At 71.8% G+C, this 55,968-nt stretch carries 52 protein-coding genes, 1 tRNA gene and 5 pseudogenes (1 of these 58 cut by a window edge); 30 read left to right on the forward strand and 28 right to left on the reverse strand.

Annotated elements, in window-relative coordinates; genetic code table 11:
- Positions 1-591, reverse strand: partial view of a family 2B encapsulin nanocompartment shell protein gene (locus P3T39_RS16560; protein WP_280698426.1) — the beginning only. The gene continues 819 nt to the left of window position 1, outside the view; only the first 591 of its 1,410 coding nucleotides appear in the window; the start codon lies at positions 589-591; the stop codon falls past the left edge of the window.
- 367 nt (positions 592-958) lie between these two features.
- On the reverse strand, positions 959-1,483 hold the full coding sequence (locus tag P3T39_RS16565) for a histidine phosphatase family protein (RefSeq protein WP_280698427.1): 525 nt from the start codon (positions 1,481-1,483) through the stop codon (positions 959-961).
- Between the two features lie 474 nt (positions 1,484-1,957).
- On the opposite strand from P3T39_RS16565, the gene P3T39_RS16570 reads away from it, so the two are divergent.
- The 3 genes from P3T39_RS16570 (at position 1,958) to P3T39_RS16580 (ending at position 4,708) form a co-directional block, all read left to right on the forward strand.
- On the forward strand, positions 1,958-2,746 hold the full coding sequence (locus tag P3T39_RS16570; RefSeq protein WP_280698428.1) for a hypothetical protein: 789 nt from the start codon (positions 1,958-1,960) through the stop codon (positions 2,744-2,746).
- A gap of 138 nt (positions 2,747-2,884) precedes the next feature.
- Complete coding sequence (locus P3T39_RS16575; protein WP_280698429.1) at positions 2,885-3,895, forward strand: hypothetical protein; 1,011 nt, start codon at positions 2,885-2,887, stop codon at positions 3,893-3,895.
- A gap of 57 nt (positions 3,896-3,952) precedes the next feature.
- Positions 3,953-4,708 carry a YcnI family protein gene (locus P3T39_RS16580; protein WP_280698430.1) on the forward strand — a complete coding sequence of 252 codons (756 nt, stop codon included), beginning with the start codon at positions 3,953-3,955 and terminating at the stop codon, positions 4,706-4,708.
- A 46-nt stretch (positions 4,709-4,754) separates the two neighbouring features.
- Here P3T39_RS16580 and P3T39_RS16585 read toward each other — a convergent pair whose 3' ends face one another.
- The 6 genes and pseudogenes from P3T39_RS16585 to P3T39_RS16610 all read right to left on the reverse strand — a co-directional run.
- A complete protein-coding gene (locus P3T39_RS16585) occupies positions 4,755-4,976 on the reverse strand; it encodes a hypothetical protein (RefSeq protein ID WP_280698431.1) in 222 nt (73 codons plus the stop codon).
- A 165-nt stretch (positions 4,977-5,141) separates the two neighbouring features.
- On the reverse strand, positions 5,142-5,333 hold the full coding sequence (locus tag P3T39_RS16590; RefSeq protein ID WP_280698432.1) for a hypothetical protein: 192 nt from the start codon (positions 5,331-5,333) through the stop codon (positions 5,142-5,144).
- Between the two features lie 248 nt (positions 5,334-5,581).
- On the reverse strand, positions 5,582-6,325 hold the full coding sequence (locus P3T39_RS16595) for a hypothetical protein (RefSeq protein WP_280698433.1): 744 nt from the start codon (positions 6,323-6,325) through the stop codon (positions 5,582-5,584).
- Between the two features lie 132 nt (positions 6,326-6,457).
- Positions 6,458-7,123 carry a class I SAM-dependent methyltransferase gene (locus P3T39_RS16600; protein ID WP_280698434.1) on the reverse strand — a complete coding sequence of 222 codons (666 nt, stop codon included), beginning with the start codon at positions 7,121-7,123 and terminating at the stop codon, positions 6,458-6,460.
- Positions 7,120-7,809: a DUF2064 domain-containing protein gene (locus tag P3T39_RS16605; RefSeq protein ID WP_280698568.1), complete on the reverse strand. Its 690-nt coding sequence runs from the start codon at positions 7,807-7,809 to the stop codon at positions 7,120-7,122. Before P3T39_RS16605 ends, P3T39_RS16600 begins: the two co-directional genes overlap by 4 nt.
- Positions 7,783-8,457: pseudogene (locus P3T39_RS16610) on the reverse strand (glycosyltransferase family 2 protein); the annotation flags it as partial. The gene P3T39_RS16605 and the pseudogene P3T39_RS16610, both read right to left, overlap by 27 nt.
- Positions 8,458-8,887: 430 nt before the next feature.
- Between P3T39_RS16610 and P3T39_RS16615 the strand changes: the two are divergent.
- Together P3T39_RS16615 and P3T39_RS16620 are read left to right on the forward strand one after the other, a co-directional pair.
- The gene (locus P3T39_RS16615; RefSeq protein WP_280698569.1) at positions 8,888-9,613 is read left to right on the forward strand and encodes a response regulator transcription factor; all 726 of its coding nucleotides are present in this window, start codon (positions 8,888-8,890) and stop codon (positions 9,611-9,613) included.
- A complete protein-coding gene (locus P3T39_RS16620; protein ID WP_280698435.1) occupies positions 9,610-10,782 on the forward strand; it encodes a HAMP domain-containing sensor histidine kinase in 1,173 nt (390 codons plus the stop codon). The genes P3T39_RS16615 and P3T39_RS16620 overlap by 4 nt, the downstream gene beginning before the upstream one ends.
- A 64-nt stretch (positions 10,783-10,846) precedes the next feature.
- Here P3T39_RS16620 and P3T39_RS16625 read toward each other — a convergent pair whose 3' ends face one another.
- Together P3T39_RS16625 and P3T39_RS16630 are read right to left on the reverse strand one after the other, a co-directional pair.
- Positions 10,847-13,687, reverse strand: coding sequence for a penicillin acylase family protein (locus tag P3T39_RS16625; RefSeq protein WP_280698436.1), 2,841 nt, complete (start codon positions 13,685-13,687; stop codon positions 10,847-10,849).
- A gap of 212 nt (positions 13,688-13,899) precedes the next feature.
- Entirely contained in the window at positions 13,900-14,841 is a 942-nt protein-coding gene (locus tag P3T39_RS16630) for a pseudouridine synthase (protein WP_280698437.1), read from the reverse strand.
- Between the two features lie 276 nt (positions 14,842-15,117).
- Here P3T39_RS16630 and P3T39_RS16635 point away from each other — a divergent pair, with 276 nt between their 5' ends.
- A complete protein-coding gene (locus tag P3T39_RS16635) occupies positions 15,118-15,609 on the forward strand; it encodes a hypothetical protein (protein WP_280698438.1) in 492 nt (163 codons plus the stop codon).
- 107 nt (positions 15,610-15,716) lie between these two features.
- Here the strand turns inward: P3T39_RS16635 and P3T39_RS16640 are convergent, their stop codons facing one another.
- On the reverse strand, positions 15,717-17,246 hold the full coding sequence (locus tag P3T39_RS16640; protein ID WP_280698439.1) for a UDP-N-acetylglucosamine 1-carboxyvinyltransferase: 1,530 nt from the start codon (positions 17,244-17,246) through the stop codon (positions 15,717-15,719).
- Positions 17,247-17,323: 77 nt separating this feature from the next.
- Here P3T39_RS16640 and P3T39_RS16645 point away from each other — a divergent pair.
- A pseudogene (locus P3T39_RS16645) lies at positions 17,324-17,602 on the forward strand (cytochrome P450); the annotation flags it as partial.
- A gap of 126 nt (positions 17,603-17,728) precedes the next feature.
- The gene (locus P3T39_RS16650) at positions 17,729-18,427 is read left to right on the forward strand and encodes a YoaK family protein (protein ID WP_280698440.1); all 699 of its coding nucleotides are present in this window, start codon (positions 17,729-17,731) and stop codon (positions 18,425-18,427) included.
- A gap of 209 nt (positions 18,428-18,636) precedes the next feature.
- Here P3T39_RS16650 and P3T39_RS16655 read toward each other — a convergent pair whose 3' ends face one another.
- From P3T39_RS16655 to P3T39_RS16670, 4 genes and pseudogenes are all read right to left on the reverse strand, one after another.
- Entirely contained in the window at positions 18,637-19,530 is an 894-nt protein-coding gene (locus P3T39_RS16655) for a YhjD/YihY/BrkB family envelope integrity protein (RefSeq protein ID WP_280698441.1), read from the reverse strand.
- 250 nt (positions 19,531-19,780) lie between these two features.
- Positions 19,781-20,995 (reverse strand): annotated as a pseudogene (gene thrS, locus P3T39_RS16660) (threonine--tRNA ligase); the annotation flags it as partial.
- 256 nt (positions 20,996-21,251) lie between these two features.
- Entirely contained in the window at positions 21,252-22,151 is a 900-nt protein-coding gene (locus tag P3T39_RS16665; protein ID WP_280698443.1) for an N-acetylmuramic acid 6-phosphate etherase, read from the reverse strand.
- A 260-nt stretch (positions 22,152-22,411) separates the two neighbouring features.
- Positions 22,412-23,446, reverse strand: a complete 1,035-nt coding sequence (locus P3T39_RS16670) for an Lrp/AsnC family transcriptional regulator (protein WP_280698444.1) — start codon at positions 23,444-23,446, stop codon at positions 22,412-22,414.
- A 138-nt stretch (positions 23,447-23,584) separates the two neighbouring features.
- On the opposite strand from P3T39_RS16670, the gene P3T39_RS16675 reads away from it, so the two are divergent.
- Complete coding sequence (locus P3T39_RS16675) at positions 23,585-24,787, forward strand: M20 family metallopeptidase (RefSeq protein WP_280698445.1); 1,203 nt, start codon at positions 23,585-23,587, stop codon at positions 24,785-24,787.
- A gap of 37 nt (positions 24,788-24,824) precedes the next feature.
- Here P3T39_RS16675 and P3T39_RS16680 read toward each other — a convergent pair whose 3' ends face one another.
- Positions 24,825-25,247, reverse strand: a complete 423-nt coding sequence (locus tag P3T39_RS16680) for an ASCH domain-containing protein (RefSeq protein WP_280698446.1) — start codon at positions 25,245-25,247, stop codon at positions 24,825-24,827.
- A 143-nt stretch (positions 25,248-25,390) separates the two neighbouring features.
- Between P3T39_RS16680 and P3T39_RS16685 the strand changes: the two genes are divergently transcribed.
- The 3 genes from P3T39_RS16685 to P3T39_RS16695 all read left to right on the forward strand — a co-directional run bounded on the left by P3T39_RS16685 (position 25,391) and on the right by P3T39_RS16695 (position 27,190).
- Complete coding sequence (locus P3T39_RS16685; protein WP_280698447.1) at positions 25,391-25,579, forward strand: hypothetical protein; 189 nt, start codon at positions 25,391-25,393, stop codon at positions 25,577-25,579.
- Between the two features lie 42 nt (positions 25,580-25,621).
- On the forward strand, positions 25,622-26,566 hold the full coding sequence (locus tag P3T39_RS16690) for an NAD(P)-dependent oxidoreductase (RefSeq protein ID WP_280698448.1): 945 nt from the start codon (positions 25,622-25,624) through the stop codon (positions 26,564-26,566).
- A 120-nt stretch (positions 26,567-26,686) separates the two neighbouring features.
- Entirely contained in the window at positions 26,687-27,190 is a 504-nt protein-coding gene (locus P3T39_RS16695; protein WP_280698449.1) for a nucleotidyltransferase domain-containing protein, read from the forward strand.
- A 345-nt stretch (positions 27,191-27,535) separates the two neighbouring features.
- Here P3T39_RS16695 and P3T39_RS16700 read toward each other — a convergent pair whose 3' ends face one another.
- Entirely contained in the window at positions 27,536-27,928 is a 393-nt protein-coding gene (locus tag P3T39_RS16700; protein WP_280698450.1) for a transglycosylase SLT domain-containing protein, read from the reverse strand.
- An 810-nt stretch (positions 27,929-28,738) separates the two neighbouring features.
- On the opposite strand from P3T39_RS16700, the gene P3T39_RS16705 reads away from it, so the two are divergent.
- The 4 genes from P3T39_RS16705 (at position 28,739) to P3T39_RS16720 (ending at position 30,997) form a co-directional block, all read left to right on the forward strand.
- Positions 28,739-29,122, forward strand: coding sequence for a hypothetical protein (locus tag P3T39_RS16705; protein WP_280698451.1), 384 nt, complete (start codon positions 28,739-28,741; stop codon positions 29,120-29,122).
- Positions 29,122-30,024 (forward strand): transcriptional regulator, encoded by a 903-nt coding sequence (locus P3T39_RS16710; RefSeq protein WP_280698452.1) that lies wholly within the window; start codon positions 29,122-29,124, stop codon positions 30,022-30,024. Before P3T39_RS16705 ends, P3T39_RS16710 begins: the two co-directional genes overlap by 1 nt.
- 94 nt (positions 30,025-30,118) lie before the next feature.
- The gene (locus tag P3T39_RS16715) at positions 30,119-30,502 is read left to right on the forward strand and encodes a roadblock/LC7 domain-containing protein (protein ID WP_280698453.1); all 384 of its coding nucleotides are present in this window, start codon (positions 30,119-30,121) and stop codon (positions 30,500-30,502) included.
- A gap of 123 nt (positions 30,503-30,625) precedes the next feature.
- Positions 30,626-30,997 (forward strand): hypothetical protein, encoded by a 372-nt coding sequence (locus P3T39_RS16720; protein WP_280698454.1) that lies wholly within the window; start codon positions 30,626-30,628, stop codon positions 30,995-30,997.
- 74 nt (positions 30,998-31,071) lie between these two features.
- Here P3T39_RS16720 and P3T39_RS16725 read toward each other — a convergent pair whose 3' ends face one another.
- Entirely contained in the window at positions 31,072-32,595 is a 1,524-nt protein-coding gene (locus P3T39_RS16725; protein WP_280698455.1) for an MFS transporter, read from the reverse strand.
- 183 nt (positions 32,596-32,778) lie between these two features.
- On the opposite strand from P3T39_RS16725, the pseudogene P3T39_RS16730 reads away from it, so the two are divergent.
- The 5 genes and pseudogenes from P3T39_RS16730 to P3T39_RS16750 all read left to right on the forward strand — a co-directional run.
- Positions 32,779-32,940 (forward strand): annotated as a pseudogene (locus P3T39_RS16730) (5,10-methylene tetrahydromethanopterin reductase); the annotation flags it as partial.
- 85 nt (positions 32,941-33,025) lie between these two features.
- Positions 33,026-33,964 (forward strand): oxidoreductase, encoded by a 939-nt coding sequence (locus P3T39_RS16735; protein ID WP_280698456.1) that lies wholly within the window; start codon positions 33,026-33,028, stop codon positions 33,962-33,964.
- A 171-nt stretch (positions 33,965-34,135) separates the two neighbouring features.
- Complete coding sequence (locus tag P3T39_RS16740; protein WP_348534354.1) at positions 34,136-34,822, forward strand: alpha/beta hydrolase; 687 nt, start codon at positions 34,136-34,138, stop codon at positions 34,820-34,822.
- Positions 34,823-34,906: 84 nt separating this feature from the next.
- Entirely contained in the window at positions 34,907-35,368 is a 462-nt protein-coding gene (locus P3T39_RS16745) for a hypothetical protein (RefSeq protein WP_280698458.1), read from the forward strand.
- 164 nt (positions 35,369-35,532) lie between these two features.
- Positions 35,533-37,041, forward strand: a complete 1,509-nt coding sequence (locus P3T39_RS16750) for a glutamate synthase subunit beta (protein ID WP_280698459.1) — start codon at positions 35,533-35,535, stop codon at positions 37,039-37,041.
- 22 nt (positions 37,042-37,063) lie between these two features.
- Here P3T39_RS16750 and P3T39_RS16755 read toward each other — a convergent pair whose 3' ends face one another.
- Positions 37,064-38,725, reverse strand: coding sequence for a phospholipase D-like domain-containing protein (locus P3T39_RS16755; RefSeq protein ID WP_280698460.1), 1,662 nt, complete (start codon positions 38,723-38,725; stop codon positions 37,064-37,066).
- Between the two features lie 1,056 nt (positions 38,726-39,781).
- On the opposite strand from P3T39_RS16755, the gene lanKC reads away from it, so the two are divergent.
- The 5 genes from lanKC (at position 39,782) to P3T39_RS16780 (ending at position 47,114) form a co-directional block, all read left to right on the forward strand.
- Positions 39,782-42,472: a class III lanthionine synthetase LanKC gene (gene lanKC, locus P3T39_RS16760; protein WP_280698570.1), complete on the forward strand. Its 2,691-nt coding sequence runs from the start codon at positions 39,782-39,784 to the stop codon at positions 42,470-42,472.
- 101 nt (positions 42,473-42,573) lie between these two features.
- Positions 42,574-42,696 (forward strand): SapB/AmfS family lanthipeptide, encoded by a 123-nt coding sequence (locus P3T39_RS16765; protein ID WP_280698461.1) that lies wholly within the window; start codon positions 42,574-42,576, stop codon positions 42,694-42,696.
- A 159-nt stretch (positions 42,697-42,855) separates the two neighbouring features.
- A complete protein-coding gene (locus P3T39_RS16770) occupies positions 42,856-44,688 on the forward strand; it encodes an ABC transporter ATP-binding protein (RefSeq protein WP_280698462.1) in 1,833 nt (610 codons plus the stop codon).
- 17 nt (positions 44,689-44,705) lie between these two features.
- Positions 44,706-46,475, forward strand: coding sequence for an ABC transporter ATP-binding protein (locus P3T39_RS16775; RefSeq protein ID WP_280698463.1), 1,770 nt, complete (start codon positions 44,706-44,708; stop codon positions 46,473-46,475).
- A 468-nt stretch (positions 46,476-46,943) separates the two neighbouring features.
- Positions 46,944-47,114 (forward strand): hypothetical protein, encoded by a 171-nt coding sequence (locus tag P3T39_RS16780; RefSeq protein WP_280698464.1) that lies wholly within the window; start codon positions 46,944-46,946, stop codon positions 47,112-47,114.
- A gap of 87 nt (positions 47,115-47,201) precedes the next feature.
- Here P3T39_RS16780 and P3T39_RS16785 read toward each other — a convergent pair.
- Positions 47,202-47,275, reverse strand: a tRNA-Met gene (locus tag P3T39_RS16785).
- A gap of 3 nt (positions 47,276-47,278) precedes the next feature.
- On the opposite strand from P3T39_RS16785, the gene P3T39_RS16790 reads away from it, so the two are divergent.
- Entirely contained in the window at positions 47,279-47,668 is a 390-nt protein-coding gene (locus tag P3T39_RS16790; protein ID WP_280698465.1) for a penicillin acylase family protein, read from the forward strand.
- Between the two features lie 82 nt (positions 47,669-47,750).
- On the opposite strand, the gene P3T39_RS16795 is transcribed toward P3T39_RS16790, so the two are convergent.
- Positions 47,751-48,587: a TrmH family RNA methyltransferase gene (locus P3T39_RS16795; protein WP_280698466.1), complete on the reverse strand. Its 837-nt coding sequence runs from the start codon at positions 48,585-48,587 to the stop codon at positions 47,751-47,753.
- A gap of 247 nt (positions 48,588-48,834) precedes the next feature.
- Positions 48,835-49,623, reverse strand: coding sequence for an AAA family ATPase (locus P3T39_RS16800; protein ID WP_280698467.1), 789 nt, complete (start codon positions 49,621-49,623; stop codon positions 48,835-48,837).
- 345 nt (positions 49,624-49,968) lie between these two features.
- Between P3T39_RS16800 and P3T39_RS16805 the strand changes: the two genes are divergently transcribed.
- A complete protein-coding gene (locus tag P3T39_RS16805) occupies positions 49,969-50,403 on the forward strand; it encodes a phage tail protein (RefSeq protein ID WP_280698468.1) in 435 nt (144 codons plus the stop codon).
- Between the two features lie 90 nt (positions 50,404-50,493).
- Here P3T39_RS16805 and P3T39_RS16810 read toward each other — a convergent pair.
- From P3T39_RS16810 to P3T39_RS16820, 3 genes and pseudogenes are all read right to left on the reverse strand, one after another.
- Positions 50,494-50,682 (reverse strand): annotated as a pseudogene (locus tag P3T39_RS16810) (murein biosynthesis integral membrane protein MurJ); the annotation flags it as partial.
- A 117-nt stretch (positions 50,683-50,799) separates the two neighbouring features.
- On the reverse strand, positions 50,800-51,129 hold the full coding sequence (locus tag P3T39_RS16815) for a hypothetical protein (protein WP_280698469.1): 330 nt from the start codon (positions 51,127-51,129) through the stop codon (positions 50,800-50,802).
- Positions 51,130-51,570: 441 nt separating this feature from the next.
- On the reverse strand, positions 51,571-52,131 hold the full coding sequence (locus tag P3T39_RS16820; protein WP_280698571.1) for a GNAT family N-acetyltransferase: 561 nt from the start codon (positions 52,129-52,131) through the stop codon (positions 51,571-51,573).
- A 462-nt stretch (positions 52,132-52,593) separates the two neighbouring features.
- Between P3T39_RS16820 and P3T39_RS16825 the strand changes: the two genes are divergently transcribed.
- Positions 52,594-53,091 carry a GNAT family N-acetyltransferase gene (locus tag P3T39_RS16825; protein WP_280698470.1) on the forward strand — a complete coding sequence of 166 codons (498 nt, stop codon included), beginning with the start codon at positions 52,594-52,596 and terminating at the stop codon, positions 53,089-53,091.
- A 97-nt stretch (positions 53,092-53,188) separates the two neighbouring features.
- Here P3T39_RS16825 and P3T39_RS16830 read toward each other — a convergent pair whose 3' ends face one another.
- The 3 genes from P3T39_RS16830 to lepB form a co-directional block, all read right to left on the reverse strand.
- Positions 53,189-53,821, reverse strand: coding sequence for a hypothetical protein (locus P3T39_RS16830; RefSeq protein ID WP_280698471.1), 633 nt, complete (start codon positions 53,819-53,821; stop codon positions 53,189-53,191).
- A gap of 232 nt (positions 53,822-54,053) precedes the next feature.
- A complete protein-coding gene (locus tag P3T39_RS16835) occupies positions 54,054-54,587 on the reverse strand; it encodes a hypothetical protein (RefSeq protein ID WP_280698472.1) in 534 nt (177 codons plus the stop codon).
- An 88-nt stretch (positions 54,588-54,675) separates the two neighbouring features.
- A complete protein-coding gene (lepB, locus tag P3T39_RS16840; protein WP_280698473.1) occupies positions 54,676-55,518 on the reverse strand; it encodes a signal peptidase I in 843 nt (280 codons plus the stop codon).
- 161 nt (positions 55,519-55,679) lie between these two features.
- On the opposite strand from lepB, the gene P3T39_RS16845 reads away from it, so the two are divergent.
- Positions 55,680-55,883 carry a DUF4180 domain-containing protein gene (locus P3T39_RS16845; RefSeq protein WP_280698474.1) on the forward strand — a complete coding sequence of 68 codons (204 nt, stop codon included), beginning with the start codon at positions 55,680-55,682 and terminating at the stop codon, positions 55,881-55,883.
- Positions 55,884-55,968 lie beyond the last annotated feature (85 nt).

Raw genomic sequence — 55,968 nt, forward strand, 5'->3', positions numbered from 1 at the left:
GGGCTCCCGGTCGGCCAGTTCGGCGAGCATCCGCCGGTCGAGCGAGAGCACCGTACACGGGGTGACCGCCCTGACCTGGTACGGCATCGCCTCGCCGCGCGCCCAGGCGGCGGCGTCGAAGAAGTCGCCGTCGCCGAGCATGGCGAGCAGGGCGTCCTCGCCGTACTGGCCGGTGGCGCGCTTCTCGGCGCGGCCGAACGCGATGATGTGCAGCTGACCGGCAGGGGCGTCGGCGTCGGCGATGAGTCCGCCGGGCTCGACCTCGCGCTGCACGAAGCCGTTGGCGAGGGCGCTCAGCAGCGGGCTCGCCAGCTCGCGGAGGAAGGCGATCTCGCGGAGGTCCTCGGCGATCACCCGGGCGGCGCCGCCACCGTCGGTGTAGGTGCTGATCAGCCCGTCGCCGAGGATGAAGCCCCGTCGCCGGTTGACCCGGTAGACACCGGCCTCCAGGTCCACCCAGGGCAGCGCGCGCAGCAGGTAGCGGGGGGTGATCCCGAGCATCTGCGGCGCGGTCTTGGTGGTGGTGGCCAGGTTCCTCGCGGCGGAGGTACTGAGGCTCTGCTGGTTCTGCTGAACGGTCTCGGTGGTCATGGCTGGTCCTGGTCCTTGTCCTTGGTCCGGAGAACTGAGGAGACGTCAGAACGCTTGCTGCGGACGGAAGATCCGCTCTCTGCGCGTTCGCCAGGACGATTGTTGCGGCAGCATTGCATTGGCGTGAGCATGTTCGATTACGCCAATTGGTTCCGGTGCGCAGCATTGGGCATGTGCTCCGTGAAACTCAGCCAAAAGTGTGAGTTAAGCTATAAGCGGGGATGAGATGTTCGAAAGCTCCCCTTGGGAATCCCTCGATCCGGGATTGCCTCGATCCGGGATTGCCTCGACACGGGATCGGCTCGACACGGGATCGGCTCGACACGGGATCGGCTCGATCGGCTCGCGGCCGAGGCGATCCCGCCGGTCAGCCCTTCGGTCCGCGGGGGACGACGAAGTCGGTCAGTACCGCGGATCCTTCGTGGGCCTGCGCCCAAGTCCCGCCCATCGCGAGCAGGGCGAGGGCGGAGGTCGGGAACTTCTGCTCCGCCCGCTCCCGGGTGTCGCCGAGCGCCTCACCGGCGAGTGCCAGCGTCAGCTCCTGCACCCCCGGGCTGTGGCCGACCAGCAGCAGGCACCGGACATGGCGGGGCACCTCGTGCAGCACGGCGAGCAGCTCGGGCACGCTCGCGCCGTACAGCCGTTCGTCGTAGGCGGGCACGGGGACGGTGCCCAGCTCCGTCGCGGCCAGCTCCCAGGTGTCCTGGGTACGGCGGGCGGGCGAGCACAGGACCGCGTCCGGGACGCACCCGGCCGCGCGCAGCCACCGTCCGGCAGCCGGGGCGTCGCGCAACCCCCGTGCGGCCAGCGGCCGGTCGCGGTCGGCCACGTCCGGCCAGGCGGACTTGGCGTGCCGCAGCACGATCAGGAGCCGGGGTGTTTCCACCGTCATACCTTCCAGCCTGACAGGACCCGACAGCTGCTGCCTGTCCCGGCCGAGCCGCCGTCACCATTCCAGCATGGCTGATGCGGCTCGGTGGAGCGACACTGGAGAGCCAGGGGCGATGTCGTTCGCCCTCGACCGCGCACGCCGCGGCGCCGATGGCCTCTGGCCGACTCGGGCACAAGGGCCGTGCGGGAGGCCGTCATGAACGCGCGCGACCACCTTGCGGCCACCCCCAGCGCCCCGGCCGGCCGGCTGCACCCACTGCCACCGCCCGGACCGTGCCACAGCAGGATCCGCACGTTCGGCGCGCCGCCGGATCACGCCGTGCGGCAGCAGTCGCGGGTCCAGCCGGTCGTCCGGGGATGCGTCACGGCTGGTGAGGCGGAGGCTGTCCCAGCCCGGCGGGGCACCGCCGCCGGCGCGGTCTACGGCAGGCCTGAGCATGGCCGGCCAACCGAACGCCCCCAGAGGGAGGAAGCCTTGCGTCTCACCGATGATCGCACCGGCCGCACCGCCGAGCTCAGCCCCGCGCACCGAGGCCTGCTGCGCGTCCGCGTCCACGCCGGGAGTCCACAGCGCCCCTTCGACCTGTCGGACCTGCGCGCCCTGCTCACCGCCGATGTGCTCCGCCGGGTCTGTGAGCTCGGCGGCAACCAGGTCGATGCGGTGCTCCGGCTGCCCGATGCCCCGGCCGAACAGCTCACAGCCTTCGGCCGCGACGCGGACCTGCTGGGTATCTACCTGCCCGGCTCCGACGCACCCGACGGCCCGGCCGATGTCCGCGTCGTCGCAGAGCACGCCGCGGTCGGCGACACCCCGGACGGCATCGTCATCGGCACCGGCCCCGCGCTCGCACCGCCGCCGGGCGACGGCGCGCCCCGCGCCCTCGGCTTCCTGGAGGATCTCGACGTGGAGCCGCTCGCCGTACGCCTCGCGCTGCTGAGCCATGCCCACCGCGCGCCCGTGGCACTCACCCGACGGATGCTCACCGACGCCCAGAAGACCCTCCGGCAGTGGCGGAACCTGGTCGCCGACTGGGCACAGGAGCCGTCCAGGCCAGCCCTCGCCGACCCCGTACGCCGCGCCCTCGCCGCCCTGGAGCGCGACCTGGACGTCACCGCCGCCCTGTCCGAACTGGATCGGCTGACGGCCGGCCCCGAGCCGGAGGGTGCCAGGTTCGAGACCTTCGTCCGTCTGGACCGCGTCCTCGGCCTGGAACTTCCCGGACTGATCGGCCAGGCCGATCCACCACCACCCCGCTCCTTCTGATCGCCGGTCCGGTCGGCGCCGGGGAATTGCGCGCATGCCACCTCCCCTGCCCCACGGTGCTCCGGAGAGCGGAGGCCTCTCTCCCACTTGACACCCTGAGGCCGACCGGGAGCCCGCGGATGGCATGATGACCCCGCCATGTCGTCAGCCCTTCCCGTCGCGCTGCTGCCGGTGCGAGCCGCTCTCGACCTTCGCGTACTGCGGGCCGTGCCCTTCGCGACGGTGTGCGTCGTGCTGTCCGCGACCGGACATGTACTCGCGTCCGGCTGTCCGGTGCCGGTGTCCGCCCTGCTGCTCGGGTGGTTGGCGGTGTGCGCGGGCGCGGTCGTGCTGGCGGGCCGGGAGCGTTCGTTGCGCGAGATCTCCGGCGGCCTTGCGGTCGGCGAGGTGGCACTGCACCTGCTCTTCCACAGCGCACAGGACCTGCTCTTCCACAGCGCACAGGCCGGGGCATCGGGCAGCGCCGGCATACCAGGCGGGCGAGGCATGCCCGGCATGGCGATGGCCGGGCGGACGGCCCCCGGGGCCGGTGTGCCGGGACAGTTCGGCATGCGCCTGATGAGTACGACCGCCGGCCCCGCGATGGCGACGCCGTCCGGTGCCGGGCGGACGGTGCTGCGGACCGCAACGGGCCCGCACATGGTGGTCGCGGCCGCGCCGCACGCGGTCGTCGGGTGGCATACGGCGTTCATGGGAGTGAGCCCGGCGATGCTCGCCACGCACCTCGTGGCCGCACTGGCGGCGGCCTGGTGGCTGCGCCGCGGCGAGGCCGCCCTCTGGCGGTTGGTGCGGCTGACCGCCAAGGCCGCGCAGACCACGGCGCGGGCGTGCACCACCGCGCTCGGCGTTGCGCTGACGCTGGCCGCTGCGCTGGTGGGCGCCCTGAGCGGCCTGGGGCACAGGCCGGTACGGACGACGGCGGACGGCGGGCAGCGCAGGCTGCCCGCCGCGGCGTTCATGCGGCACTGTGTGATCCGTCGCGGCCCGCCGAGGGAGGCCGTCGCGGTCCGACTGCTGCTGTGGCACGCGTCGGCATCCCGGTGCACCGGCGAGTCCGGGCGGGGGTGCGGGGCGTGCGCATGCCGGGTCCGGCCGCGGCTTCCGTTCCCCCTGCCTCTCGGGTACGCCCGGCCGCTCGCCTCCGCCTGACCGGCGGACGACGGCCGTCCTTCGCGTGCCCCCGCTCCGGACGGAGAAGTCCCAACCATGTCCAAGAACGTCCGCCTGCCCCGCCGCGCCGCGACCCTCGCCGCGCTGGCCTCGGCCACCGTGCTGCTCGTCGCGGGTCCGGCATCCGCGCACGTCACCGTCCAGCCGTCGTCGGCCGCGCAGGGAGCAGCCGACCAGTCCTTCGCGTTCCGGGTGCCGAACGAGGACGACAAGGCCGGTACGGTCAAGGTCGAGCTCTTCTTCCCGACCGACCACCCCGTCCCCTCGGTGCTGCTGGCAGCGGTGCCCGGCTGGACCGACCAGATCGAGACCACCAAGCTGGCGACTCCGATCAAGACCGACGACGGCGAGATCACCGATGTGGTGTCCCATGTGACCTGGACCGGCGGCACCATCGCGCCCGGCCACTACCAGGACTTCACCGTGGACTTCGGGCAACTGCCCACGGGCACGGACCAGCTGGTCTTCAAGACCCTCCAGACGTACTCCAACGGGAACGTGGTCCGCTGGATCGACACCACCCAGCCAGGGCAGCCGGAGCCCGAGCACCCGGCCCCGACCCTGCACCTCACCGCGGCCGCCGCCGCGGACTCACCGACAGCCGCCGCCCCCTCCGCGACGGCCGCGACGGCCGGTTCGAGCGGGAACGCCGCTGCACCCAAGAGCGCCGCGAGCGACTCGACGGCGCGGACCCTGGGCATCGTCGGCATCGCCGTCGGGGTCCTCGGCGTCGTCGCCGCGGTCGTGCGCGGCCGTCGTCGCGCCGGTGGCGACGGCAGCACCGCGCAGTGACCCAAGGCCCGGGCCGGGACACTCCGAGTCTCCCGGCCCGGGCCGCTCAGCGGATCTCGGACTCCGGGTTGGCCTCGTCCCAGGTCCGCCGCGAGTCGGCGATGGCCGGTCGATGCTCCTTCGACCAGTCGGCCAGCGCCCGCATCAGGTGGGTGAGGCTGTGCCCCAACTCCCCGCGCCCGTCCGCCGATCCGCTCGGGGCGATGACGGTGCATCTCCACCACCACGGGGACGAGCAGGACTGGCACTTCGACGTCTCCGAGTACACCGTGGTCCTGCACATCCTCGCGCCCGAGGCCGGCGGCGTCCTGGAGTACGTGCCGCGCTCCCGCGCGGAGGTGGAGCAGGGCCGCGACACGCTGCGCGCCGTAGCGGCGGGGGAGCGGAACGCGTCGGTTCGCGAACTTCCCACCGTGCCAGGTCTTGTCGGCCGTCACTTCTTGCACAGGACGGTGTTGCGGGCATGCCCGTCACAGTCGACGGTCGAGGCCGGAGCGGCGGGGAACTTGTCGTCGGCCACCAGACGCTCCACGCCCTGGCGTACGCCATCAACAGAGCCGTGGGACTGCCCCGCAGAAGCGGGCAGCGTGCCGCCCACCGCCAACACGGCGGCTGTCACGGCCACCACAGCGATCCCGCGCCGACGCCCGGACGCCGAAAGAGCGCGAACATGCTGCCGAGAACGGTCGTTCATGAGTGAACCCCCCCTGGTGCGACCCGCTGGCCGCATCTGCGAACCGGACGCATTCAGCGTGCATGTTCAAGATCCGCTGGACCATCCAGGCAGCGGGCCCGCGCAACTGGGGTTGTCCCCCGACTATCAGCCAGCCGCGCCCTACCCACAAGCCCGATTTCTTCAGGACCGGGTCAAGTTCACCTGTCTCCGTCCAGTAGCTGCTGGGAGACCTGGCGGAAGGACCAGGTGCCGCCGGTGCGGGTGAACACCCAGACCAGGTCGAAGCGGTCCGGCCAGGTGCCGGGAACGCCGGTGTGCGAGGCCCCGAGGGCATTGACGATGGCGGGAATGCGGGAGTGCTCCCAGCAGATCAGCACCGGCCCTGGGACGGAGACCGCGGCCGTGGCGAGCGCGGCCTCCTGCGACTCGGCGTAGGTGGTGTCCACCGTGAGCCCGAGGTGCGCGGCCAGCGGGGTGACGGTCTGTCGCATTCGGTGCGCGCCTGCGTGCGGGCCCTGGTCGGTCGCCGCGTAGATCCTGGCCGGACGGACCAGGCCCGCCGTGAGCGGCTTCCGGCCTGCCGGGTCGAACAGCTGCGGCAGCGCCCGGGCCCGCTGCCAGCCCCGGTCGGTGAGGGAGTGGCCGTCGCCCCGCCCATTCTCGTCGAGGCCGGGGTGGCTGCCGTCGGGCTTCTCGCCATGCCTGATGATCATCACCGTGGTGTCGCCGGTACCTGTGCGGGCGGGCACAGCGCTGGGTGCTGAGCTGGGCGTTGCGGTGGGTACGGGGGCTTCTGCTGCCTTGCCCTTGCTGCCACCGCACCCCGCGAGTACCAAGGGTGCTCCGGCGGCCAGGCCGACCAGGAAGCGGCGACGGCCCATCCCCGTAGCGGTCGCTCCGGCCGGGAAGCCCCCGTACTCGGCTGCCGACAGACGCACCATGCTCGACTCTCCCCTCTCGATGCCTCACCGACCTGCCGGGCCGGCTGCCGAGTGAGGCCGGTCAGCGGAAGTACACCATGCGTCCGTCTCCCCGCCCGGTCCGGGGTCGGTCGGCGCCTGCGCGAAGCGCCGTCATGCCCGCCGGTCACGGGCGAGGGCCAGGAAGGTCCTGCCGTGCGAGGTCCAGCGTTCCAGTTCGCTCAGGCCGGTACGGGCTGCTCGGTGGGCGGTCGCCGCAGCGCCCAGTCGGGCCCACGGGAACGGTGGCCCGCACCGGCCGTCCGGCCCCTCCACCTGGACGGTCAGGCATTCGTCCACCGCCGTCGACTCGACCTCGACCAGCAACTGGCCACCAGGGGTGAGGAGTTCGGCGACCCGACGGAGCAAGGCATCCGGATCGCCGCCGATCCCGAGGTTGCCGTCGGCGAGCAGCACGACACCCCAACGGCCTTCGGCGGGCAGTCGGTCGAAGACCGAGCGGCAGAGCGCCGGACCACCGAGATCGTGCGTACGGGCCACGGCGGCCAAGGTCACATCGACTCCCATCGCCGGTACGCCCAGCGCGAGCAACTCCGCGACCAGGCGGCCCGGACCGCAGCCCAGGTCCAGCACCGGCCTGCCCAACCGGGCGCAGCGGCCCAGCAGTTCGTGGTCGGCCCCGGCTGCCGGTGCGCACCAGCGCTCCACCTCCAGCCGCAGCCGCCTGCCGTCCGGCCGTCGCAGCCACAGCGGGCCGTGCCCGGACCGCATCGCCTCGGCGAACGGGTCGTCCACCCACGGCTGCGCCCCGGCCGTCACCCCGCCACCTCACTGCCGGCCTGCGTCCGAGCGACGGACCGCCAGCAGCGGGCGAACAGGCCCTCGGGTGCGAGTCGGGCGACCCGCGCGGCCTCGTGGACGGTGTCCACATCCGTCAGGTCCGGAAGTTGACGTACCGTCAGTGCGGATGCGGACAGGCGTTCTTGCAGCACCGCGCCGGTCCGATCGCACGACATCGGTACGCCGAGCAGCAGTCGGCGGGCGAGCGCGGCCGTCGGGCGGGCCAGGCCGAGTGCCCAGAAACCGCCGTCCGTCGCGGGCCCGTACCAGGCATCCACCCCGGCCCGCTGGGCAGCGGACAGCGGTTCGGCGAGCATCCGAGCGGTGAGCTGCGGTGTGTCCATGCCGACCAGCAGCGCGGGCGCCTGTGGCGCGGCATGGGCGAAGGCCGCGGCCAGTCGGACGTCGAGGCCGCCCGCCGACTGCGGCACCACCTCCCAGCCGGGCGGCAGCCAGGGGCCGGGCGTGCCGTCCAGGACCAGCAATCGGCGCCCGGCCGGGACGGTCGACAGCGTGCGGAGGGTGTCCGTGAGTGCGGCCTCGGCGAGGGCGGCGGCCTGCTCCGGCGTGCACGGCGGCGTCAGCCGGGTCTTGGCCCGTCCCGGCAGCGGCTCCTTGGCGATCACCAGCAGGGTCGGCGGCGGGGCGGCGAGGACGGCCCGCATGTCCCGTACGGCCTGGCGGGTGCCGCGCAGCGTGCCGGTGACCTTGGAGCGGCCGGTGCGGGGCCGGTAGTCCACCGGGCGTTCGGCGATCCGCATCCCGGCCGCCGCTGCCGCGAGCACCATCTCCAGCGGGTAGCCGGAACGGCGGTCGCCGAGGCCCAGGGCGAGCAGGCGTTCACGGCGGGCCGCCCGCATCGGTCCGAGGTCGTGCAGCGGGGCTCCGGTCCTGGCGCGCAGACGCCTGGACAGTTCGGCGTTGGCCAAGCGGGCGTGCAGCGGCCAGGCGCCCCGGGAGGTGGGGCGGCGCCGCCCGAGCACCAGGTCCGCCGTACCGTCCACCAGCGGCGCGATCACGCGCGGCAGCTGGGCCGGGTCGAGCGAGCCGTCGCAGTCCAGGAGGCACACCAGCTCGGCGGAGGAGGCCAGCAGGCCCGCGTGGCAGGCCGCGCCGAAGCCCCGGCGCGGCTCGCGGACGACCGTCGCGCCCAGCGAGCGCGCGAGCTCGGCGGAGCCGTCCGTCGAACCGTTGTCCACGACGATCGCGCGCCATCCCGAGGGGATCCGGCCGAGTATCCAGGGCAGCGCGGCGGCCTCGTCCAGGCAGGGCAGGACGACGTCGACGGGCGGGACGGCAGCGACGGGCGGCACCTCGGGGGCGGTCGGTTCGGCCGGTGGGGGAGGAGTGGTCACCCGGCTCACGCTACCCAGCACCGGGCGGGCCGAGGTGGCACCGCGACCTTACGGAAGTCGTACGGAGCAGTCCGCAGTGGCGGGTCGGCGCGGAGAGCTTTCTATCCTCGAAGACGTGACAGAGAAACCTTCCACATCGGCCGTGGCGAATCCCCCGGGGGCCGTCGGCACCGGGGCGGCCAGGTCGTCCAGCGGGGAACGGTCGGGGCCATCCGGCTCTGAACCGCCCGGAGCCGGAGCCGGAGCCGGAGCCGGAGCCGGAGCCGGAGCCGGAACCGAAGCCGCAGCGCCCGGTCTTCGGGCAGCTCGCGACGCGGCCCCCGGAGCCGGCCCCGGCGCGGGCGGTGCGGGAGGAGCCGGCGCCCCGGGTGCGGCCAGGGCCGCGCGGATCCTGGTGGTCGACGACGACCCCACCGTCGCGGAGGTGGTGGCCGGCTATCTGGTGCGCGCTGGCCATCAGGTGCAGCGTGCGGCCGACGGCCACACGGCGCTCGTAGCCGCCGCCGCGGCCCCGCCGGACCTGGTCGTGCTCGACCTGATGCTCCCGGGGATCGACGGCCTGGAGGTCTGCCGCCGCCTGCGCGCGACCGAGTACGGAGCCGAGCTGCCGGTGGTGATGCTCACCGCCAAGGGCGACGAGGCCGACCGGATCCTCGGTCTGGAACTCGGCGCGGACGACTATGTCACCAAGCCGTTCAGCCCGCGCGAACTCACCCTGCGGGTCCAGTCCGTGCTGCGCCGCGCCCGGGCCGCCGCCGCGCCCGCGACACCGCCGGAGCTGGTCACGGCGGGCGACCTCGTGCTCGACCCGCAGGCCCGTCGGGCCCGCCGGGGTGGACGCGAACTCGCGCTCACCCTGCGGGAGTTCGACCTGCTCGCCTTCCTCCTGCGAAACCCCGGGACCGCGTTCGGCCGAGAGGAGCTGATGCAGCGCGTCTGGGGCTGGGACTTCGGGGACCTCTCCACCGTCACCGTCCATGTCCGCAGGCTGCGCGAGAAGATCGAGGACGACCCGGCCGCGCCCGTCCTGATCAGCACCGTGTGGGGCGTCGGCTACCGCTTCGACCCGGCGCCTGCCTCCGACCCGACCAGATGGGGAGCCGACCGGCCGTGAAGGATCTGCTGCTGATCGCCGCCTACGCCGCTCTCGGCGCGGGCGCCTCCGCTCTGCTCGGCTGGCCGGTGGTGCGCCTGCTGCGCCGTCGCTCGCTCGCTCTCTCGCTGTTCAGCGTGGCCGTGGTGACCGTGCTCGCGATGACCGCAGGGACGCTGGCGGTGGCCCAGGCCATGTTCCTGTCCGACCACGACCTCGGCGTGGTGATAACGGTGCTGTGCATGGCGGCCGTGGTCTCGCTGGTGACGGCCGCCGTGCTCGGCCGTCAGGTGGTCGCGGGCAGCCGGGCGCTGGCCCGCGCCGCCCGTACGGTGGGCAGCGACAGCGGATTCGCCGCCCCGGCGCAGCCGCTCGGTTCCGAACTCGCCGAACTCAGCGCCGAGTTGGCGGCCACCAGCGCCAGGCTCGCCGAGTCCCGCAGGCGCGAACAGGCCCTGGAGCACTCCCGTCGTGAGCTGATCGCCTGGATCTCGCACGACCTGCGCACCCCGCTCGCCGGGCTGCGCGCGATGGCCGAGGCGCTGGAGGACGGAGTCGCCGAGGAACCGGCCCGCTACCTGCTCGGGATCCGCACCGAGGTGGACCGGCTCACCGGCATGGTGGACGACCTCTTCGAGCTCTCCCGGATCCAGGCCGGTGCGCTGACCCTCTCGCTCGCCCGGGTCTCCGTCTACGACCTGGTCGGCGACGCCATCGCGGGGGCGTACCCGCTGGCGCGTCAGCGCGGGGTGCGACTGGAGGGGCAGCAGGTGGCACCCGAGCCGGTCGAGGTGGACGGCCGGGAGATCACCCGGGTCCTCGGCAATCTGCTGGTGAACGCCATCCGGGCCACCCCGGCGGACGGAGTCGTCGCGGTCGCGGCCCGCCGCGAGGCGGACGAGGTGGTCCTCTCCGTGACCGACGGCTGCGGCGGAATCCCCGAACAGGACCTGCCCCGGGTCTTCGAGACCGGCTGGCGGGGCGTCACCGCCCGTACGCCGCGCGCCGCCGCCGACGGCCCGGGGCCGGATCACGGCGACAGCGGCGCGGGCCTCGGTCTGGCCATCGTGCGCGGCATCGTCGAGGCCCATGCGGGCCGGGCCAGTGTCCGCAACGTCGGCGGTGGCTGCTGCTTCGAGATCGTCCTGCCGACGGCCGCCGGACCCGGCCGACCCGCGATGCGGGGGTGAGTGCCGCCGGGGCCGGGTGGCAGGGGCGTGCCACCCGGCCACCCGGTCCCGGCGGCCGGTCGGGTCAGCGGTGGTTCTGGAACTGCACCACCTGCTGGTAGGTCGGCCGGTTCTGCCAGGTGATCTTGCCGTCGGTCACGCCGCCGAGCGGGCGCTGGATGATCGTGTCGGCGCACCACTGGTCGCCGGCCGAGCAGTCGCCGTCACCGGGGTAGACCTGGGCCGGAGTCTGCGCGAGCGCGCTGCTGAGGGTGGTCAGCAGGACGGTCCGGCAGGACGCCGGATCGCCTCCACCGCAGTACGGTTGGGCCAGCGGCCCGGCGACCTGGTCCCCGAGGACATGCCGCAGGTCCTTGTCGAGGTAGCTCCACCAGCCGTACTGGAAGGCCGAACCCTTGTGCGGGATGGACTCGTTGGCACTCGCCCCGCCGCTGGTCGGTCCGGTCTGGCCGCCGGACGGCGACTCGTTGATCTGCAACGCCCCCGTCAGCGCGGTGAACAGCCCGTCCCCGAGCCCGGGCCTGAACACCCCGTCCGCCAGCAGCGGCCACCAGGCGTCCAGGGTGCGGATCGCGTCGGCGTCGGCATAGGTGTGGCTGCCCGGTGAACTCTCCCGGCGCTGCCCGCCGTCGGACTGCCAGGTCTCCAGGTTCCGTACGGCGGTGGCCAGTGCGGGATCGGTGACCGGTGCGCTGCGGATCACCCTGAGCAGTTCGGGCAGGACGTCCTCGGCCCGCAGGTCGGTGAGGGCGGCACTCTCCATCGCCTGGGCGAGCGACACCCGGGTGACCTTGTTGCCGCTGTTCACCAGGGACTTGACCCGGGCGTCCAGCAGATTGGCCCGGTGTACCGAGCCGTTGCCGAACCCGGCCGCCGCGTAGTCGTCGGCCTGCCTGTTGTTCCAGGAGACGTAGTAGTCCTGGTCGGTCGACTGCGGGTGCTCGGCGGGCGGTGTGTAGCGGGCGGTGTTGGTGGCCGGGTCGAATCCGAGCCACTCGTAGGCGGGTTCGGCACGGACGGGCAGACCGGGGTCGACGCCGGGGGCCCGGACGGGGTTGCTGCCCGAGTTGAAGTACGCGGTGTCGCGCGAGTCGGCGTAGAACCAGTTGAAGGCGTAGCCGATGGCTGCCGCCGCCTGCTGGAAACCCGCCGGATCGTGCACCGCGCCGGGGTCGTTGAACATCTGGAAGCCGACGATGGAGTCGACCTCGTGACGGTAGGTGGAACGCAGTGAGGTGAAGGCGACGGGTGCGCCGCCGACCGTCCCGCGGGCCGTCACCAAGCCGTAGTTGGAGCGGTACATCACCAGGGTGTACGAGCCGGCCGGGGTGGAGTCGGCGGTCGTCGGCGTCCAGGAGTTCTTCCGCTCCAGCCGTTCCAGCGGGAGGCACTGACCGTGCCAGAGGTAGGAGTCGGCGGCGAGGGTGACGGGTGAGCCGTCGGTGGTGCAGAGCGGAACGGCGTAGGTGTCGGTGATGTCCTGCCCGGCGGAGGTGGCGCTCCATGCGTAGTCCTGGCCGCGTCCGAGTTCGACGTAGAAGCTCAGCCCGGCGAAGGCGGCGCCGCGCGCGCTGATGCCCGGGCCCTGTAGCTCCTCCAGCATCAGCAACTGCGGCGCGAAGTAGCCGGTCTGCGGTCCGAAGACCGCGACGGGGTGGCCGTCGTCCGTGTAACGCCCGGACACCACAAGGGCGTTGGACATCCCGTGCTTCGCGTTGAGCAGGTTGCCCGGCAGCACTCCGGGGGCCTGGGTGGAGCTCTGGTTCGCCGAACCGGTGGCGTCGTAGATCATTCGCTCGGGCACCACGGAACCGGTGTCGGGCATCGCGACGCCCTGCGGGTGGTCGGGCGGCTGCGCGTAGGGGAAGCTCTGTCCGTCGTGCAGGGTCCTGACGGCCTCGGGGTCGTCGGCCTCGCGCAGCGACTTCCACACCGCGTCGCCGGTGTCCTTGCCGTAGCGAGCCTCGGCGGCCGACTTGACCTGTGCGGAGGCCAGTTCACCGCCACCGCCGGAGCCGAAGAGCGCACCGACCACCGAACCCAGGGCGACCAGGTCGGTGAGCTTGAAGGGCTCGATCCCGCCCGCGTTCGTGATCGGGTCGACATGGCCCGTCAGGTCGTACTCGCCGGGGAAGTAGCGTCCCTGGTACGACTCGTTGATGTACTGGTTGATCCCGTCGAGGTAGGCGCCGGCGTCGGTGAGTGCCTGCCGGGCCCGGCCGCCCTGGGTGGCGACGGCGTCGATCTGCTGCTGGAGCTCCTGTTCGGTGTAGGGGGCGGCCTGCCAGAAGCTCTGCTCCAGCTGGCGGTTGGCCGCCGCGCCGCCCGCGAAGCCGGAGAGCTCGCCGCGGCCGACGTGCCGGAAGAGGTCCATCACCCAGAGTCGGTCCTGCGCGGCGGCGTAGCCCGCGCCGAACTCGGTGCCGTAGCGGGTGGTGCCGGTGATGTGCGGGACACCGGTGGACTTGTCCCGGACGATCGTGACATCGGAGCGGGGCGAACTGGTGGATGCCACCTGGTCGGCGGTGACGCCGAAGGAGGAGTCGTTGAAGAAGTTGCGCAGGGTGCTGTCGGTGAGCCCGGGGTAGGCGGTGGCCAGGTTCGCGTACGGGGTGAGCTGGTCGTCGGTGTGGGCGGGGCGGGTGCCGAAGACACGGTTGACCAGGATGTCGGCGAGGGTGGCGTTGCCGTTCTCGCCCGGCGGCAGGACGTCCAGACAGCGGCCGCCGCAGAGGTCGCCCGCCACGGCGGGTGCGGGCCTGGGGGCGGCGGCCGGGGCGGCGGCCAGGGTGGCGGCCGCGAGAAGGGCTGCTGCGAGAGCGGCAGCCTGGAGTCCGAGCGCGGGGCGCCTGAACGCGGGGAGTCTGAGCGCCTGGAGTCTGAGCGCGGGGATGCGTCGGTGCATGCGAGCTCCTCCGTGGGTCCGTGAGACTACGGGGAGTTGACGGTAGGTCGGTTACCGGCCGGTTGCCTAGTAGCGTGCATGCCATCCGGGCAAGATCTTCCGGCGGCGGACTCCCGTGGCGCAGTCTCGCAGCCCGGCGCCGTCAGGGTGTGCGCAAGGCTGCGACACACCAGGTCGGAGTGAGACCGGGGAGCGCCTGAGCGGGTGAGCCGTCAGAGACGCGGACGGGTGCCGTCGGCGGGCCAGCTCTCCAGTGTGCGGCCGCTGCGGAAGCTGTGCCGGGCCCCGCTCACCGGGTCGGTGAACTCCAGGCTCCTGGCCAGTAGTTGCAACGGCCGGCTGAAGTCGTCCAGGGCGATGCCAGGCAGGACTTCGGGGTAGAGCGGGTCCGCCAGGATCGGCACGCCCAGGCTGCACATGTGCACGCGCAGCTGATGAGTCCGGCCGGTGACGGGGGCCAGACGGTAGCGTCCGAGCGCGCCCCGGTGCTCGGCGAGCTCGATCCGGCTCTCGCTGTTGGGCGCCCCCGGCACCTCCTGGGCGGCCAGGATGCCGTGCTCCTTGACGATCCGACTGCTCACCGTGCGCGGCAGGTCGAGCGCCGGGTCGTACGGAGCGATGGCCTCGTACTCCTTGCGCACCAGGCGGTCCTGGAAGAGCCCCTGGTACGCGGCCCGGTGCTCGGGCCGGATGACGAACATCGCCAGGCCCGCCGTCAGCCGGTCGAGCCGGTGCGCGGGGCTGAGCGTGGGCAGATCCAGCTCGCGGCGCAGCCGGGCGAGTGCGGTCTGGGTGACGTGCTGCCCCCGGGGGGCCATTGCCATGAAATGGGGCTTGTCCGCTATGACCAGGTTCTCGTCGCGGTGCACCACGGTGATCGGAAAAGGCACCACGGCTTCCTCGGGAAAGTCGCGGTGGTACCAGATGAACGCGCCGGGGACATAGGGCGCATCGGGCGCCAGCGGCCCGTCCGCGCCGACGACGGCACCCTCGCCGAGCATGCTGTCGATCAACGAGGGAGGCACCGGCAGCCGGTCCACCAGGTGGTCGCGCACCGTTGCCCAGGCCCCGCCGACGGGCAGGCGCAGGCGGACCGGGTCGATGCCCAGCCGTTGCGGCAGCGGTGCGGGCGGCACCTTGGTCTTGCGTCTCATCGCAGGTCAGCGTAGCCCAACCGCGGGACGGGCCCGGACGGGCATCCCCCGGACGTGCTCCGTTCGAAATCGCCGGATATGCGGACCAATGACGTTCGTACCCAATGATCCAGCAGATTAAGGAATCCGATCGCAGACGAAGCTCATATTTTCCAACAAGGGTAAATCACACTATTTCTGGGCTCTTTAAAAGTATTGCTCAAGTGATCCTTGTGGAGATTTAATGGTGACGCCCTGAAGGCAGGGCAATCCTGGTTTCCCAAGGAAGGACATACGGTGACCAAGCTCAAGAGCTATCTGTCCGTGGCACTCGCGACCACGGCACTGGCCGTCGGCGGAGCGCTGGCGGGCAGTGCTTATGCGGCCGCCCCCTCCACCGTCGGCAGCCACCTTGCCCAGGGGATCGGCGCACGAGGCGGTGCGCACCTCAGGACCGACTCCCACATCTACCCTCCGGCCCAGCTCTGCCGGAACCAGGCGTGGACTTCGGGCAACGGCCGGACGGTCCTCCGGGTCCAGGAGGATGGCAACTTCGTCCTCTACAAGGACGGCAGGCCGGTGTGGCAGGCTCCCGGCGCCTACCCCAACGGCAACTGCGCCGTGATGCAGGAGGACGGGAACTTCGTGCTCTACGACCGCGGCGGCCACCCGCTCTGGGCCTCGGGCACCTGGCACAAGGGTGCTTACCTCGCCGTGCAGGACGACGGCAACGTAGTCGTCTACAACAGCAGCAACCGCCCGGTCTGGGCCACCAACACCGGAGACTGACGCGGTGTCGAGTCCTCGGTAGGCGGTCCGATGTCGGCCTTCGTCTCTCTTGCTTCCTTGCGCGAAGGAATGAGGAGACGAAGGCCGACGCCGTCCCAGGGTGCCGCTCAGATGTCGCGGAAGGTCTCGATCTTGGCGCCGATCGAGTTCAGCCGCTCGGCGAGGTCCTCGTAGCCGCGGTTGATGACGTACACGTTGCGCAGTACGGAGGTGCCCTCGGCGGCCAGCATCGCGAGCAGGATCACCACCGCCGGGCGCAGGGCCGGCGGGCACATCATCTCCGCAGCCCGCCAGCGGGTCGGCCCCTGGACGAGCACCCGGTGCGGGTCGAGCAGCTTGACGTCGGCGCCGAGCCGGCCCAGCTCGGTGAGGTAGATGGCCCGGTTCTCGTAGACCCAGTCGTGGATCAGCGTGGTGCCGTGGGCGGCGGCGGCGATCACCGCGAAGAAGGGGATGTTGTCGATGTTGATGCCGGGGAAGGGCATCGGGTGGATCTTGTCGATCGGCGCGGTGAGCTTGGACGGGCGCACGGTCAGATCCGTCAGCCGGGTGCGGCCGTTCTGCGCCGGGTACTCGGGGCTGCGGTCGTAGTCCAGGCCCATCTGCTCCAGCACGGCGAGTTCGATCTCCAGGAACTCGACCGGCACCCGGCGGATCGTCAGCTCGGAGGAGGTGGCGACGGCGGCGGCGAGCAGGCTCATCGCCTCCACCGGGTCCTCGGCCGGTGCGTAGTCGACGTCACAGGTGATCTCGCGCTTGCCGTGCACGGTGAGTGTGGTGGTGCCGATCCCCTCGATCCGCACGCCGAGCCGCTCCAGGAAGAAGCACAGGTCCTGGACCATGTAGTTCGGGCTGGCATTGCGGATGACGCTGACCCCGTCGTGGCGGGCGGCGGCCAGCAGGGCGTTCTCGGTCACGGTGTCGCCGCGCTCGGTCAGCACGATCGGACGGTCCGGCGAGACCTCGGGCGAGACGCTGGCGTGGTAACTGCCACCGGTGGTGGCCACGTCGAGGCCGAAGCGGCGCAGTGCGGTCAGATGCGGCTCGACCGTACGGGTGCCGAGCTCGCAGCCGCCGGCGTACGGGATGTCGAAGTGATCGGCACGGTGCATCAGCGGGCCGAGGAACATCAGCACGCTACGGGTCCGGCGGGCGGCCGCTACGTCCATCGACGCGAGGTCGAGCTCGGCGGGCGGAGCGAGCTCGAGGTCGCGGCCGTCGTTCAGCCAGCGGACCTTGACACCGATGCTGGTCAGAACGTCAAGGATGCGATACACCTCCTCGATCCTGGCGACCTGGCGGAGGGTGGTCCTGCCGGTGGTCAGCAGCGAGGCGCAGAGCAGGGCGACGCAGGCGTTCTTGCTGGTGCGGACGTCGATGGCGCCCGACAGCCGGGTGCCGCCGGCGACCCGCAGATGCATCGGACCGGCGTAGCCGAGCGAGACGATCTCGCTGTCCAGGGCCTCGCCGATGCGGGCGATCATCTCCAGGCTGATGTTCTGCTTGCCCTGTTCGATCCGGTTCACCGCGCTCTGGCTGGTGCCCAGAGCCTCACCGAGCTGGGCCTGTGTCAGGCCCCGGTGCTGCCGGGCGTCACGGATGAGCTTGCCGATACGCATGAGGTAGTCGTCGGTCACGGAGCAGACCATATCTCATATCTGAGATACGACAGATTCTGCTGGCGTGTCCCTCGTCACCACGGCCGGTCGGGCGGAACACCGTCCAGCTCATCGGCAACAGCGTCCTCGCCCTCCTCGACCACCCCGAACAGCTCGCCGAGCTTCGGCGCGACCCCGAGCTGCTCCCCGCCGCCGTCGAGGAACTCACCCGCTACGACAGCCCCGCACCACTCGCGATCCGCCGCTTCCCGCTGGAGGACGTCACCGTTGGCGGGGTGACCATCCCCGCCGGGGAGACCGTACTGCTGGCCATCGGCTCGGCCAACCACGACGCCGAGCACTGCGACCGGCCCGAGCGCCTCGACCTCCGCCGCCAGGACAGCTCGCGTCGCGGCGGGCTCGTCCTGAGCCGATGCCACGGGCTCCCGCCACCGCGGCCGACACGCGATCAGGGGCGGTGAACGATCCGAACTCCCGCCGGGCGCTGAGATGATGGCGCGATGAGTGACATGCGGGTCGAGAGCCGGGAGGCGCTGCCGGGGGCGCTCATGGTGCTGACCGTGGTCAGCGGCTTCCTCGACGCGGTCAGCTTCCTGGGGCTCGGCAGGGTCTTCACCGCGAACATGACCGGCAATGTGGTCGTGGTCGGCTTCGCCGCAGCGGGCGCGCCGGGCTTCTCGGCCGCCGCCTCGTTGACCTCGCTGGCCGGGTTCCTCGCCGGTGCCGTACTGGCCGGCCGGTTCGCGGTGGCGATGAACTCCCGCCCGGCGCACCGCTGGTTCGGCGGCGCACTGGCGGCGGAGGCCGTGCTGACCGCTCTGGCGGCGGTCACCACGGCCTTCACCGCCGGAGCCGGGGCGCGCTATCCGGTGATCGCCGTGCTCGCGGTGGCCATGGGTATCCGCAATGCCTCGGTGCGCCGGACGGGAGTCCCCGACCTGACCACCACAGTGCTGACCATGACGCTCACCGGCTGGGCCGCCGACTCGCAACTGGCGGGCGGCACCGGCCCACGCAGTCGGCGCCGGCTGGGCGCGGCGGCCGCCATGGCCTTCGGCGCCTTCCTGGGGGCCTGGTTCCAGCAACACCGCGGAGTGGTGTGGTCGCTCTCCCTCTGCGGTGCCTTCGTCGCGGTGGTGGCCGTCGTCTACTTCCTCCACGCCGAGTTCTCGCTGCGCCGGGGCCACTTTGCGAGGTAGGCGTGGCGGAGCGCCCCCGGCGCGCTGTCCACGCCAGCACAGCCGCTGACGGCCAGTCGGGTTCCCGGGGTGCCCGAGGCTACCAGGGAGGAGCGCAGCGGGGAGTCCGGCTTGATGTCCGGGTCTTCGGTCTGCTGCACCATCGCAGCAGACCGCAGGGCGCTGCCGAAGAGCGTCCAGCCTGCCGGGCACGCGCCGGCGCCGTCGGCTCACCGCCGGGCGCCGGGTCCGTCCTGGTGCTGGTGGTGTCGGTGGCGGTCCCAGACGGCATGGCCGGCCAGGGCGCCCGCGAGGACGGTGAAGCCGACCCCGACCAGCCAGGACTGCACCACCAGCACCGTCCCGATCGTCCCGTACGAGAGCGCGTTGGAGACGATCAGCGGCGAGAACACCAGCTGGGAGAAGATCCGAAGTCCGACCAGCGCCAGCACCGTTGCCACCGATCCCGGGAAGAGCGCCCGCCAGCACACCCGGCCGCCCAGCAGCAGCCACTGCGTCCACCAGAAGAACAGCACCCCGCCGCCCAGCGCGGTCATCAGACGGAGCGTCGGCTGGGCGGGACTGGCCTGCCAGGGGACTCCGGCCCAGGCGGCGGCGAGCAGGAAGCCGACCAGGCCGGCCAGGGCGATCGCCTGCCGCCAGACGGTGTGCCAGGCCGCCGGGGGCAGGCGCCAGACGCGTTCGTAGCCGGTCTGAACGGCCGCCATGAAGGAGATCCCGAAGAGGCTGGCGACCGCGAGGCTGAGGGCGGTCGTGGTGCTCAGCGCCTGGCTCGGCGAGGAGAACAGGTCCCGTACCTCCTGCGCCGAGCGGCCCGCCAGCCCGAGCCCGTCGACGACCCAGCTGGCGAATCCGGCGCCGTGCACCGGGGAGGCGGCGGCGACCACGATCAGCAGGGGGACCAGCGTCACAAAGCCCAGGGCCGCGAAGCCCATGGCCCGGTGCATCAGCTCGACCTCACGGCCATGGCGCCACATCCGATGGACGAGGGCGCGCAGCCGTCCGTGCGCGGGCAGCGGCCCGGTGAGGGCACTCGCCCCCGTCCCCCGGCCGTCCCGTGAGCGGTCCTCGGGTTCGGGAGGACCCGAGGGCGGTCCGGACATGGTCACCGATCACCTCCGGTTCCAGGCTCTCACCCGCGTGTCTTCCGGACCCGCCCGGACACGGCCCGCCACCCGCTCCGAGCTGCACGGCCCTCCAGGACCGGGCTGCATCGACGGACGGCTCGTCATCCGGACGGGCAGGGCGGCTCGGCCGCCCGGGTGAACCGGGCCCGTGCTCCTGCCCCGACCCGGTCGACTCGGTCCCTCCGGCTCCGTCAAGTCCCACTCGGCTCCCTTCAGGCCACTCCGATCACCAGAGGTCCAGGCTGTGCGCACCGGTCAGGGCCCCGATACGGGCGAGGACTCCGGGGACGGGCAGCGGGTCGAGGCGGCGGCCGTCGCGCAGGCGTACGGAGACCTGGTCGGCGGCCGCCTCCCGGGAGCCGATGACCACCTGGTACGGGACGAGGCGGGCAGCGCGGACACGGGCGCCGAGGGTGCCCTGTTCGGGGTCGGCGAGTTCCGCGCGCAGTCCCTCGTCGAGGCAGCGCTCCACGAAGGCGGCCGCCGCCGGGACCTCCCCGGCGGAGACGGGGAGCACCGCCACCTGGACGGGTGCCAGCCAGGCAGGGAAGGCACCGCCGTGCAGCTCGATCAGATGGGCGACGGCCCGCTCGACACTGCCGATGATCGCGCGGTGGACCATCACGGGCCGGTGGCGCGAACCGTCCGGGCCGATGTAGTGAAGATCGAACTGCTCCGGCTGATGGAAGTCCACCTGAATGGTGGACAGGGTCGCCTCGCGGCCGGCCCCGTCGGCGATCTGCACGTCGATCTTGGGACCGTAGAAGGCGGCCTCACCCTCCACCGCCTCGTACGCGAGCCCGGAGCTGTCCAGGACCTCGGTCAGCAGCTTGGTGGAGCGCTCCCACAACTCCGGTGCGGCGACGTACTTTCCGCCCGGGCCCGGCAGCGACAGCCGGATCCGTGCCGGGCTGATCCCGAGCGCCCGGTACGCCTGCCGGATCAGCTCCAGCGCCGCCCGCGCCTCGTCGGCGACCTGGTCGAGGGTGCAGAAGACATGGGCATCGTTGAGCTGGATCGCCCGTACCCGGGTCAGGCCGCCCAGCACGCCGGACGGCTCCGAGCGGTACATTCCGCCCAACTCCGCCATCCGCAGCGGCAGTTCCCGGTAGCTGTGGGCCCGGGAGCGGAAGATCAGCGCATGGTGCGGACACAGGCTGGGCCGCAGCACCACCTGCTCGCCACCCAGGTCCATCGGCGGGAACATGTCCTCGCTGTAGTGCGCCCAGTGGCCCGAGATCTCGTACAGTTCGCGCTTTCCGAGCACCGGCGAGTACACGTGGCGGTACCCGGCCCGGCGCTCGACCCCGCGGATGTACTCCTCCAGGCTGTGCCGGACGGCTGCGCCCGCGGGCAGCCAGTACGGCAGGCCGGAGCCGATCAGCGGGTCGGTGTCGAAGAGGTCGAGCTCACGGCCGAGCTTTCGGTGGTCGTGCATGGTGGGCTCCCTGTGTGGTCGGCAGGACGAGTGACCATTCCCCGGCCTTCGGCCGGGAGGGACCCCATGGCGAAGCCCCGGGGCACTCGCCCCGGGGCTTCGTGGAAGAACACGAGTCAGCGCGCCGGGACACTCTCCGGCGTCGTCGTCACAATTGCGGCGCGCTTCATGTGATCAACGCTAGCAGCGCCCCGACCGCCCGTACAAGGGGATTCGACTCCACCGCCGGGTTGGGCCGTCCGCCACCCCCGGCTCGTCCTCACGGGCGGCGTGCGAGCTCCGCCAACGCGGCCCGGACCACACCGTCGGCGGCGCGGAGCGCGACGCGCGCGGCCGTGGGGGTGGCGCCGGTGAGCAGCACGACCAGGGCGGGCTTCAACTCACCGCCCGTGGCACGCAGTGCGGCACGGCAGGTCTCCTCGTCGGCGCCGGTGGCCTGGGTGAGGATGGTCAGCTTGCGGCCGACCAGCTTGGCGTTGGTGGCGGCCACCTCCGTCATCAGGTTCGACCAGGTGCGGCCCAGCCGGACCATGACGGCGGTGGAGAAGCTGTGCAGCACCAGCTTCTGTGCGCTGCCGGCCTTCATCCGGGTGGAGCCGGTGACCACCTCGGGGCCGGTGTCGGTACAGATATGCAGATCTGCGAGGTCGGCGAGCGGCGCCTGCGGGTTGCAGCTCACCAGGACGGCGGTGGCGCCGGCCCCGCGCGCGGCAGCGAGTGCGCCCGCCACGTACGGGGTCCGGCCGCTTGCCGCCAGCCCGAGGACCACATCACCCGCCTCGACCTCGGCCAGCGCGCTCCTTCCGTCCGGCTCGCTGTCCTCGGCGCCCTCCACCGCCCGGGCCAACGCGCCCGCACCGCCCGCGAGATGGGCGGTGAAGCGGCCCGGCTCCAGTCCGTAGGTGGGTGCGAGTTCGGCGGCGTCCAGCACGGCGTAACGCCCGGAGGAGCCGGCGCCCGCGTAGTGCACCCGGCCACCGCCGCGCAGCGCGGCCACCGCCGCGTCGACCGCCTCGGCCAGCACCGGGAGCGCACGTGCGACGGTGGCGGGTACCTCCGCGTCGGCCGCGTTGACGGCACGCAGCAGATCGAGGGTGGGCAGCAGGTCGATGTCGGCGGTCGCCGGGTTGCGGCGCTCGGTGGGCGGCAGGGTGGTCACGGGGTCTCCCGGGCGGGGTTGGGGGCGTCCATCGGCGGCAGCGTTGCTCCGAGTGCGTCGCACGATACTGGCGGTGCTGCTGGTTCGGCCCCTGGCGTGCCCAACTCGCCTGCAGCCGGCCGCCCGTCACGAGCGGACTGGCGAGCACACCGCCCAGAGGAGCGGGACTCTGACTGATCAACTGTGCGCGCGCATCGGCGAGTCCGCGTTCGTACCGAGGCGCGCCCCGAGTCCGTGTGCCGGTGGCCGGTGGGGGCGAGTCACGGCTGCGGATCGGCCCAGGGGTTGATGGGGACGGTTCCCCGGCGGTGGCCGTAGCGGTCGAGGAGGTGGCCCGAGAGTTTCGTCGGCCGCAGTGCGATGGCCCGGTTGCCGATGACGATGCCGGGAAGGCGGTCGATCAGACGGGCCTCCAGGCGCTGGGCATCGACCGCCGAGCGGACCCAGGCGATGATCAGCAGGTTGTGACGGCCGGTCACCCCGGCGCACAGCCGTACTTCACGCATCCCCGAGACCGTCCGCGCGGCCTCCGCGAGCGCGCTCGGACTCACCTGGGCCCGGACGATCACCGTGACCGGCCACTCGGACAGCCGCCGGGCCACCTCGCAGCGGGCCTGCACCATCCGGGCGGCGAACAGCCGGGCCACCCGCCGCCGTACGGTGTCCGGGCTGCTGTCGCACTGCTCGGCGAGCCGGGTGAACGAGGCGCGACCGTCGGCCGACAGGGCCACCAGCAGCCGGCGGTCCAGCACGGACGGCTCGAAGACCGCACTCTCCTCGGGCACCTGGCCGGTGTCGGTCAACCGGGCGACCTGACCGGGGGAGAGGGCGCGCAGGCGCCACCGGCTGCCCTCGGTGTAGACGGTCGAGGCGAGCTCGACCCTACGGGCGGTGATGCCCTCCATCGAGCCCAGACCGGTGGTGATCCAGTGCGAGAGGGCGGCCAGATCGGGCCGCATCACGGTGAGCAGCAGATCCCGCTCACCGGTGACGTGCTCGACGGTGCTGACGAAGGGAAGCTCGCCGAGCCGCCCGGCCACCTCCAGCAGACGGCCGTTGGCGCAACCCACCTCCACGAAGGCCAGACAGCCCCGACCGGTGGCCGACAGGCCGGGGCCCGGATAGCAGCTGACCCATGCCGCGCCCCGGGCAGCCAGCCGGTTCCACCGCCGAGCGGCCGTCACCGGATCAATGTCCAGCACGGCGCCGATCCTGGCCCAGCTCGCCCGGGGAGCGATCTGCAGAGCGTGGACGAGCGCCCGGTCGAGCTCGTCGAGACTGTCGGATTCCTGCATCGGGCCCTTCTGCCTGCGCTTTCCCGGCGAATACGGGTAGGTATCTGCTCCAGAGCTTCATCCTGGGACAGTCCGTGGCGTTGTGCACGACCGACGCGCCATCGGACACCAGGTACGAACGAGAGGCAGAGGACACCCATGACGACAGTCGAGCGAGCGAGGGAACTCCACGGCGAGCTGGTCGAACTGCGCCGAGCGCTGCACCGCGAGCCGGAGCTCGGACTCCACCTTCCGCGCACCCAGGAGAAGGTGCTGGCAGCACTGGACGGACTGCCACTGGAGATCAGCACCGGACGCTCGCTCAGCTCCGTCACGGCCGTCCTGCGTGGCACCGGTGGACCGGGCGGTGCGGTACTGCTGCGCGGCGACATGGACGCGCTGCCCGTCCAGGAGACCAGCGGCGCCGAGTACACCTCCAGGATCGACGGCCGGATGCACGCCTGCGGCCACGACCTGCACACCGCCGGTCTGGTGGGCGCGGCCAGACTGCTGTGCGACCGGCGTGAGCAGCTCAAGGGCGATGTGGTCTTCATGTTCCAGCCGGGGGAGGAGGGCTTCAACGGCGCGGGAGCGATGATCGAGGAGGGCGTCCTGGAGGCCGCAGGGAAGCCGCTGGACGCCGCCTACGCGATCCATGTCGCCGCCAACCTGCTGCCGCACGGGCTGCTCGTCAGCCGGCCCGGCACCGTGCTGAGCGCCTGCGACGAGCTGTGCGTGACCGTACGCGGCCGGGGCGGCCACGGCTCGGCGCCGCACCTCGCCCAGGACCCGGTGCCCGCCGTCTGCGAGATGGTCACCGCGCTGCAGACGTATACGACCCGGGCCTTCGACGCCTTCGACCCCGTGATCGTCACGGTCGGCCGCCTCAGCGCGGGGACGCAGAGCAATGTCATCCCCGACACCGCCACCTTCGAGGCCACCGTCCGCAGTTACTCCGAGGCCAACCAGGCGCGACTGCGCACCGGCCTGCCGACGCTGATCAGGGGAATCGCCCAGGCACACGGTCTCGAAGTCGAGGTGGACTTCAGGACGGTCTACCCGGTGACCGTCAACACCCCCGACGAGACCGGGTTCGCACTCGAAGCCGCCCGTGAGCTCTTCGGCCCCGACCAGGTGATGGTGGCGCCCCGCCCTTCGAGCGGCTCCGAGGACTTCTCGCTCGTCCTCCAGCAGGTGCCCGGCGCGATGGTGATGCTCGGTGCCATCGCGCCGGGCGGCGATCCGCGGACGGCTCCGATGAACCATGCGCCGTCAGCGACCTTCGACGACCGGGTGCTCACCCGTCAGACAGCCCTGCTCGCCGACCTGGCGACCCGCCGCCTCGCGGACACCGCCGCCTGACGGCCCGCTCGTTTGGGCCCACTCGTCCGTGCGCCGACTACTCGGTGACAAGCTGGAAGCGTTCGAGGACCACGGGAGTGGTGTCGTCCACGGTGAACGCGGCATCGCCCAGTGCGGCCCGCAAATCCGGGCTGTGCCAGAACCTCTCGTGGTCCGCCCGCCACTGAGCGACCGAGGTGTGGCCCTCGCCCTCGTCCACCGCGTGTGCCAGGTCGACCTCGGCCAGCGGCACGACGCGCACGCCCGTCACCTCGATGACGGCGACCGGTCGGTCGGCGGAGTCGACCACGGCGGACCGGGAGCCCACCTGCGGCAGCGGCTCGTCTGCCTGCTCGTACTCGGCGAGCAGACCGGTGGTCGAGGTCTTGGAACCGTCGAGGATCGCCGCGACCAGGCGGTCGCGGAGCGGGCCGGGGAAGGCGAAGCAGGCCGTGGGCAGGGAGGTGGGATCGGTCGTCATGCGGCCACCGTAGTGCGGCGCCACGCGGTGGCCCGAACGGTTTTCCGCACGCAGGCGCGGCAGTTGCAGCCGTTCACCGCAGTCATTGACTGTCACCGCAGTCGTTGGCGTGACTTCTCGGCGGGTGGCTCGTTGGACGGGGCATGAAGAAGCGCAGCATGCTCGCCGTCGCGTCCCTGGCCGTCGGAGTGGTCGCCTCGCTCACGGCCCCGAATGCCCACGCGGGCTCGGCCGACACCGGTAGCCGCAGCTCCGGGATCCTCACCCCGGACACCCTGCCGGTGCCCGACCAGGCCACGGGTGACAACACCGCGGACGATGCCGATCGCTGACGTCCGCCCGGGCTCTGCGTCGGGTGTCCGACGTAGAGTCGGATGCCGTACGGGTCCGTACGGCTTGCGACAACGGCGAGGAGAGAACCGGTGACCGCAGTTACGATGGCCAAACCTACGGTGGGCTTCGTCGGGCTGGGCGGAATGGGGCGCGGCATGGCCGCCAATCTGCTCCGGGCCGGCTTCTCCGTCCAGGTGTGGAACCGCTCGCCCGATCCGGTGAAGGCTCTCGTCGCCCAGGGCGCGGTGGCCGCCGCCGACTTGACCGAGGTCTTCGCCAACGAGGTCGTCGTCTCCATGGTCGCGGACGACCGGGCGGTCGAGGCCCTGCTGCACGACCCGGCCCTGCTCGCGGGCGCCCGGGCCACGCTGCACATCAACATGGCCACCGTCTCACTGCCACTGGCCCGCCGCGCGGTCGAGCTGCACGCCGAACACGGCCTCGGCTACCTCTCCGCCCCCGTCCTCGGCCGCACCGAGGTGGCGGAGGCCGGTCGGCTCAACATCCTTGCCGCAGGCCCCGATCAGCTGCTGGAGCGGGCCGAGCCGCTGTTCGCCGCGATGGGACAGCGGACTTGGCGCTTCGGCAGTGAGCCGCACCAGGCCAATGCCGCCAAGATCAGCGCCAACTTCCTGCTCGCCTGCGCCATCGAGTCCCTCGCCGAGGCCAGCAGCCTGGCCGAGGCCAACGGAGTGGCGGCGACCGACCTGATCGAGCTGCTCACCAACACCGTCTTCCCCGGCCCGGTCTACGGCGGCTACGGCGCGATGGTCGCCGAACGGCGCTACGAGCCCGCCGGGTTCCGCCTCGCCCTCGGCCTCAAGGACGTCGGCCTCGCACTCGAAGCGGGCGCCGAGCAGCACGTCCCGCTCCCCTTCGGCAGCGTGCTGCGCGACGCGTTCCTGGACGCGATCGCCCACGGCGACGCGGACCGCGACTGGTCAGCAGTCGCCGAGGTCTCCCGCCGCCGCGCCGGACTCGACTGACGACCGGCCCCAATCGGCCGCAGGCCGGCCTCTGCTGGGCCGCTCTCGGGTCGGAACGGTCTGTGTCCGTCCCTCCGTGTTTCTCGGATCCGTCGCGATTCGTAGCGGTCAGGCCGTGGGATGAGAACCCAGTCGCTGCCGGCCAAGGTTTCCGGAACCCTGACCGGCATGGACCCGGACCCCGTCGACCATGCTCGACGTCTGGCGTGTGACCGTTTCCCCGATGCGCTCGCCGTGATCCTTGCCGGGTCGACGGCTGCGGGGCGAGCCACTGCCGGCAGTGACCTGGACATCGCGGTGCTCATCGGAGATGGCAGCGAGACCTGCCGGGAGACGATCCGGTTCGAGGGACGGGTCGTGGAACTCTTCGTCCACACCCGTGCCGGTCTCGTGGACCTCTTCGCTGCGGACGTTGCCGTACGTCGTGCGGTCCTGCAGAGCATGTATGCCACCGGTCTCGTCCTGGTCGACACGGATGGTGCGGCCGGACGCGCCCGTGCGCCGGCCGAGGCGGACCTCCGCGAAGGGGAAGGTCCCCGGTTCGATCCACGGCGTGGTGAAGGCGAACGGCGGCTTCGTCCCCGCCGAACGGAAACGGGCGGACAGCGCCCTGACGCTGGCTGAGCGCGAGGAGGTCTCCCGGGGGCTGGCCCGTGGCGAGTCCCTCCGCGCGATTGCAGGGAGGCCGGGCCGGGCGCCGTCGACCGTCAGCCGCGAAGTGGGCCGCCATGGCGGGCGGGCGAAGTACCGGGCGGCGGATGCCGACGAGCGAGCCTGGGACAACGCGCGCCGCCCCGAATCCTGTCTGCTGCAGGAGATCCTGTGCTTGCCAGGGATCTCCCGGCAGGAGTGGGGACGTCGGTGAGCAGTGATCGCGTGCGCCGGGGTTCCGGGGGAACCGGGGCACGACGAAGGGGCCCGGTGCGTGTGCACCGGGCCCCTTCGGGTGACTGCGGCTACTGGGCCGGCTTAGTACCAGTGGTGAGCGGCCCAGAACGCCCAGGCAGCGTTGGGGCTGCCGTAGCGGGAGTTCATGTAGTTGTAGGCCCACTTGATCTGGGTGGTGGGGTTGGTCTTCCAGTCCGCACCGGCGGAGGCCATCTTGGAGGCCGGCAGCGCCTGGCCCAGGCCGTACGAGCCGCTGCTCGGGTTGGTCGCGGTGACGTTCCAGCCGCTCTCGTGCGAGATGATGTTGCTGAAGGAAGCCAGCTGGTTGGCCGGGACGATGCTGGCGGCGATCTGCTGCGGGGTGGCAGCGGACGCGGCGGTCGGGGCGACAGCGGCACCGATACCGGCGATACCGGCGGCGGCGGCGAACAGAGCAACGGGCTTGCGCAGACGAGCGGTGAACGAAGTAGACAAGAAGAAGTCCTAGGTCGGGGGACAGGAATCCACGCCCTGACGGGGTCAGCAGCCACTCAGGAACTCGTGTGACAGACGTGGGGTCGGCGCGATGCGAGATCTGCGCCGGTCGCCATGACACGAGTCCGGGGGACCGGCGTGTCCTGGCGACTAGGCCAATTGTTAGCGGGCCTCGGGGCCGGTTCCAAGGAGTCGAAAACGGCCGACCTACGAGGCGCCGTCGTAGGCGGGTCGCCGTACGCGCTGCCGAGCGGCCCGCGATCTACCCGAGGGGTCTGGGCTGAAACCTCGCCTACGAAGTATTTTTCACTTCCTGGATTCACGGCGCTGACCTGCGCGGATACCGGGGTCGGCGGCGGGCGGGGCGGAGGCGGGGACGGGGGGTGGAGGTGCGGGCCGGGGGTGGCGGCTAAACCTCTCCGGCCGCACGACGATGCACGGTAGTGGACCTCATGGGGGCTGTGGCTGGCATCACGCGCCAACATGATCCTTTTGTCTGTTTTAGGGGCTTTTGTATCCCCGTGAGGCGCAGCTGATCTCGCCGAAGGGCACGGTGCTGCCACAGCTGTTGTGGCGCAGCTCACCTGAGAAGGGCCTGGGGGAGGCTCGGCGTGGATGGATCGGCGGCGGGGGTGGCCGACGGGGTCGGTCGATTAGGACATGTGCATGTCAAAGATTCGTCATATGCCAGACAGAATTGCCGGAACTCGCATGTTCGGCGCCCGTACGCGATAGCGTTTCGTGGCGTCGAGGCTACCGCAGGTGAGCGCGGGGGCTGCGCGTGCTCACGTACGGAAGAGGTGGGGCGAGTTGGCGGGAATTGATGAGTGCCTGGTCGAGGCGATGGCGATACCGGGCGCCCTGGGCATCAGCCTGGTGGACTGGACCAGTGGACTGACCCTCGGCGCGGCCGGGGAGGGCCCCTCGGGCGACCATGACGCGGGCGCTGCCGATGCGACCGAACTGGCCCGCGCCGTCGTCCAGAACCCCTCCTTCGCCGACCCGGACTCCGCCGCCACCCTGGCCGAGGACGTGATCGTCAGCTCGCCCGGCCGCTACCACCTGCTCCGCTTCGTCGAGGCGGGCTTCGAGAGCGGTACCTTCCTCTATCTCAGGCTCGACCGTGCGACCGCCAACCTGGCCATGGCCCGCCTGCTGTTACGCAGCATCGCCGAACGGCTGGTGCTGATCTGATGTCTCTTCAGGTCCGGCCCGCTCTGGTGCCGCGACGGCGCCCGTCCGCACTGGCGCCGGGCCGCACCCTCGGTGACGTGGTCGAGGCCCTCGCAGCCGAGCACCGCACCGGCGCCGTCCAGAGCACCACCGGCGTGGTCCACCTCGCCGAGGGCGAAGTCCTGCAGGTGCAGAGCGCTGCCGCGCCCGACCTTCCGACTCTGCTCGTCCGCTCCGGACGGCTCACCGAACAGGACCTCCTGGAGCTGTCCGGAACACCGCGGGAGCCGCTGTTCGAAGCCCTGCTGAGCTCGGGGCGGATCGGTCGAGGGGTGCTCGAACTCTGCCACCTCAGCGCGATGTCGGACGCCGCCTTCCTCGCCCTGCCCCAGGACAGCGGACCGGTCAGGTTCCAGCAGGGCGCGCACCCCCAGCTCGGGGCGATCCGCCCGATCGACGTGAGAACGCTCCGAGCGGCGGTGGCCCAGCGCCGGGCGCTGCTCGACCGGATCTGGCCCTGCCCCTGGCTCGACACCGCTCCTGTGCGGCTGAGTGCGAACACCGAAGCCCGCACCGATACGGGCTGGAGCAGGGGCCAACGCGCCGTCGTGCGCGTCGCCGACGGGCGGCGGACGCCCCTGGTGATCGCCCGGCTGCTCGGCCGCCCCGCCTTCGCCACGCTGCTGGACGTCCGCAGGCTCGCTGCCGCCGGCCTGGTCGAGACCCCGCCGGACCGAGCGGGACCGGCAGTCGTGGCCGCACCCGTCAGGTCACCGGTACCGGCCGCACTGGCCGCGCCGACCGCCCTGAGCGCCGAACTGTCGCTCGGTGCAGGTGAGTCGGCCCACGGTCCGGCCGTCCCGGCGGACCCCGAAGTTGCCCTGCTGATCCGGCTCCGTGCCGCTCTGGAGGCCCGTCTGTGACCGCTCTGTCCACCCGACCGGCTCGACCCGCCCCGCACGCCGTGGTCGCTGAATGAAACGCGCATTCCGTCAACTCACCGGAAGGAGGCAGTCCGTGATCTCCGAGCACGAGGTGCTGACCGAACTTCGCGGCCTCCGCGCCAGGATCCCGCATCTGGCCGGCGGACTGGTCGCCACCACGGACGGCCTGGTCGTCGCCCACGACACCACGGACCTGGAGCCGGAGGGCATTGCGGCGCTCACCGCCGCCGCGCTCGGTGTCGGCGCCCGGCTGACCGAGGCCACCGGCCGGGGCGGCTTCCGCGAGCTGCTGACCAGGGGCGAACTCGGCTACACCGCGACCTATGCGGTCGGCGCCTTCGTGGTGCTGACCCTGCTGGCCGGACCCGAGGCCAACGTCGGCCGACTGCACCTGGAGGCGCGCAAGGCCGGCGGCCGGATCGCCGCGCTCGCCGACACCGCCCTCGGCCGACCGTAACCCCCGCCTCCTCGGTCCTGTCCGTCCGACTCTCCCGCAGCCCCCGCTCTCAGGCCCGGACCGCCCGCCCGGGCACCGGCTTTCCGCACTGCCCCACACCACACTCGAAGGGAAGACCATCCGATGGCGAACACCGAGACGGCCCTCAAGGACGTCATGACCATCGAAGGCGCCGTCGGCGTCGCACTTGTCGACTACGGCAGCGGTATGGCCCTGGGCACGCTCGGTGGTGACGCGAGCCTGGATCTCGGCGTCGCGGCGGCCGGCAATACCGACGTGGTCCGGGCCAAGGTCCGGACCATGGAGATGCTCAAGCTGAACGACACGATCGAAGACATCCTGATCACCCTCAACGCCCAGTACCACGTCATCCGCCCGCTCACCAGCCGCTCCGGCAAGGGCCTGTTCCTCTACGTCGTCCTCGACCGCAACCGGGCGAACCTGGCCATGGCGCGGCACCAACTCCGCCGGATCGAGGGTGAACTGGAGGTCTGACCCGCCCCGAGGCACCGTGTGGTCCGTCCGCGGTCGGGCGGCCCCGCCCGGACGGACCACACGGGTCACCACGATCAGGAAGGGCCGCTCTCCGGGGTGACGGCGCTCAACGGCGCCGCCAGCGACTCCAGGCTCCGCCGCTCCGCCCGCACGCCGATCGCCGCCTCCACGCCGCCCGCCGCCACCATCAGAGCCGCGCCGATGCAGAAGGCGAGCGTGGTGTCCGAGGTGGTGCCGTTGCTCACCAGGCCGTTGAAGAGCAGCGGCCCGCTGATACCGCCGATCGCCGTTCCGACGGCGTAGAAGAAGGCGATGCACAGCGCCCTGGTCTCCAGCGGAAAGATCTCACTGACCGTCAGGTAGGCCGCGCTGGCCCCGGCGGAGGCGAGGAAGAGCACCGCCGTCCAGCAGGCCGTCATGGTGACGGCGTCCAACGAGCCGCGCTGGAACAGCCAGGCGGTGCCGAAGAGCAGGACCCCCGAGCCGGCGTACGTCCCGGCGATCATCGGCTTTCGGCCCACGGAGTCGAAGAGGTGGCCGAGCAGCAGCGGGCCGAGGAAGTTGCCGACGGCGATGACTGCGAAGTAGTAGCCGGTGTCGCCCACGGGGACGTCGAAGAAGGTGGTCAGGATGACGGCGTAGCCGAAGGTGACCGAGTTGTAGAGGAACGCCTGGCCGACGAAGAGCGCCAGCCCCAGCACCGTCCGCCGCGGGTAGCGGCGCAGCACCGTGCGCGCGACGGTGATGAAGCCGAGCGGCGGACGCCGCCGGATCACGATGGCCTCCTCGGCCCGGGGCAGTGGCTCACCGGTCCGGGCCTCGATCTGCTGCTCCGCCTCGGCCACGATCCGCTCGGCCTCCTCGGCCTGCCCGTGGGTGAACAGCCAGCGCGGGCTCTCCGGGACATGACGGCGCACCAGCAGGATCGCCAGCCCGAGTACGACCCCGATCGCGAAGGAGAGCCGCCAGCCCACATCGGTCGCGAACAGGGCGGTGTTCAGCAGGGCGATCGAGGCGAAGGCGCCGAGCGCCGCACCGATCCAGAAGCTGCCGTTGATGATCAGGTCGATCCGGCCGCGCACCCGGGCCGGGATCAGTTCGTCGATCGCGGAGTTGATGGCCGCGTACTCACCGCCGATCCCGAAGCCCGTGAAGAAGCGGCAGAGGAAGAAGAACCAGGCCGTCCAGGAGAAGGCGGTGACGGCCGTGGCCGCGAGATAGACCGCCAGTGTCACCATGAAGAGCTTCTTGCGTCCGAGCCGGTCGGTCAGCCAGCCGAAGAACAGTGCCCCGCAGCAGGCACCCGTCACATACAGGGCCGCCGCCCAGGTGGTGACCTGTGCGGAGCTGATGGCCAGGCCGCTGCCGTGCTCGGACAACCGCCCGGCCATGTTGCCGACGATCGTCACCTCAAGGCCGTCCAGGATCCAGACCGTGCCCAGACCGATGACGATCCGCCAGTGCCACGGCGACCACGGCAGGCGGTCCAGCCTGGCCGGTACGTCCGTGCGGATGTCCGGCTCGCCCGCCCCCGGCGCGCTGCGCTGCCGTTGACTGCCCACCCCGCCGGCACCGCCCACCCCGCCGACCTCCGACATGGTCGCCTCCGTTGTTCTCCGGTACCGCCTCGGCCGTCGCTGCGAGTACCCCGGTTCTGTCGGTTCTCCAACCGGAGGACCCCTGCTTTCCCCCGTACGAGCGACCGGTTCACCGCGATGTCCGAGGCACTGGTGGGGTGTGCTCCTTACGGATAAGGTGAGCCTTGCTATGCGTCGGACACGGACCACGTCGGGCTGCCACTGAAGACCGTCCTCGAGCAGCTGGACCTGCTCGGCGAGGAGGCCGTGCCCGTACTGCGCAAGGAGTTCGCCAACCAGCGGCTGGCCGACGTCCCGGCCGGACCCACCCACGCCGGGCTCCTCGCCCGGCGCGACGCCGGCTGATCCCGGGCATGACGCCGACCTGGCAGTCAACGCCTTTGCCACAGGGGCCGGTTGGTGCGCCGGGGCCCTGGCATACACTCCCGGCATGGTGAACAGTTTGTGGGACGTGCGTGACATACCCGATCTCACCGGGAAGACCGCCGTGGTCACCGGGGGGAACAGCGGGATCGGCTACCACGAGGTACGTCAGCTGGCCGCCCGAGGCTGCCGGGTACTCCTCGGCGCGCGGAACCCCGAGAAGGGCGAGGCGGCCCTCGCCCGGCTGCGGGCCTCGGTGCCGCAGGGCCGGATCGAACTTGTCCAGGTGGACCTGGCCGACCTCGACTCGGTCAAGGCCGCCGCCGAACAGGTCGCCGGCGTGCTCGACGGCGGCCTGGATCTGCTGATCAACAATGCCGGAGTGATGGCCGTCCCGTCCCGGCAGACCACCGCCCAGGGCCTCGAACTCCAGATCGGCACCAACCACTTCGGACACTTCGCGCTCACCGGACACCTGCTGCCGCTGCTCACCAAGCGCCAGAGCAGTCGGGTGGTCACGGTCAGCAGCCTGGCCCACCGCACCGGCCGGCTCGACTTCGGCGACCTCCAGGCCGAGCACGGCTACCGGGCCTGGAAGGCGTACAGCGCATCCAAGCTGGCGAACGCCGTCTTCGTCCTGGAGCTCCAGCGCCGACTCGCCGCGGCCAATCTCGCCATCACGAGCCTGGGCGCCCACCCGGGCGTCTCGGCGACCGAACTGGCCGACAAGGGACCGAGCCTGGCGGGCGGCAGCATCCTGTCGGCGCCCACCTCCTGGTTCACCCGCCTGATCGGCCAGCCCGCCGAGCGCGGTGCGCTGCCCGTGCTGCGCGCGGCCACCGACCCCTATGCGATCGGCGGCAGCTACTACGGGCCGCTCGGCCCCGGCGAGATGCGTGGTGCGCCAGGCGTGGTCGCCTTCCGGCGCAACGCGTACGACGTCCGGCTCGGGCAGCGGCTCTGGGCGGAGTCCGAGCGCGTTACCGGCGTGGCCTTCGAGCTCTGACCGGCTGCTGCTGACTGGCTGGTCTGACCGGCGGGTCTGATCAGCTGCTCGGTCGACGGCGTGGCCGTGGCCGGTCTCCGGTTGCGCCGTGGGCCGATGCGGATCATCTTCCAGGGGTTGGCGCGTTCCCCGATCGGACGGTCATGGGAGTCAGGAGGGCATGAGGTGCGGGTGGTCTTTGTGCATGGGGCCTGCGTCGAGGACGGCGCCTGGTGGTGGCATCGCATGGTCGAGCCGCTGAAGGCGCGCGGGCTGCGCTCGGTGGCGGTGGAGCTGACCAGTGCGGGGCGCGGCCCGGTGGCCGAGCTCGGCGACCTCGATGACGACATCCGGGCCGTGCGCGAGGTCCTGGTGGGCGATGACGAGCCCGCGATCGTCGTCGCCCACTCCTACGGGGGCATGGTCGCCACCGGGGCGGCAGCCGGGGTCCCGGCCGTTCGCCACCTGGTCTATGTCACCTCGGTCCTGCCCGAGCCCGGCGAGACGCTGGGCTCCCTGGCGGGCGCCGGGCCGGGCCCGTGGATGGCGGTGTCGCCGGACGGCACGCTCACGGTCCGGCCCGAACAGGCCGCGGAGATCTTCCTCCATGACTGCGAGGATCCCGAGGTCGTGGCGGGCGCGGTGGCCAGGCTGGTGCCGCAGTCGCTCCGAGTGCTGGGCCAGAGCCCGGCACGGGCGGCCTGGCGGGACTGCCCCAGTACCTATGCGGTCTGCGCGGAGGACCGCGGCACGCCGCCGCAGTGGCAGCGTGAGCGCGCCGCTCGCGCCGACCGGGTGGTCGAGCTGCCCACCGGACACCATCCCTTCCTGTCCCACCCCGGACTACTGGCGGATCTGCTCGCCGAGACGGCCGGCTGACCGGGGCGCCGCGGGTGTGCGAGCGGCGGCACCGCGTACGCGCCGCAGGCCCACATCGCCACCTGTGCCGCCGACGCCCGGCTGATGCTGTCCGTCCTCGTAAGCAGGACCCCGGACGCGGACGCCAACGCGAGCCCGAACAGCGGACAGAGCCCCGCGCCTCCGGCCGGGGACCGTCCGCTGCGGATGGCCCTCTCCGTCCGCTGCCCGACCCCGGGCATCGCGGTCGACCCGCACTTCGCCGCAGCCGTACGCGACACCGGTCGCCATCTCGCCCAGGCCGGTCACCGTGTCGCCCGCGCCGAAGCTCCCTACCCGTGGTGGCTCGGCGCCGCCTCCGTCGGGCGCCGGCTGGCCGGAGCAGCCGCCGATGCACGCGGACTCGACCCGAACCTGCTGAATGCGCGCACCCGCCGCCACACCGCCATCGGCCGTGCCGTCGCCCGCGCCGGACTGGTCCGTCCGTCCCAGCGCACCTGCTGGCAGCAGAGCCTGGACCGCTTGTTCGCGCAGTTCCCCCGCGCCCCTGACGTAGTGCAGGGGTGAGGTCTGCGGTACAGGAGCCGGGCCGCTGCGCCGTCGTCACCGCTTCCCACCTGGGGCGGACGGGCGTACGGTGACGGGACGACGTCGTGCGCGGACCTCGGCCGGGCGGCCGGGCCCGCACCGTCGCCGGTCCAGCATCGTCGCGCAGGCGGTGGAGGCGACCCATGGGCGAGCCACGACCGACAGGAGACCCGAAAGCGTTCCTCACCACACCCCGTCGACTCCGTGAGCGGCGGGCGGTGCCGGAGCGCGTACGGGACTGGTCCGAGGTCTACCGCGAGCGGGCCCTGCTGCCGATCATCGGTGGACAGGCCGCCCGCTGCATGGACTGCGGCATACCGTTCTGCCACAACGCCTGCCCGCTCGGGAACCTCATCCCCGACTGGAACACCTTGGTCGCCGCCGACGACTGGCGGGACGCGAGCGCCCGGCTGCACGCGACCAACAACTTCCCCGAGTTCACCGGCCGGCTCTGCCCGGCACCCTGCGAGAGCGCCTGTGTGCTCGGCATCGACTCCGACCCGGTGACCATCAAGAACGTCGAACTCGAAATCGCCGACCGGGCCTGGGAGTCGGGGTTCGAGCAGCCGCAGCCGCCGGAGCGGCCCTCCGGCCGTACCGTCGCCATCGTCGGTTCCGGGCCCGCCGGACTGGCCGCCGCGCAGCAGCTCACCCGTGCCGGGCACACGACCACCGTCTACGAGCGGGCCGACCGGCCCGGCGGGCTGCTCCGGTACGGCATCCCGGACTTCCGGCTGGAGAAGTACCGCCTCGACCGCAGGATCGAACAGATGCAGGCCGAAGGCACCAGGTTCCGTACGGGTGTCGCGGTCGGCGGCGAGCTGCGCGCGGACGAGCTGAGGGCGCGCTACGACGCGCTGGTCCTCGCGGTCGGTGCGACCGCCTGCCGAGAACTCCCGGTGCCAGGAATGGATCTGACGGGTGTTCACCAGGCGATGGAGTACCTCCCGATGGCCAACCGCGCGGTCTCCGGTGACGGTGGTCCGGTGATCTCCGCCGAGGGCAGGCAGGTGGTCATCGTCGGCGGCGGGGACACGGCGGCGGACTGCCTCGGTACGGCGCTGCGGCAAGGCGCGGCAACCGTGCGCCAGTTGGACATCAATCCGCGTCCGCCCGAGCTGCGGGCCGACGGCCAGCCGTGGCCGGTGCACCCGAAGGTGTACCGGATCACGACCTCGCACGAGGAGGCCATGGCGCTGGACGGTCCGGGCGGGGGCGGCGAGTCGGGCGATCCGCGCTGGTTCGCCGCCGCCACCGTGCGCTTCGAGGGGGACGCGGAGGGCAGGGTCAGGGCCGTGCGCCTGGCCGAGGCCGAACCGGGTGACCGGCGGCCTCGGCCGGGCACCGAGCGGGTGCTCGCCGCCGACCTCGTCCTGCTCGCGCTCGGTTTCTCGGGCCCGGAGCGCGACAGCGGCCTGGTCGGCCAGCTGGGACTGGACATCGACGCCGCAGGGAACTTCGCCCGCGACGGCGGCTTTGCGGCGGGCACGGACGGTGTGTTCGTCGCGGGCGACGCGGGGCGCGGCCAGTCGCTGATCGTCTGGGCGATCGCCGAGGGCCGCTCGGTGGCCGCCGCCGTCGACCGCTATCTGACGGGTGCCACCGTGCTGCCTGCGCCCGTCGCCCCCACCGACCGCCCGCTCGCCACGTGAGCCGGGCGGCCGGAGCCGGGGGTCAGAGCTTGCAGAGCCCCTGGCTGTAGTCGACGGTCGCGGCAGCCTGCGAGTACTTCCACTCGGGAGCCAGCAGCCCGGCGTCGAGCTGGGCGGCGGCGTTCCGATCCTCGACGATGTAGCCGAAGTCCTCCAGCCAGGCCGGGTAGAGGTTCTTGGAACCGATGTAGAAGGCGGAGCCGTCGACCGAGACCAGCTTGTGGTGCAGGGCGAAGGGCTTGCCGTCCGCCCAGGTCGCGGTCGGGGCGGCGCGGAAGGAGGCCAGCTGGAGGTTCTGGCACATGGCGGTCTTCGCCTGGGCGGCCCCGCCGGTCAGCTTGGCGAGCCGGGCCTGGAGCGTGTCGCCGACCTCCGAGAGGGACTTGATCTGCGAGTAGCCGCCGCTGCCGACCGCACCCCGGTTGGCGGGGTCGCTGACCACGATGCGGACCTTGACCCCGGCGGCCAGCTTGGCGGCGAGGGTGTCGTAGAGGCGGATGTCGTAGCGGGGCAGCGGCGGGCAGGTGCCGTTCACGTCCTGCTGCGAGATCTCGATGTGGCTGTCGGCACCGGCGATCAGCGCCCGCAGCGCGCTCTCCTCCGGGTTGACGGTCTCGTAGTCCCGGTCCGCGTTGGTGTTGTCGTGCAGGTTGACCGGGCCGCAGGCGGTGTCGGCGGAGGCCCGTGGGGCGGGCCGGTAGGTGGAGAGCGGGTCCTTGTCGCGCATGCCGACGCCCAGGCCGCCGACGGCGATCACGGGGACACGGCCCGTGCTCGGTGCGGGTGCGGGGTTGCGGTCCTGCTCCATGGTCGGCATGCAGGCAGCGCCGTTGGAGGAGGCGAACCAGGCGGCGGAGAAGACGCCGGTGTTCTGGCACGTCCAGGTCCACAGCGTGTCCAGGTACCGGCCGGCCGAGGTGGCGGCCGGGCCGGTCAGTGCGAGGTCGACGTCCGACACCGGGTGGGTGGTGTCGATGTAGTCGTCCTTCCAGCCGTTGATGCCGCCGGTGACCACGCTCCGGCCGTCGACCACCAGCAACTTGGAGTGGTTCCAGGAGAAGGCGGTCTTCGAGGTGGTCATCGAGGCCACGGTGAGCTTGATGCCGGGCGCGGCGCTGCCGAGCTTGCGGACCAGCTCGTCGCGGTAGGAGGAGGGCACCGCGCTGATGTTGTAGAGCGGCGCGGCCCCGACCAGGATGCGCACCTGGAGCTTGTTCCCGGCGGCCACTGCGGCCTTGAGGCCGTTGACGATCGCGTCCTGGAACGCACCGTTGGGGAAGGGGGCGAGGGTGGAGATGTCGACCGTGCGCGTTGCCCCGGCGATGTTCTCGGTCACCTTGGCCAGCAGCTTGCGCGTGCCCGGCCGGTCGGTGCAGCCGGCGTCGCCCCAGCAGCCGGGGGTCTGCAGCAGCCAGCCGCTCTCGTCTCCGGCCGGGGCGTCGAGGGCGTTGCCGTCGGTGCGCTGCCAGACCGAACCCTCAAGACCGGGGGAGACCTGGCGCAGCGTCTGCTCGACGGCGTCGAGGTGCCTGGTCGCCGAGCCTGCGGCGGAGTCGGCGGCGCCCGTGCGGGCATCGTCCGCGAAGGCGGGGGTGGCAGCTGCGGGCACCGCGCCGAATATGGCGGCACCGGCCAGCACTGTCCCGGTGATACGGCGGAGGTGTTGGGGCTGGAGGCGGAGCAAGATCTGAATCCTTTGCGAACGACTAACGTGATGTTGACTTTACGGTAACTTGATGTTCAGTCAGCACCCGCCGAGTGGCGGATGCGCTCCGCAGGCCGATCCGGGAGACCCGTCGAGTGCCGGCGGCAGGCGGTGGAGAGCGCGGCCCCTTCGACGGGGCGGCCGGGCCCGAGGTGTTCGGGGTGCGGCGGGAGTCCTGTCGTGAAGGGAGTTCGTGCTCGAACGCGTACCCCTGACGCGCGCCCACACCAAGGGGGTTCACCCCATGCAACGGTGACGCCTACTGCAACCCGCCGGGCCGCCACTGCGTCGTCCGTGACGATCCGCCGCTGACCGTCGACAACCGGCTCGACACCGCCGTCATCGTCGGGGCCTCCAGCGACTGCACGGGGACGGACAACCGGGTGGTCGCCCGCGACCAGGTCCACACGATGCCCAACGGCCATTCCGTGTGCACCTGGCACGACGGCTCGTAGGCACGGGCAGCCACGAACCGGGTCGGTGTCGCAGGGAACCCGGACATGCACCGTCCGGGGGAGCGGGAATCGGCCACTCGGGGGCGGTCGGCGGTGGGATGCGCCGGCGGCGCAGGGGGAGTTGTGTGACTGGTGGGAGGCCGCTCACGGCGAGGCGCGGAACGGTGTTCGAAGCTCCGCTTCGGTGGGTGCCGTGTGGAGCGGCCCTGGCCGGGCGGGTATGCGCCCCTCGTGTGGACTCGGTGTGCGCCGGAGCGAGTGGCAGCGCCCCGGTCGATGGGCCGATGCGCTGTGGCGCGCCGCCGAACTTGACGGCATCCGGCCAAAGCGCCCGAAGCAGTGGCCCGCGCCGCGCCGGTCCCCCTAGGCTCCGTTGCGTGAACGAGGCGTTGCGCCAAGTGACGTCACGCCAAGTAGCGTCACGCCAAGGATAAGTGACGAGGCGTCAGTTTCACGTCGACTGCGTGTCGGCTGCCGGGGCCGTGCCGTGCCTCCGGCCGGATGCGTCGGCCCAAGCCTGATTCGGCCCCGCACGGATGACCTGAGCACACTCCCGCGACCGAGGGGATTTGTTGTGGACATGCGGTACGAGGCGTACTCCTACGCCGATCCGCTCTTCTACGACTCACCAGTCCGGTGGGCCTCCCACGACGAGTTCGCGGCGGTGGCCGAGTCCCTGCCGCTCGGCTGGGTGAGCCAGGACCGGGACGTCTGGGTGACGGTCCAGCCCGCCGATGTCCAACTCCCCGACCAGGGATGGAAAGTCCACGTCTCCGCCTGCCTGGACAACGCCGAGCAGGTGCTGGACGCGGTCCGCGCCTACTGCCTGCGGGAGGGAGTCCCGTTCAAGTACCTGCGCGGGCTGCCGATCCTCCAGGTCCAGAACGCCAAGTACGCCGCCCGGGGATCGAGCGGGAAGTTCTGCACCCTGTACCCGCTGGACGAGCACGGGTTGGAGCGCTGCCTCCAAGAGCTGGGGTCCGAGCTGTCCGGGCAGCCGGGCCCCTACATCCTCAGCGACCTGCGCTGGAAGGACGGCCCGCTCTACCTCAGGTACGGCGCCTTTCTCGAGCGCTGGTGCCGCAGCGAGACGGGTGAGCAGGTCCTCGCGCTCGCCACACCCGACGGCAGGCTGGTGCCCGACGTCAGGGCCGCCGTCTTCGAGGTGCCGGACTGGGCCCCCGTACCGGACTTCCTGCGCCCGGTTCTGGACAGTCGCCGCTCCGGCGGCGGCACGCTGCCCTACCAGGTCGAACGGGCCCTGCACTTCTCCAACGCCGGTGGCATCTACCTGGCCCGCGACCGCGCGGACGGCACCCGCGTGGTGCTCAAGGAGGCCCGTCCGCACGCCGGTCTCGACCAGCGCGGCACCGACGCGGTCAGCCGGCTCCGGCACGAGCACGACATCCTCACCCGACTGGCAGGAGTCCCTGCCGTACCCGTCCTGCACGGCCAACTCACCGCCTGGGAACACCAGTTCCTGATACAGGAGTACGTGGAAGGCACCACCCTGAACGAGTGGCTGGCCCACAACTACCCGCTGGTCCACCCGGATCCGGACGAGAGCGCCATCGCCGAGTACACCCGCAGGGCGCTCGACATCCTCGGCCAGGTGGAACGCGGGCTGGCCCAGATCCACGCCCGGGGAGTCGTCTTCGGCGACCTGCACCCCCGCAACCTGATGCTCCGGCCGGACGGATCCGTCGTCTTCATAGACTTCGAACTCGCCAGTCCGACAGCGGAGTTCGTCCGCCCGGCGCTCGGCGCGGCCGGCTTCGCCGCCCCCTCGGGCGCCACCGGAACCGAACTCGACCACCATGCGCTGGCCGCCCTGCGACTGTGGCTGCTGCTTCCGCTCCAGCAGCTGCTGGCCCTCGATCCCGGCAAGACGGACGAACTCGTCGACGCGGTGGAGCGCCGCTTCCCGCTCCCCGCCGACTACGGTGAGCCGATCCGGGCCCGCCTCGCCCGCCCTGCCCAGCCGCCCCGGCCCGGGCAGGAGGAGATCGGTGCCCGCCGCGCGGAGCTCACCGAGCTGCTCACCGCCGAAAGCCCGGACTGGAAGGCCATCCGCGACTCGCTGGCCGCCGGTATCGCCGCCACCGCGACTCCGGAGCGACTGGACCGGCTCTTCCCCGGCGACGTCGCCCAGTTCACCCAGGACTCCCTCGGCCTCGCCTACGGCGCGGCCGGAGTCCTCTACGCCCTCGACGCCACCGGGTGCCACCTCGATCCCGCGCACCTCGACTGGCTCACCGAGGCCGCCAGGCGCAGCCCGGCCCGGCCCGGTCTGTACACCGGCGGCCACGGCACGGCGTATGTCCTCGACCTTCTCGGCGCCCGCGCCGCGGCCCTCGACCTGCTCGACCGGCTGAGCACCGTCCCGGCCAGGCCGCCGGGCACCGTCCCGGCCCAGCGCTCGGCTTCCTCACCGGTGCACCGCTCCGGCACCGCACCGACTCAGCCGCTCGGCGCCGATCTAGCCGGAGGCAAGGCCGGGATCGCCCTGGCCCTCCTGCACTTCGCCGAGGCAGCCGATCCGGCGCTGCTGGAGCGCGCCGTCGAGTTCGCCGAAGTCGCCGCCGACGCCCTGACCGGCCGGGATCCCGGCGCGGCTACGGCCACGCCGACACCAGGACCGGCCAAACCCGGGCTGATGCACGGGGCCAGCGGTGCCGCCCTCGCCCTGCTCCGCCTCTACGAGCACACCGGCGACTCCCGACTGCTGGACCGCGCCGAAGCCGCTCTGGCCCACGACCTGGAACGCTGCGTCAGCGCGGGGGACGGCACCGTCCAGGTGCACGACGGCCTGCGGGTCCTGCCCTATCTGGAGGGCGGCAGCGCCGGAATCGGCCTGGTCCTGGACCAGTTGCTGACACACCGTCCGGATTCGCCCCTGAGCGTCCACGGTCCCGCGCTGGTTCGGGCGGCAGAGCCCGAATTCATCATCCAGCCCGGCCTGTTCAACGGGCGGGCGGGCCTGCTCGGCTACCTCGGCCGGCTGCGGAACGCCCCGGACCGTGACCGCTGCGCCGACCGCGCCGACCGTCACCGGCGGCTGCTCAGCTGGCACCAGGTCTCCTATCGGGGCCATCTCGCCTTCCCCGGGGACCAGTTGCTGCGGCTGTCGAGCGACCTGGCCACCGGCTCGGCCGGAGTCCTGCTCGCGCTCGGCACCGTCCTGGCCGGAACGCCGTTCCTGCCCTGGACGGCCCCCGCGAGCCGCCCCCGCACCGCCCCGCCGTCGGCGACCGACCTGCCGACGCCGTGAACCTGCCGCCACGGCGGCACACTTCGGGCACCCAGGTGCCCCCACCGACCCCCGGCGGTCCCGCCGGGAGGAACCAGAAGATCCGAACAGAGGAGAACACCATGGAGATTCTCGACCTTCAGGGTCTGGAAGCACCCGAGATTCCCGCCGAGGAGACCGCTCCCAGCACTCTCAGCGTCGTCAACTGCGGTGTCAGTACCGTCAGCACCATTCTCTGCCTCTAATACCCGGCACAGCCCTTACCGACTGACCACCGCGCCCGGCAGCACCTGCCGATGACGCGGTACCGGCCCGGGGGCAGCACCATCCCCGGGCCGGTATCCCCACCGGTCCGCCCAGCAACCTCACGGGTTGCCCCGATCACCGAGTGGAGCCGAAGCCCGATGCGATCGAACGAATCCGACCGGTCGTCAGGTGACGCGCTGCTCTGGTCCAGTCTGCGCAGCGGAGCCCTGCCGACCGCCGTCCTGCTGCTGTCCGTCCTGGCGGGTACGGCAGCGACGGTCGCACTCCCGGGCACACTGGCGGCCGCCGTGGACGATGCACTCACCGGGCGCACCGGCCACGCGACCCTGGTCTTCCTGTCGGTGCTCGCACTCCTCACGGCGGCCGAGACCGGCACCGAACTGGCGGAACCCTGGACCGCAGCCACCAACACCGCCCGACTGAGCCGTCACCTTGTCCGGCACACGCTGGCCCTTGGACTGCCGGGCACCCGCCGGTTCGGCACCGGCGACCTGGTCTCCCGCCTGGTCGCGGGAGCGCCGGAGGCCGGCGGTGCGGCGGCGGCCCTCGGCTACGCCGCCGTGCAGACGGCAGCCTCGGCGGCCGCCCTCGTCGCGCTCGCCCGCATCGACCCCTGGCCGGCCGTGGTCGTCCTGGCCGGAGTGCCGGCCGGTCTGATCGCCGTACGGCTCTTCGTCCGCCGGGCCTCGCAGGCGGCGGCCGCCTACCAGCAGGCCCAGGCCGACCTGTTGACCCGGCTGCTCGACGCCCTCGCCGGACTGCGCACCATCAGGGCCGGTGCCACCACCGACCACGAGATTGCCAGAATCCTCCGACCGCTGCCCGACCTCGACCGGGCCGGCCGGATGCTCTGGGCCGACCAGCGCGCCGTCCTGTGGCGGACCGCGCTGCTGCTGCCCGCGCTGCAACTCGGCACGCTCGCGGTCGCCGGAGCCGAGGCCGCCGCCGGACGCGTCACACCCGGCGAACTGCTGGCGGCCGTCGGCTACACCACCCTCGCACTGGGCTTCCTCGGGAGCGCCCAGTCCCTGCTCGCCTTCGCCCGAGCCCGGGCCGGCGCCGGCCGCCTCGCCGAGGTTCTCGCCGAGCCGACGATGCCCCCGGGAAACCGAGAACTCCCGGAAGGAGGAGGAGAGTTGACATTCAGGAAGGCCACCGTACGAATCGGCGGCGAGACGGTCCTCGACCGTGTCTCCTGCCGCATCCCGGCGGGCGCGACCGTCGCGGTGGTCGGGCCCAGCGGAGCCGGAAAATCCACACTCGCCGCCCTCGCCGGACGCCTGCTGGACCCCGATGGAGGCGAAGTCCTGCTGGACGGCGTCCCGTTGCGCGAGATCAGGACCGACCTGCTGCGCCGTGCGGTGACCTACGCCCTGCCCCGCCCCGTGCTGCTCGGGGACACCGTCGCGGACGCGCTGGCCTACACCGACCCGCCCGGGCCAGGACCGCAGAACATCCGGAGCGCCGCACGGGACGCGGAGGCGGACGCGTTCATCCGCCGGCTCCCGCAGGGGTACGACACACCGGTCCACGGGCTGTGGCTCTCCGGCGGCCAGGCCCAGCGCCTCGGCCTGGCCCGCGCCATCGCGCGCGGCGGACGGCTGCTCATCCTCGACGACGCGACCTCCAGCCTCGACACCGCCACCGAAGCCCGGATCGACGCCGCCGTCCGCCGGGCCCTGCGCGGACGCACCCGCCTGGTGGTGGCCCACCGCGCCTCGACGGCCGCCCAGGCCGACCTGGTGGCCTGGCTCGACACGGGCCGGCTGCGCGCGCTCGCACCGCACCGGGTCCTTCGGGAGGACCCCGCCTACCGGGCGCTGTTCGCCTCTCCGTCCGGTCTTCCCCGCTCGCGCGACAGACCGTCCGACGGGCAGCTCTGCGAGCCCGGGCCCGCGAACGCAGCCGACCAGGCAGCCACGGACCACGATGCGGACTCGCACGGCACGGCAACCCGGGCGGCGCGGTGAGCGCCCCCGGGTGGGCCATGCTCCGGACCGAACTGCGCTCCAAGCGGCGACCGCTGGCCATGATGACCCTCTGGACCCTGGCGGAGGCGCTGCCCGCAGCACTCTCGGGCCGGCTGGTGGCCCAGGCGCTGGACGGCGGCTTCCTGGCTGGCCGGGTCGCGACGGGAGTGGGCTGGCTGCTCCTCCTCGGTGCGGTCTCCGTCCTCGGCGCCTTCGGCCAGCGCCAGGTCTACCCCCACGTCGCCGATGTGGTGGAACCCCTGCGAGACGCACTGATCACCCGGGTCGTCGGCGCTGCGCTGCACGCCCCGGCCTCCGCGCCCACCGGCGACCCGGCGACCGTCTCCCGGCTGGCACGCCAGGTGGAGACGGTCCGGGACTGCGTGGCCGGACAGCTCCTGATCGTCCGTCACTTCGCCGTCACGGTCGCCTTCGTCCTGCTCGGGGCGGCCTCCATAGCCCCCGGGCTGCTGCCGCGTATCGCACTCCCGCTCGGGGTCGCGCTGCTCGCCTTCGTCCTCCTGCTCCCGGCCCTGGCGCACCGCCAGGTGGAACTGCTGGAGGCCGAGGAGGAGTTCGCCGCACTGGCCTCCCGGACCTTCGCGGCGATCGGTGACATCACGGCCTGCGGGGCGCCGGGGCGGGCCGCCACCGAGCTGGACGAGGTGATCGTCCGGCAGACCCGGGCCCGGCAGGCGCTCGCCAGGATGGGCGCCGTACGCCGACTCACCGTCGCTGCGGGCGCGCACCTGCCTGCGGTGCTGATCCTGCTGGACGCCGGGCGGCTGCTTCGGAGCGGACTGCCTCCCGGGGCCGTGGTCGGCGCACTGGCCTACGTCACCCTGAGCCTGGAACCGGCCCTGCGGACCCTGATCCAGGGAGTCGGTGCCTCGGGCCTGCGGTTGACGGTCGCGCTGGACCGGCTGAGCGCCCACACCTGTGCGCAGACATCCGTACCGGCACGGGTGTCTGCACCTGAACCTGCGTCTGCGCCCGCACCTGCACCCGTCCCGGACAGGGCGGGCGGTTGCGCGATCGAGTTCGACCGGGTGAGCTTCGCGCACCACCCGCAGGCGGAGCCGATCCTTGACAGGTTCACGCTGCGGATCGCGGACGGCGAGCACCTTGCCGTTGTCGGCCCGAGCGGCATCGGCAAGTCCACGATGGCCGACCTGATGGCGGGCCTGGCGGTCCCCACAGGCGGAGCCGTCCACCTCGGCGGGGCGCGGGTGGACGGGCTGTCGGCCGCCGAACTCGCATCGCTGCGAGTGCTGGTGCCGCAGGAGGCCTACGTCTTCGCGGGCACCCTGCGGCAGAACCTGCTGCCGGCCCACGCGGATCCGGCCCAGGCCGCTCCGACCGGGGCGCAGCTGGCGGAGGCCGTCGCGCTGCTCGGCATGGAGCCGCTGGTCCGGCGCCTCGGCGGACTCGACGCGCAGCTCAGTGGTAGCCGGCTGTCGGCAGGTGAGCGCCAGTTGTTGGCGCTGGTCCGCACCTTTCTGTCACCTGCCCGGGTGGTCGTCCTGGACGAGGCGACCTGCCACCTCGATCCGGCGGCCGAGGCGGTCGTCGAGGAGGTCTTCCGCCGGCGCCCGGGGACTCTGGTGGTCATCGCCCACCGGATCAGCTCGGCCCTGCGTGCGGACCGGATCGTACTGCTCGACGCCGAACCTGCGGTGGGCACCCATGAGGAACTCCTCGCAGCCTCGCCGGGCTACCGAGAGCTCGTCGCCCACTGGGGGAGCGAACCCTGGGTGCATGGCCGTCCCGGCAGCCCGGTTGCCTGAATTCTCTCTGTCGCGCACTGTCGACGGACCGTGCCGTTCGGCCGCCTGCGGCAATGGCCGAACGGCCAACACCCGCCCCGGGTATGAGGATCTGCGCGAAACACGGCCGGCGCGTATCTTTACTGACCCTTTGTCGTTGATCCTTTGACTTCATGCGGGGCATGTGCCTACGTTGGCTTTAAGAGATCTTTCCCTCTCAAAAGAGCGCCAGGCGGCCGACGGAGCACTGGTCGGGTAGCGGCTGCGTATTCATTCGCTCTCTGCCAGGCGCACTCCGCACCGGAGTGGTGCGCAGGATCCGGTGCGCACAGGCCCGCTGTTCGGGTCGATTCTTCAGGAATGCCCCGAAAGGGGAACATGATGCGTTCGAACACGTCAAGGATCCGTCGTCTGGCCGCCGCCGCATGCGCGGCCCCCCTCCTGGCCATCGCCGTCGGAGCCGGAGCAACTGCGGCTTCCGCCAATGCGGTGCCGTCCTCTGTCTCCGCCTACGGTGACCACGGTGGCGATCGCGGCCACGGTGACCGCGGCGGCTACGGTGACTACGGCTATTACAACGACTGGGGCGGCGACGGCGGTGGCTATGGCGACCACGGCGGCGGCGACTACGGCGGCGGCTACGGCGGTTACGGAGACTAGGGCGGTTACTGACAGGTGACCGACCAAACATGACCCGGAAACAGACCCGGGCCCGGCGCACTGTGTGCACCGGGCCCGGACTTTCAGTAGCGGGGACAGGATTTGAACCTGCGACCTCTGGGTTATGAGCCCAGCGAGCTACCGAGCTGCTCCACCCCGCGTCGATGACCTTGACTGTACGGCAACTCGCGCCCACCGCGAAATCCATTGCAGCAACCGGGCAGAGCCCACGCTCTCGTGAGCACCCGACGAGCAGGTTCGCGTGCGATCGCCAAGGCGGATCAGTCCGGGGGTGTACATCCACGGCCGGGATCCCGCTGCCCGGCTGCTCCGGGGGCGAGGGCTGCTTCAACGCCGTCGATGCGACCCCCACCGCGGGCGTTACCGGCGGCACCGACGGCCATGGCGACTACGCGTACGGCTCCAGCTTCATCATGGCCACCGAGCTGACGTCGCACGGCCCCCGCACCCGCACGATCCTCACCTACGGCGAATCCGCCAGCCCCGAGTCGCCCCACTACACCGACCAGACCGTCCTGTTCTCCCACAAGTAGTGGGTGACCGAGCGGTTCACCGAAGCCGAGATCAACGCCGACCCGCACGTGCAGATCACGGCCCCGCACCGCTGACTCTCAGTCAGGGCGACCGCTTCCCGGCAGCGATCCGCTGCCGGGAAGCCTCGTAGAGGACCGCTGTCCCGGCGTTGGCCGCGTTCAGGGAACTCGCCGCGCCGGTCATCGGGATACTCACCGTGAAGTCGCACAACTCGCGCCATGTGCTGCTGAGCCCGCTGGTCTCGTTGCCGACCAGCAACAGGACCGGCCGGGTGAAGTCGAAGTCGAAGACATCGCAATCGCCGTGCTCGTCCGTACCGACCAAGGCCACCGATCGCCCCGAGGCACGGTGGGTGTCCACCCAGTCGGTCACCTCGCGAGGAGAGGGAACCCGGATGGCGGGCAGTGCGAACAGCGAGCCGGTGCTGGCGCGCACCGACTTCGCGTCGTAGACGTCGGCGGCATGTCCGGCCACGATCAGACCGTCCGCACCGAAGGCGTCGGCAGAGCGGATGATGCTCCCGATGTTCCCCGGGTTCGTCGGCCGGTCGAACAGCACACCGAGGAAGTCGTCCCCGACCGTGATCCGGCCGAGGTCGTCGTCGGGCATCCCGATCACGGCGATGACCTCGGGCACGGTCTCGTTCTTCTCACCGAGGTCCGCCAGCATGTCCGGAGCCATGGCGATGTGCTCGGTCCGCACCGCCCGCAGCAGCTCCTCGGCCCACCGCGACAGCTTCCGCTCCCCGTCGAAGATCAGCGCGTGAACCGGCCAGCCGTACTGCACCGCCAGCGAGATGGGCCGTACGCCCTGGACAAGGAACTCCCCGGCGCGCTGCCGCTTGTTGCGGTTGGTGAGCAGGGCCTGCCACTGCTGGAAGCGGGCGTTGCGAGAAGTGATCCGTCGGACCGCCGGCAACCGTCCCCCAAGGTGTGATGACGCCAACCATGTGCCCTGCAGAGTACACCGGACGTGCTGGTGGCGAGGCGCGCACAGCTGCTCGAAGGACCGGGCGCAGAAAGGAATTCGGCGTCGGCTTCTCCCGCAGGGCCGGGCCCGTTGACGCCGAAGCCCGCAGTTGCCAGGCCGGTTGACGCTGCCGATGCCGGACCTGTTTGACGGATCGCCAGAATTGCGACTGATCAGGAGAGTTGGGCTGTCCTGCTCACTGGGACACGCGTCGGTGGGTTTCGCGCCCGGTCTGCCGCGCACCTCCCGGCGGTTGGCGGTCCGGTCCGAACTCCGCTGCCGCGTGTCCCCGTGAGACCTGGTCGAGCAGAACCACGGAAGCCACTTCCGACACCACGTCGGGGACCGGCAAGGGGCGACCGGGCCTCGTGGCTCCCGGGACGAGGGTCGGGGCGGGGACGGCTTGCGAGTACGGCCCGGTCGCGGTGGGTGCCGACAGTGCGCGCAGCAGCCGGTCGAGTCCTCGCCCGTGTCGGGTGAAGACGCGTGGCGCCGCCCATCTGCCGCGCGCCTCCTGACCGGCGAGGGCTTCGGTTGCTCCGACGTCGAGCAGGACCAGGTGCAGTTCGCGTCCTTGCCGCGCGGCGGCGCGGGCCAGCCATCGACGCATCCATGGCCGGCTGCCGCAGTCGTGCACCAGAAGCGCCCCTCCGCCGCGTACCGCTGCTCGAAGCCGCCGGAAGTGCACCAGGCGCGCCCAGGGGCGGTACACCGCGTAGGGCAGCCACTCGGGCATGAGGCTCTCGCACTGGACGTGGACATCGCGTGGATCAACGGCGGGTACGGTCCGGGACCAGCGGCGCAGCAGCGTGCTCTTGCCGCTGCCGGGCAGCCCGGAGACGACCACCACGGCGTCGGCCGGATAGGACAGAACGGTGCCGGCGCCGGCCTGTCCGCGCAGATCCACCAGCCCGTGCGGACGGAACGCCGTCCCCGGCCCTTCGCGTGAAACATCCTCAGCCCCCGTCACACGCGACGTGTCCATACCGCCCCCACCATTGCCTCATGTCCTGCCCGAACCGATCGCTTCACAGCCTCGCACGGGCCGGGGGCGTCGGTCGTCGCCGTGTGCGGTCCCGGCCGCCGGTCTGCCGCGCTGTGTGGACTTCCTCGTTCGGGGCCGCGTGTTGAGATGCGGGGAGGGAGGTCGGAGCGGCAGGCTCGGACGTGCCGTCTGCGCGGGCCTCGGGCGTCGGGCCACCGGCTGTTCGGCAGAAGTGCCTCGTTGCCTCGTGCGGCCCGCCGGTCGGGCTCGTACCGGGCTGCGGGTTTCGCTCCGGCGGGCCGTCAAGTACCTGATACAGCCATGACCTTGGGTGAGGACAACGCCATGACTTCCTTCGTTCCTGAGAACAGCCACTGCCTCCGGCTCACCGGTGTCACCGCGAAAGACGACGAGGCTGTCCTCTTCGAGGACGGCCTCGTCAAGACGGGTACCGAACCGCTGGAGTACCGAGACGGGTCGGGCGGCATCATGCGGATGCCGGGCGCATCGCGGACCCCGGAGATCACCTTGCTCTACAGCGTCTCCGGCGGCGTTCGTGCCTTGGTGGACTGGATCCAGGCAACCAAGGCCAACGTCGTCGAGAAGAAGGACCTGACCATCTCCCTCGTCGCCACCGGCAGCGAGAGTCCCATCGTGACCTGGACCGTCCGCAACGCGTTCGCCATCGAGATCGAGATGCCCGGGCTCGACGACGGCCATCAGAGCCTGATCAGGCGCATCTCGCTGGTCGGGGACCATGTGGAGACCGAGGTGCACTAACGGGGTGTCACCAGGCGAGGGGTGAGGCGTCGAGCACCCCTACCGGTGTCCACATCATCGCGCCGAACTTGCCCCGCGCGTTGAGTGCCTCCCGAGCGCGGCCCCCTGGAGGACCAGCCGAACCAACCCGGTGACCCGAGACGCCACCGTGCCCAGCGCCATCACCGCAGATGAGCGCACCAGCCCGCCGGACCCCTGCCGCGAACGTCGCGCCGCATGGCGCCCACGCCCCTGCCCACGGACCGACCCCGCGCCGACAGCTTCCGTCTCTTCAACCATCGGCCCAATGTAGTTGCCGGAGAACACGACGGACTGTCAGATCCCTTCGCACCGTTGACCGGACGTCCTCGGGCCTGACAGCCGGCGTTGTCCGTGGAGGCCGGAGCCGGCACCCGATCACGCGTCGATACGGCCTGGGTGGCCGGGGCAGACGATGGAGTGCAACTTCATATAGCGGTGAGCCATCATCGAGTACACCTCTTCGAGCTCCGCGCCTTCCGCCCGGCACCACCGGACGATCGCCCTGCGCAGGACGGCCCGCCGTTCCGGGCCGCGTTTGATTCCCGGCCGCAGCTCGCTGCGCGCTTCCTCGTGGGCGGCGTCGATGTGCTCGGCCGGCACGATGCGGCACTCGAGCGCGAGGTCGAGCGCGTACTCGTAGGGGTCTCGCATGGCGTCATAGGCCGGGCCCGGCAGGTTCGCGATGGTCTCGGCAATGCTGATCATCAGTCCACAGTGCCACGGCGTCCCCTGACCTGCCCGCAGGCATTCCGTGAGGTCGGGTACTGCTGTCAGCCGAGCGGTTACGGCGCTGTGCATGGCCACGGGATGCAGCGCGCCAGGCCGGCCTCCGGCGAAGCCAGTGCAAACTGCGCTCCAGGACAGGACGCTCCCCGACCCGCTGGGCCCCGGCTGCGCCCCAACCGCACCGGGCACCCCAGACCGGGCGCACGAGCCGCAGTGGGTGTCCCCAAGGGACGCGGGGATCCGCAATTGCCGCGGGCTTGATGCCCGATGGTGTCACCGCCCCGGTTGAGCCTGCGGCGCTGAGCCTTGCCTGATGGTGCCTCCACCGGGCTGACGTCGCAGAGCGCTGCGAAGGAACCCTCTCCGTGACGGGCGTGCGCCTCCCACGAGGCTCCCTCGTTCATCGCGCGGGCCGGGGCCTCAGACGGGCAGGTCGAGTTGCCAGCGGACTTCGCCGTCCTTGCGGTGGTCGGTGGGGTGGAGGCCGATGGCGGCGGCGACTGCGGCGGAGGCGTGATGCTCCGGGTGGATGTGCGCGACGAGGGTGGTGACCGGCGAGTCGGGCCCGAAGGGCTGTTCGGCGATGCGGGTGACCAGGGCGCGGGCGGCCTCGGTGGCGAAGCCGCGCCCCTGCCAGGGGGTGCCGACGACCCAGGCGAGTTCGGCGGTTGCTCCGCTGACCGTGGCCTGGACCGTGCCGACCAGGCAGCCTTCCTCCCGTAGACGCAGCGCCCAGTTGAGCCACAGCTCCTCGGGGTCGGGCGAGCCCGCGGTGATGCGCCGGTAGCGAGTGCGCAGTGCCTCCGGGCTGTCCGGTGAACCGCCGATGAAGGTGTGCAGCTGCGGGTCGCCGAGCACCTCGGCCAGCTCCTCGGCGTGTTCCACCCGCAGCGGCAGCAGATCCAGGCGATCGGCCCCGGGAACGTCGAGCGTGGGCGCCGGTGACCGGTCGGCTGTCGAGCGCGCATCGACGTACGCCATGCGCTCGGTGAAGACCGCACGGGCCTCGGGCGTCAGCGTCCGCAGCGCGACCAGGGCGGCGAAGATCACGTCACAGAGCTCGTGCTGCACGTCCTCCCAGGAGTGCGTCACGCCCTTGCGCGGGTTCTGGCCGGTCACCCCGATCACCGCCTGGCCGACCTCGCCGACCTCCTCGGAGAGCTTGATGATGCGCAGCAGCCGCTCGTCCCCTGCGGAGAGCGGACTCTCGCGGTCGAGCCAGGCGACCAGGCGGTCGACGGTGTCCCAGGTAGTGCTGTCCATCTGAGCTGCTCCGGTGGTCGGGAGTGGTCTGCCACCCACCGTACGGGGCGGCCGTCGGCGGGATTCCAGCAGCGGGGCACTGGCCGCTTCGCTCGTCGTCGTCGGCGAGTGAGGGCAACTCGCCTGCTTGGCAGGCAAGTGGGTTGCCGCAGACAGTGTCAGGACGGCATGCTGCCGTGCATGATCGAACTACGGGTGCTGACACCGGATGACTGGGCCCTCTGGCGCGAGCTCCGGCTCGCCGCGCTCGCGGAGGCGCCGTACGCGTTCGGCTCCCGGCTCGCGGACTGGCAGGGGGAGGCCGACCGGGAGGAGCGCTGGCGGGGGCGGCTGGAGATCCCGGGCTCGCACAACATCCTCGCGCAGCTCGACGGTCGGCCGGTCGGGATGGCCAGCGGTATCCCGACCGAGCAGGAGGGTGTTGCCGAGCTGATCTCGATGTGGGTCAGCCCGGCCGCGCGGGGGCGGGGTGTCGGCGACATGCTGATCGGCGAGGTGGCACGGTGGGCCCGGCGGCAGAAGGCCGGTCTCCTGAGCCTGGCCGTGATGCCGGACAACGCCCACGCGAGCATGCTCTACCGGCGCAACGGGTTCGAGGACACCGGCGAATTCGGCGCCCTGCTGCCCGACGGGGTCGGTCGGGAGCGGGTCATGGCGAAGTCCCTGGGCACCGACTGAGCCCGACCGGGTACTGTGCTGCGGACCTTGGCACGTGGTCGGGACCTTGGGCACGTGGTCGGCCGCGCACGCCCCGAGGGCGCGGATCCGGCACCGCTCAGCCGGCCTGCGATCGCCGGCGGGCCTGCTCGCGCACGTACTCCGGGTACCAGTGCGTGATCCGGATCGCCAGGACCAGCAGGATGGCCGGGACGATCCAGTTGAGCCAGTCCGTCCCTGAGCCGACGTGCAGCGCGATCAGGCCGAGAACGGCCGTGAGCAGGAAGACAGTTCCCCACATCGCGGTCAGCACGCGGTTGGTCCGCTTGAATGCCGGAGTCGCCCAGACCTGCGGGTGGGTGGACTCCCGCGCGTACTGCTCGGTGAACGGCACGAAAGCGAGCGATCCGAGGGCGACCACCGCGAGCACGCCGCCGGCGATCGTCTGGGAGTAGGTCTCCAGCCAGATGAGCTGGTGGCGGTCGACGACCAGGCCCAGCACGCTGATCACCGCGAAGAACGCGACACCGGTGATGTCGAGGAGCTTGACGGCGCCGCGCAGCAGATCCGGGAGGCCGAGGACGATCGTGGCCACGAGGGCGGCGAAGGCCGCGAGCTCCCAGGTGCTCGGTCCGGCGACGACATCGAAGATGATCCACGGGAGGAAGGCGAAGAAGACGTTCCGCTCGCGGACCCCGCGCATCGCCTGGCCCCCACCGCGTGGCCCGCGTCCCCGATCGGGCTGCTTCATCGGGCACCTCCAGCACGACGGTCGCCCCGGCCGGACGGATCGGCGATCCCCCCGTCCTTCTCCATCCTCCGGCGCTCGGTCCTCCGCCGCCACCGGCCCGGTGTGCGTCCGCTGTTGCGGCCCGCCCGCAGGCGCGTTGGACTGGAGACGGAAGCGGGAGGACGGCGGCGCACCCGGTGCGTGGGAGGTCCCGATGACGTCACGCCCGGCTACCGCCTTCGACCCGACGCGGCTACCGCACCTCTCCGGGCTCTTCGCCCCCGTGACGGAGGAGGTGGACGAGCGCCCACAGCACCTTCTGGGCCTCGTCCCAGCAGACCCCGTGCGCGCCGGGCAGCTCGAAGGCCGTGAAGGTGTCGCCGCGCGGGGAGGTGGTCGCCGGATAGAGGCGCACCGTACCCGGGCTGCTCGCCGCCACCGCGATGTGCCCGGCGGACGTGACCTCCACGCTGTGCGGGTTGAGGTGCAGCAGCCTGGTCGCCCACAGGACCCGTCCGCCGGGGAACGTCACGGCTGCGGCCAGCCCCTCCGAGGCGCAGGTCGGCACCAGCCGCTTGCCGCGCCACCAGCGGGGCTTGGCCTCACTGACGAGCTGCCAGGTGCGCGCCGGGTCCAGGTCGGCCAAGTCCGCCTGCGGCGACCACCGCCAGCGGACGGGCGGCCGATCCCTGCCCGGATCCGTACTCGGCCGACCGTACGCAGAGGCCCCGACATCCAGTACCAGCAGTTCGGCGGAAGCCTGGTCCCCGGTGATGATCGCACTCATCCGACGCCCCTTCGGCCGGGCCGGGGCGCGCCCCGACGAACCGTCGGACTCCCTTCCGGGGCCCTTCCCGGCTCACGTTACTGCCTGTTCACCCGTCGACACCCTGCGGCACGTCGGCCCCGGTGGCCGTCCGCCTGCGCCGGTACCAGAGCGTCAGCGGGACGGCGGAGGCCAGAGCCAGCAGTCCCGGGGCCTCGGCCGTGGCGGGGGTGGACCCGGCCTCGGCGTCGAGCTGCCGCTGGTGGAAGGTGCCGGGCTCAGGCAGGGTGGCCCAGTGCGTGATCGGCCAGGCCACCACGAAGGCGCGTCCGATCACATGGTCCACCGGGACGAAACCGTCGCCCGCGACGGCGAGTTGGTGGTACCGGGAGTCCGCGGAGGCGTTGCGGTGGTCGCCCATCACCCAGAGCCTGCCCTTGGGCACGGTGATCGTCCCGACCGAGTCGGTGTCGCACGGCGTCGCCCCGGGGTAGAGGTACGGCTCGTCCAGCTTCACTCCGTTGACCTCGACGGGGGAGCCCGCAGAACACCGCACGGTGTCCCCGCCGACCGCGATGACCCGCTTGATCAGGTCCTTCTCGCCGGCCGAGGGCATCAACCCGACCAGGCTCAGTACCTTCTGGACATCGCCCGCGGGCGGGGTGGGCTCGTCCTTCAGCCAGTCGCCCGGGTCGCGGAAGACCACCACATCACCGCGCGAGGGCGTCGAGCCGAGCCACGGCGTGAACTTGTCGACCAGCACCCGGTCGCCCAGCTGCAGCGTGTTCTCCATGGACCCGGACGGGATCCAGAACGCCTGCACGAAGAAGGTCTTGACGACAAAGGCCAGCACCAGCGCCAGACCGACCATGACCGGTATCTCCACCCAGGCCGGCCGCCGCGACTGCCTTCGCGTCCGCTCCAGCTGCCCCTGCCGCCACCAGCCGCTCATCTCCGGCCCCCCATGTTCTCTCCTGTGGCGTGCTGTACGCCCCGTGATTCCAACGTACGAAGGTTCCCGGACGATCTGACCACGGGTCCGTCGAACAATCCCTGGCGGCGAAGAGCCCGGTCGAGCGCCTCGATCAGGACTTCTTCCGACTGCGGACGGGCGTGGCCGGTGAGATCGTCCAGAAGTTCGTCACCTACCGCGTGGGCCTGGTCGTCCTCGGCGACATCTCCGGCCACGTGGCCGCCGGCTCAGCCCCGCGCGACTTCGCCCGTGAGAGCAACCGGAGTACCCAACTCTGGCTCTGCCCGGACACCGACGACCTCGCCAACCGCCTGCGGGCGGTCAACGGCACCCCTCACGAGTAGCACCCGGTCGAGCCGGACGAGCATCGCGTGGGCCTTCGTTACCGGTATTCGAGGCGAGGCCTTTGGACCGCTGCGGCAGTTCGGT

The sequence above is a fragment of the Kitasatospora sp. GP82 genome (assembly GCF_029892105.1).
Lineage (GTDB): Bacteria > Actinomycetota > Actinomycetes > Streptomycetales > Streptomycetaceae > Kitasatospora.

Bases quoted from the DNA above. Each gene is read 5' to 3' on its own strand.
- P3T39_RS16565 (WP_280698427.1), bottom strand. From the start codon at position 1,483: ATGACGGTGGAAACACCCCGGCTCCTGATCGTGCTGCGGCACGCCAAG.
- P3T39_RS16575 (WP_280698429.1), top strand. From the start codon at position 2,885: ATGTCGTCAGCCCTTCCCGTCGCGCTGCTGCCGGTGCGAGCCGCTCTC.
- P3T39_RS16580 (WP_280698430.1), top strand. From the start codon at position 3,953: ATGTCCAAGAACGTCCGCCTGCCCCGCCGCGCCGCGACCCTCGCCGCG.
- P3T39_RS16595 (WP_280698433.1), bottom strand. From the start codon at position 6,325: ATGGTGCGTCTGTCGGCAGCCGAGTACGGGGGCTTCCCGGCCGGAGCG.
- P3T39_RS16605 (WP_280698568.1), bottom strand. From the start codon at position 7,809: ATGCGGGCCGTCCTCGCCGCCCCGCCGCCGACCCTGCTGGTGATCGCC.
- P3T39_RS16625 (WP_280698436.1), bottom strand. From the start codon at position 13,687: ATGCACCGACGCATCCCCGCGCTCAGACTCCAGGCGCTCAGACTCCCC.
- P3T39_RS16630 (WP_280698437.1), bottom strand. From the start codon at position 14,841: ATGAGACGCAAGACCAAGGTGCCGCCCGCACCGCTGCCGCAACGGCTG.
- P3T39_RS16650 (WP_280698440.1), top strand. From the start codon at position 17,729: ATGAGTGACATGCGGGTCGAGAGCCGGGAGGCGCTGCCGGGGGCGCTC.
- P3T39_RS16655 (WP_280698441.1), bottom strand. From the start codon at position 19,530: ATGTCCGGACCGCCCTCGGGTCCTCCCGAACCCGAGGACCGCTCACGG.
- P3T39_RS16670 (WP_280698444.1), bottom strand. From the start codon at position 23,446: ATGCAGGAATCCGACAGTCTCGACGAGCTCGACCGGGCGCTCGTCCAC.
- P3T39_RS16675 (WP_280698445.1), top strand. From the start codon at position 23,585: ATGACGACAGTCGAGCGAGCGAGGGAACTCCACGGCGAGCTGGTCGAA.
- P3T39_RS16680 (WP_280698446.1), bottom strand. From the start codon at position 25,247: ATGACGACCGATCCCACCTCCCTGCCCACGGCCTGCTTCGCCTTCCCC.
- P3T39_RS16685 (WP_280698447.1), top strand. From the start codon at position 25,391: ATGAAGAAGCGCAGCATGCTCGCCGTCGCGTCCCTGGCCGTCGGAGTG.
- P3T39_RS16690 (WP_280698448.1), top strand. From the start codon at position 25,622: ATGCCGTACGGGTCCGTACGGCTTGCGACAACGGCGAGGAGAGAACCG.
- P3T39_RS16695 (WP_280698449.1), top strand. From the start codon at position 26,687: ATGAGAACCCAGTCGCTGCCGGCCAAGGTTTCCGGAACCCTGACCGGC.
- P3T39_RS16710 (WP_280698452.1), top strand. From the start codon at position 29,122: ATGTCTCTTCAGGTCCGGCCCGCTCTGGTGCCGCGACGGCGCCCGTCC.
- P3T39_RS16720 (WP_280698454.1), top strand. From the start codon at position 30,626: ATGGCGAACACCGAGACGGCCCTCAAGGACGTCATGACCATCGAAGGC.
- P3T39_RS16725 (WP_280698455.1), bottom strand. From the start codon at position 32,595: ATGTCGGAGGTCGGCGGGGTGGGCGGTGCCGGCGGGGTGGGCAGTCAA.
- P3T39_RS16735 (WP_280698456.1), top strand. From the start codon at position 33,026: ATGGTGAACAGTTTGTGGGACGTGCGTGACATACCCGATCTCACCGGG.
- P3T39_RS16745 (WP_280698458.1), top strand. From the start codon at position 34,907: ATGCTGTCCGTCCTCGTAAGCAGGACCCCGGACGCGGACGCCAACGCG.
- P3T39_RS16750 (WP_280698459.1), top strand. From the start codon at position 35,533: ATGGGCGAGCCACGACCGACAGGAGACCCGAAAGCGTTCCTCACCACA.
- lanKC (WP_280698570.1), top strand. From the start codon at position 39,782: ATGCGGTACGAGGCGTACTCCTACGCCGATCCGCTCTTCTACGACTCA.
- P3T39_RS16765 (WP_280698461.1), top strand. From the start codon at position 42,574: ATGGAGATTCTCGACCTTCAGGGTCTGGAAGCACCCGAGATTCCCGCC.
- P3T39_RS16770 (WP_280698462.1), top strand. From the start codon at position 42,856: ATGCGATCGAACGAATCCGACCGGTCGTCAGGTGACGCGCTGCTCTGG.
- P3T39_RS16775 (WP_280698463.1), top strand. From the start codon at position 44,706: ATGCTCCGGACCGAACTGCGCTCCAAGCGGCGACCGCTGGCCATGATG.
- P3T39_RS16790 (WP_280698465.1), top strand. From the start codon at position 47,279: ATGACCTTGACTGTACGGCAACTCGCGCCCACCGCGAAATCCATTGCA.
- P3T39_RS16800 (WP_280698467.1), bottom strand. From the start codon at position 49,623: ATGGACACGTCGCGTGTGACGGGGGCTGAGGATGTTTCACGCGAAGGG.
- P3T39_RS16805 (WP_280698468.1), top strand. From the start codon at position 49,969: ATGACTTCCTTCGTTCCTGAGAACAGCCACTGCCTCCGGCTCACCGGT.
- P3T39_RS16815 (WP_280698469.1), bottom strand. From the start codon at position 51,129: ATGATCAGCATTGCCGAGACCATCGCGAACCTGCCGGGCCCGGCCTAT.
- P3T39_RS16820 (WP_280698571.1), bottom strand. From the start codon at position 52,131: ATGGCGTACGTCGATGCGCGCTCGACAGCCGACCGGTCACCGGCGCCC.
- P3T39_RS16825 (WP_280698470.1), top strand. From the start codon at position 52,594: ATGATCGAACTACGGGTGCTGACACCGGATGACTGGGCCCTCTGGCGC.
- P3T39_RS16830 (WP_280698471.1), bottom strand. From the start codon at position 53,821: ATGAAGCAGCCCGATCGGGGACGCGGGCCACGCGGTGGGGGCCAGGCG.
- P3T39_RS16835 (WP_280698472.1), bottom strand. From the start codon at position 54,587: ATGAGTGCGATCATCACCGGGGACCAGGCTTCCGCCGAACTGCTGGTA.
- lepB (WP_280698473.1), bottom strand. From the start codon at position 55,518: ATGAGCGGCTGGTGGCGGCAGGGGCAGCTGGAGCGGACGCGAAGGCAG.